We start from the raw sequence: 56,300 nt of genomic DNA, 5'->3' as shown, positions 1-56,300 counted from the left end.
GATCAAGATCGCGGTCGAGGAGGGCCGCTCGACCCGCCCGGACCTGCACCTGGGCATCTGCGGCGAACACGGCGGCGACCCCGACTCCGTCCACTTCTGCCACGACGTGGGCCTGGACTACGTCTCCTGCTCCCCGTTCCGCATCCCGATAGCCCGCCTGGAAGCCGGCCGCGCCGCCCTGACCGACTCAGACTCCGACACCCGCTAGCCCAGGGGCCCCGACACCCCCGCTCACTTCGTTCGCCAGCACCCCACCCGTTGCGTGGTCACCGGGTGGGCCTGCTGGATCCCGCCCCGAGCGGTCCTCGCTGACGCTCGGGCGTGCCGATGGGGTCTCGAGGCTTCGCCCCGAGCTCCGGGGGCGAGGGCCACGTTCCACAAGGATGTGTCGTAGGCCGCTCGGCGTTCGCCCAAGGAGCAGTTGGCCCTTGCGCGAGTCCGCGGTGCCACGGATGTCACCTGGAAGTCCTGAGCGTCACGCCGGCGGCCGGGTGAGTTTGGCGGCCACGGCGTCGAGGACCCAGTCCAGCCCGGTCGCGAAGGACACCTCGGCGTCCACCTCCGTGCCGTCGTGCACGGCCTTGGACAGCGCCGGGAAGCGGCCCGTGGCCAGCATCCTCCTCACATGCGGGCCGGAGGCGCGCTGCCAGTCGCGCTTGGACAGGCCCGTGGCGCGCTCGGCCCGCAGGTTCGCGATCTCGCGCCTGAGCGCGCCGGTGAAGTAGGCGCTGACGGTCTCCACGGCGCGCATGACGGTGTCGAGGTCGGCGAGGCCGTCGAGGGCGGCCAGCGTGGCCTCGGTCACGGCGAGGGCGTTCGGGCCCAGGGTCGGGCGGCCGCCGAGCAGGTCGGCCAGCCATTCGTGGCGGAGGGTGGCCTGCCTGGTGAGGTGGGCGCGGATGCGCAGCACCTCCCGCCAGTCGCCGGGCTGCTCGTCGGGGAGGATCTCGGCGTAGACCTCGTCCACCATGAGGTCGAACAGCTCCTCTTTGGTGGAGATGTATCCGTACAGCCGCATCGGGCCGACATCCAGCCGGGCGGCTACCTTGCGCAACGACACCGCCTCCAGCCCGCCCTCGTCGGCCAGCGCGACGGCGGCGGCAACGATCCGCTCCCGGTCGAGCGGCGCGGGGCGAGTCGGCGGCTCCGGCCGGTCCCACACAGTCATGGGTTACATCGTACTGTTGCGATACACCGTAAAGAATAAATACAGTATATCGACATGAGACACCGTATCGCTGTGATTGGGGGCGGCCCTGCCGGCCTTACCTTCGCCCGCGTCCTGCACCGCCACGATCACCCCGTCACCGTCCTCGAACGCGATCCCGCCCCCGACGCCCGTCCCCCGGGCGGCATGCTGGACCTGCACGAAGGGCTGGGCCAGCTCGCGATGAGCAAGGCGGGGCTGCTGGCGGAGTTCCAGGCGCTGTCCCGTCCTGAGGGGCAGGCCATGCGCATCCTGGACACGGACGGGACCGTCCTCCGCGACTGGCAACCCCGTCCGGGGGACCTGGCCAATCCCGAGATCGACCGCGGGCAACTCCGTGACCTGCTGCTTGGCTCCCTGGACGTTCAGTGGGGGCGGGGCGTGACCGAGGTGGTGCCGCAGACCCGGGATGGCGTGCTGGTCCATTTCGCGGACGGGCGGCAGGAGACGTTCGACCTCGTGGTCGGCGCGGACGGCGCCTGGTCCCGGGTCCGCCCTGCAGTCTCGTCCGCGACGCCGCACTACACCGGCATCACCTCGGTCGAGACCTCCCTGGACGACGTCGACACCCGCCACCCCGACCTCGCCCGGCTGGTCGGCGACGGTTCCATGGCTGTGTACGGCGTGAACCGCTCCCTCGTCGCACAGCGCAACAGCGGCGGCCACGTCAAGGTGTACGCCCGGTTCCGCGCGCCGCTGGACTGGCACACGAACGTGGACCGGCATATGAGCCTGGACCTGGCTGACGTCGAGGCTGTGCGATCAAGCCTGCTGGCCATGTTCGACGGCTGGGCCGCTCCCGTCCTCGACCTCCTCCGCCACGGCACCGCTTTCGTCCACCGCCCCCTCTACGTCCTGCCCGTGTCCCACACCTGGGCCCACGTCCCCGGGGTGACGCTCCTGGGCGACGCCGCCCACCTGATGCCCCCATTGGGGGCAGGCGCGAACCTCGCGATGCTGGAAGGCGCCGAACTCGCCGAGTCCGTCGTCGCCGCCCCCGGCCCGGGCGATCTGGACGAGGCCGTCCGCGCCTTCGAGGAACAGATGTGGGCACGGGCCGGCAGGTGGGCGGAGATCACGACGGCCGGTCTGGAACGCCTCGTGAGCCCGGATCCCACCGAAGCCATCGCCCGCTGGGACCAAGTCCAGCCGTCCTGACTGCCGAGCGCGAGAGCACCAGCACCAGGTGGCCACCACCTCCTCCGACGGCCGCCGGCAGTTCGCCGTGTCCGTGACGGTGGCCATGGACGGTGACGAGCGCCTCACCGTGCCGAGGCGCGGCCCGCCTTCCTGCCACCCGGCAACAGCGGTTCCAGCATCGCCCACTGTGCGGCGGTCAAATCACCTTGACCCATACAAAGCTCATCTCGGTAGTGGATCGCCCAGGTGATCCACTACCGAAGCATGGGGATCGCCACTGCCCGGACACGGATTGAGGGCAGCACGGTCGCCAGCACCGCGAGCATCGAACAGAGGGCGATCACCCCGATGACCGGTTGCCAGGGCATGTCGATCGTCACGGGGCCGGCCAGTTGCAGCAGCGCGGCGTACAGTCCGAGCAGACCGAGCGCGGTGGCGAGGGCGGCGAGGAGCACGCCGACCGCCACGACCAGCAGCGCCTCGGCCACGACGTATCGCAGGACCTGCCCCTTGGTGGCGCCGAGCAGGCGTAGCGCTCCGTGCTCGCCCGCCCGGTCGGGGGCCGCTATGAGCAGGGTGTTGACCTGCGCGATCACGGTGTAGCTCAGCATGATGCCGAGCACGGCCAGCAGGCCGAGACGGCTGGCCGAGGCGGCGCGGCCGGTGACGGTCCCGGCCCAGGCGGCCTTGGTTATGGAACGGGCGTTGTGCCCCTCTACGGCCTGCTCCAGCGCCTTGGCGGCGGAGGTGCCGGGACGCAGCTTCACGTAGGCGAGCGAGGGCAGGGTGGACAGCGCGTGCACCGGGGTGACGTACGCGTCCGCGGTGGAGTCGGCGCCGAGCAGTGCGACGACCGTCAGGGACACCTGGCTGCCGTCGGCCCGCCACAGCCGCACCCGCTGGCCCAGGTTCACCTCCCAGGTGGGGGAGACGGCGATCGTGTCGTCGCGCAGCTCCGCGAGCGATCCGGCGGTCACGGGCACCGACAGGGCGGTCGTGAGCGTGGCCGGGTTCACGGCCTCGGCGGGCCGCTGGATGAGCTGGGTCCCGGCGCCTTCGAGAGTGTAGAGGCTGGTCGAGGTCACGGTAGTGACGTCGGCGCCGGGGACGGCGCGCAGGCGTTCGGTGAGTTGCCGATCCAGCCCGGCCGTGCCGGACGGCAGCACCAGGTAGTCGGCGCGTACGGGGTCAATCCGCATCGCGGCCTTGGTGGCGTCGGTCATCGCCGCGGCGCCGAGCAGGGTGGCGGCCAGCGCGACAGTCATCAGGACCGGCGCGGCCGTGGCGGCGGTACGCCTCGTGGAGGCGACGGCGCCGGCGGGGACCACGAGAGCGCCCGCGCCGCGCAGCCGTCCGAGCGGGGCGGCGAGCAGGTTCGCGACCGGGCGGACGAAGACCGGGGCGAGCAGCCCGGCGGCGGCGATGAGCAGCATGACGATGGGCATGAAGGTCTTGTTGTTGGTCGCGCCCGACGGGTCGCTGACGGCGTTGACGGCCATGCTGATGACGGCGGTGGCGAGCAGGCCGCCGCCGGCGATCCAGCGCCCGGGCGTCATGGCCCGCGGTTCCACCGCCGCCTGCCGCAGCGCCTCCGCGGGCCGCACCCGGCCCGCCCGCCAGGCGGCCACGACCACGCCGAGCACGGCGACCAGCACTCCCGTGCCGAAGGCCACGTACGAAGGCCCCGGGGAGGTGGAGGGCACCAGCCAGGCGGGCGCCATGCCGAGGGAGCTCAGCAGGTCCAGGATCGGCCGGGTGGCGAGGGGGCCGGTCAGCGCGCCGAGCGCGGAGGCGGCGATCGCGACCAGGAGCGCCTCGCCGTACACCATGCGCCTGACCTGGCCGGTGGTCGCGCCCACGGTGCGGAGCAGGGCGAACTCTCGCTGCCGCTGCCCGACCGCGAAGGCGAAGGTGGAGGAGACCACGAACACGGCGATGAACCCGGCGAAACCCGCGGCGATGCCGGCGATCGTGTTGGCGTTGTTGCGGGCCTGCTCGTCGCTCTTGCGGGACGGGTCGAGCAGCGCCCGCTCCTGGCCGGTCAGCACCTTGACCTCGGTCGAGATCGCGGGCGTTCCGTTCTGACGCGATGCCGCCCCGGATGTGATGGCCTGGCCCGGGGTGGGCTGGTCCGAGGTGGCCCGGTCCCCAGTGGTCTGGCCCAGCGTGGTCCGGCCCGCGGTCGACCGGCCCAGGGCGGCGCGGACCTCGGCGGCGGGGCGCCACACGGCCAGCGCGTCGATCCGCGGTGACAGCCGGGCGGCCCGCTCGTCGGTGAAGAACACGGTCGGCTGCGGCCCCGCCGAGGCGATCCCCACCACCCGGTACGACCGGGTCCCCGCCGCGGTCACCACCTGGACCCGCCGCCCGACCTGGGCGCCGGCGGTGACGACGATCTCGTCGTCCGCGGCGGGCGCCCGTCCCGACGACAGCCGCTGCGGCGCCGTACGGGCGGCGGACCAGGGACGGCCGACGGCGGGCGGGCCACCGGCGAGCTGCGCGGCGAAGATGCGATCCACCACGGCCCCGGCCATGCGCCCGGCCAGCTCGGGAGCCAGCCCGCGCGGCTCGGCCAGCGGCGCGCCACTCTCCCCGAACGGGCTCCGCACGGTGAGCCGTTCGTCGGACACCACCACGACGGGCGCGGCGGCGTACCGCTGTGGCCCTCGGTCGGGCGAGGAGATGCTGGAGGCCAGCACCTGGCCGAGCGCGGCCATGAGGGCCGCGCCGAACGCCAGGGCGACGAACGTGCCGGCAAAGGACGACCACCGGACGCGCAGCGTGGACCAGGCGATCCTCAGCACGACGCCTCCAGCTGCAGCATCCGGGTCGCGACCTGCTCGGCGCTCGGGTCATGGAGCTCCCCGTAGACCCGGCCGTCGGCCAGGAACACCACGCGGTCGGCGTGGGCGGCGGCCACCGGGTCGTGGGTGACCATGATGATGGTCTGTGCCTGCCGGTCGACGAGTTCGCGCAGCAGCCGGAGCACCTCGCGGCTGGTGTTGGCGTCCAGGGCGCCGGTGGGCTCGTCGGCGAACAGCACCGCCGGCCGGGTGACCAGAGCGCGGGCGATGGCGACGCGCTGCTGCTGGCCGCCGGACATCTCGGCGGGCCGGTGGTCGACGCGCCCGGCCAGGCCCACCGCGGTCAGGCTCTGGCGCACCTGCTGGGAGTCGGGGCGGCGGCCGGCCAGGCGCAGCGGGAGGGCGACGTTCTGGGCGGCGGTGAGCGACGGCAGCAGGTTGAAGGACTGGAAGACGAACCCGATCCGGTCGCGCCGCAGCAGCGTCAGCTTCTTGTCGCTGAGCGTCGCCAGGTCCCGGCCGTCCACCGTCACCCGCCCCGAACTCGGCCGGTCGAGCCCCGCGGCGCACTGCAGCAACGTCGACTTGCCCGACCCCGACGGTCCCATCACGGCGGTGAACGTGCCGGCGGCGAAGCCGATCGACACGTCGTCGAGCGCCGTGACGCCGTGTGCGTAGTGTTTGGTGACCGAGCTGAGGTCGACCGCTTGCGTGGAATTCATGACGGTGACGCTATGAAGGCCGATACCTGGGCGGTACCGGATGAATGACTAGGATTCGTCCCATGCTTCGGGGGCGGGAGTCTGAACAGCAGGCCATTGACGTGCTGCTCGACCAGGCTCGCGCCGGACGCTCCGGCGTGCTGGTGCTCGGGGGCGAGCCGGGGATCGGCAAGACCGCCCTCCTGACCTACGCCGGGGAACGCGCCCAGGACATGCGGGTGCTGCGCGGCCTGGGCGTCGAGACCGAGGCCGACATCCCGTACGCCTCGCTCCACCTGCTCCTGCGCGGCGCGCTCGGCCACCTTGAGTCGCTGCCCGAGCCCCAGGCGGCGGCGCTGGAGGGCGCCCTGGGCCTGGCGCCCGCGCGGGCCGACGACCGGTTCCACGTCGGCGTGGCCGTGCTGTCGCTGCTGGCGGAGCTGGCCGAGGAGGAGCCGCTGCTGTGCCTGGTCGACGACGCGCACTGGCTGGATCAGGCTTCGGCGGGCGTGTTGCGCTTCGCCGCGCACCGGCTGCACGCGGAGGGCGTCGTGATGCTGTTCGGCGCGCGCGACGGCTTCGACCCCGGGAGCCTGCCCGGACGGCGGCTCGGCGGCCTGGACGACCGTAGCGCCGCGCAGGTGCTCGCGGACGCCGCGCCCGGCCTCACCGGCTCAACCCGCCTGAAGATCCTCAAGGAGAGCGCGGGCAACCCGCTCGCCCTGCTCGAACTGCCGCGCACCGCCGACCTGCCGTTCTACGACCACAGTCCGCTGCCGCTGCCGGAACGCCTCCGGCTGGCCTACGCCGCCCGCGTCGGCCGCCTGCCCCAAGCCGCCCGGACCGCGCTCCTGATCACCGCGCTGGCGGACGACGGGGACCTGAACGTGATCACGAAAGCCTGCGCCGCGCTCGGCATCGAACCCGCCGCTTTGGGCGCGGCCGAGCGCGCGGAGCTGGTCACGATCGCCGGCCGGCAGGTGCGCTTCGCCCATCCGCTCATGCGCGCGGCGGTCTTCCAGCTCAGCACGTACGACCTGCGCCTGGCGGTGCACCGGACCCTGGCCGGTCTGCTGGCAGATCGGCCCGACCGGCGGGCCTGGCACCTGGCAGCCGCCGCGACGGGTCCCGACGAGGCGGCCGCGCGAGCGCTGGAGGACATGGCTCGCCGAGCCGGGGACCGCGGCGCGAGCGTCAGCGCCTGCACCGCGTTCGAGCGGGCGGCCGAGCTGAGCCAGGACAAGGAGCTCAAGGGGCGCCGGCTGCTCTCGGCCGCCGTGCACGCCACTGAGGCGGGCCAGTCGCAGCGGGCCCAGCGGCTGGTCGAGGCCGCCACCGCGCTCGTGCCGGCCACGTCGGCCCGAACCACGCTCCCCAAGCTGCGGGCCAGGATCGCCCTCGACCAGGGCGCCCCTCACCTGGCCCACGACCTGCTGCTCAAGGGCGCCGCGGACGTGGCCGGCGACGACCGAGCCGCCGCGGGCCTGATGCTGGTCGAGGCGGCCCGCAATGCCAACCGGTTCGGCGACGCCGGCAGGCTCGTCGAGGCCGCCGACCGGCTGCGGGAGCTGGACCTGCGCCCGGAGGACGACCTCGACCTCGCCAGACAGGCCGCCCTGGGAACGGCGCTGCTGCTGACAGAAGGCCCCGCCGCCGCCCTGCCGATCATGCGGGAGCTCGTGTCCAAGGGCAGCCGGATCACCCCGGAAATGCATTCACGCCGGATCAACGCCTCCTACTTCGCCCTCCAGACCGGTGACTTCCAGGCCGCGTGGGAGATCGCCCGCGCCGCCGCCGACGAATGCCGCACCAGCGGCGAGCTCGGCAAGCTGGCCGTCCTCCACATCACGCTCGCCACCAGCGAGATCTTCCTCGGCAGGTTCACGGACGCGACGGCCACCGCGACCGAGGGCCTGCATCTGACCGCCGAGACCGGCCGGCCGAGCAGGGCCGGCTGCATGCGGGGGATGCTCGCCTGGATCGCCGCCGCCCGGGGCGACGCGGACCGGTGCGCCGAGCTGGCCGCCGCCGCGCACCAGCAGTACGACGCCAACGGCATCGTCAACGGCCTGGCCTGGGCCCAGTGGGCGCAGGCCCTGCTCGATCTGGGCCGGGGCCGCCACGCCGGGGCGCTGGACCGGCTGGAGACGGCCCTGGCCGGGCCGGCACGCCACCAGTTCCAGACCGTCCACTTCGCCCCCGACCAGATCGAGGCTGCGGCCCGGCTCAGCCTGCCCGCCGACCGGCCGCTGCGCCGCTACGAGGCATGGGCGGAGGCATCCGGCCAGACCTGGGCGCAGGCCGTACTGCACCGCTGCCGGGCCCTGCTCGAACCCGACGGGGAACGAGCGCACGACCATTTCCGCTCCGCCGTACGACTGCACGCCGGCGGCGGCCACCCCTGGGAGTCGGCGCGCACCGCGCTGGTCTACGGCGAGCGCCTGCGCAGGGACCGGCACAAGAGCGCGGCTCGCGCGCAACTGCGCGCCGCGCTCGAGACCTTCCAGCGCCTGGGCGCGCGGCCTTGGGCGGAACGCGCAGGCCACGAACTGCGTGCCGCCGGCGACACCGGTCTCGTCGCCGCCGGGGCCGATGCGCTGTCGGCGCTCTCCCCGCAGGAGCTGCAGATCGTTCGCCTGGCCGCGGCCGGGCGCACCAACAAGGAGATCGGCGCGCAGCTCTTCCTCAGCCCCAAGACCGTCAGCTATCACCTGTACCGGGCCTTTCCCAAGCTCAACGTGACCAGCCGGGCCCAGCTCGCCGGGCTCGACCTGGCGTGAGCGGCTCTAGAGGGCTCTAGAGGGCTCTAGAGGGTGATGTCCTCGCCCTGTTCGAGTGCGGCGTCCCCCTTGGTACGCGGCCAGACGACCTTCGGCATGGGCGCCGACAACGGGGTGTCCTCCAACTCGCCGTGCTGACCGAGGCGGCCGGCATGTTCACGGCGGCCGTGGCGGCGCCGAGCGAGCAGGCGCCTCCACCGCCGCGTCCTGCGAGCTGGACGGCCGGCCGCGCGAGTTGCGGAGCTTCCTCCTCGACATCGCACTCGATCAGGCTGAACCCGGCCACGACCTCCCTGGACTCGACGAAGGGGCCGTCGGTGAGGAGGATCTCGCCGTCGCGTACCCGGACCGTCGTGGCGTCCGCCGGAGGCTCCAGCCCACCGCTCTGGATCAGCTTGTCGCCCCAGGCCTTGCAGTCGTCCAGGAACCCGGGGTCGGCCGCATCTCCTCGTAGGCCTTGCTGCCTCCGCATATCAGCAGCAAGTACTTCACCTGACCGATCGTATTCGTCAGCGCGTCAGCGCGGTGCCCAGGCGGCGGATCACCTCGGCCTCGCCGGGGTCGGCGTCGTCGCCGGACGGCGCGTGCTCGGTGATGGCCGCCCCGACGACGTCGTCCACCTGGGAGACGAGGTCGATCAGCCGCCGTGGCCGTACGCCGTCCGGCTCCGGGTAGCAGGTCGAGCCGAAGGCGGTGGGCTCCAGGACGTCGAGGTCGACGTGTACGTACACGGGGCCCCGCAGATCGTCGAGCACGCGCTCCAGGTTGTTCACGCCGTACCTGCGCAGGCCGGTCTTCTCGAGGTACTCGTGCTCGGACACGTCGCCCGCCCGCTCCCCGGCGATGATCACCTGGTGCGGTCGCAGCGGACGCTCCGCCGTGAGGCCGGTCGGGCCGTCCCCGAGCAGCGCGCGCACCACCATCCCGTGGAAGGCGCCCGACGGCAGGGTCTGCGGGCTGTAGACGTCCGGGTGCGCGTCGATCCACAGCACCGTCAGAGCGTCCCCGTAGCGGGCGTGGGCGGCGTCGATCGGCGCGATGTCGACCGCGCAGTCGCCGCCGACGGTGATCACCCGGTCGTCGATGCCGGCCAGCGCCTCGCGCGTCAGCCGCTGGTTCTCCACGAGCACGTCGTACGCGCGAACCCCGGCGGCCCTGTCCCCGTCGGCATCGAGCACCGGCACGGTCACCACCGCGTCGGCCGGAACGAGCGCGGCGGCGCGGCGGGCCCCGGCCATCAGCCGCGGAGCGCTGCCGGACGCCGAGCCTTGCCATTGCGGTACGCAGAGCACAGTCGTCATGCGGCGACGATACGAGGCGCCGGAATCCAAGGTCCAGATCATTTTCATGCCGGCCGACGCCGCAGCGGTAGGTGATCGCCCGCTGTTCCTGACCTAGGAAATCAAGACTGGTATCCGATGTGGCGCAACAGAACCCGCAGCCGGCGCTCGATCTGGACGGCGGTCACCTCTTCCGCATGCTGAAGCAGGACGGATCCGATCGAGCTGGCCAGGATGTCCTGGATGACGCTCGGGTCGGTGTCCGCTGGGAGGTGGCCGGCGTCGATGGCCTGCTGCGCGATCCGCGCCAGGGCGTTCAGCCGTGGCTGCAGGTAGCGCTCGGTGTAGGCGGTCACCAGTTTCGGGTAGTCGACCGAGGCGCCGATGACGCGTGCCATCAGTGCGCGGAAGCGGGGGCGGCTGAGGAGTTCGGCGATGGATGAGATCAGTTCGTCGATCGACTGCCCGGCCGGGGCGGCGTCCATGTCGGGGGCGCGGGCATGCTCCAAGGCGGCCATCAGGAGGTCGTCTTTGGCTCGCCAGCGCCGGTAGACGGTCAGTTTCGCCACGCCGGCGCGTTGGGCGACCGCTTCGATGCTGGTGCCCGCCGCGCCGCGTTCGATCATCAGGTCCAACGCCGCGTCCAGGATGGCGGCGTCGTTCTCCGGATCGCGTGGACGGCCGTGGCGTTCTACGCCGGCCACAGCACCTGATTCAGCCATGCTGCCAGTTTGTCGGGTGCCGGATGGTCACGCCAACCGATGTGCCCGTCGGGGCGGATCAGCATGACATCGGGCGAGCTGGGCTGCTCCACCGGGGTGAGCGCGACGATCAGGTCGGCGCCCAGTCGCGCCGCGGCGGCCTCGGCGTGGCGGGCGGCGACGTGCTGATCATCGGCGAGCACCACCCAGCGTCCGGAGATCGCGGCGTGCAGGGTGGTCCGGCCGCCGTCGAGATGCCGGCAGGTGAGGTCGGGCATCCGGTCGCCGGGACGGAGTCCGGGCATCCACCGGTGCACGGCAGGGGCCAGCGGTCCTCCCCGGTAGCTGATGCCGAGTTGGGAGGCGGCCAGCCACAGCCGGCGCTGCACTGCGGGCAGGCGGACGACCGGCAGGACGACGTTGTCGCGCAGCAGGCGTTTCCAGGGGTCGTGCGGCAGCATGATGTCCACGGCGGTGCTGGTGGCGCGCAGGACTTTGCGGGCCAGCGGCCGTCGTTCGCCTTCGTAGGTGTCGAGCAGTCGCTGGTCGGCGCGGCCGCGGGTGACCAGCACCAGCTTCCATGCCAGGTTTTCCGCGTCGCCCAGCCCGGTGTTCTGTCCCTGGCCGCCGGTGGGGCTCTGGATGTGCGCCGCATCGCCGGCCAGCAGGATCCGGCCGCGCCGGTAGGCGTCGGCCAGCCGGCGGTGGATACGGAACTCCGAGGCCCAGCGGACGTCCGTGACCGTGTCGAGGCCGATGCCGCTTCGGCGGGAGAACTCGCTCAGCACCCGGTCGCTGATCTCGCGTTCGGACAGCTGGTCCGGCAGATCCGATGGTGGTTCGGTGAACACCCGCCAGGTGTCGTCCGGCAGCGCGGTGACCGACAGCATGTGACCGGCCTCCATCCAGGTCGTACTGCCGTTCTTGTCCAACGGCCACCGGGCCCGCACGTCGACCATCAGCAGGCGTTCGAGGAGTTTGCGGCCGGGAAAGCCGATGCCGGCGAGCTTGCGTACGGTGCTGTGCGCGCCGTCGCAGCCGATCAGCCAGTGGGTCTCGATGTGGTGCTCGGCGCCGTCGGCCGTCCGCACGGTGGCGGTGACGCCCGTGTCGTCCTGCCGAGCCGCGACCACCTGGGTGCCCCACTCCACGTGGCCGCCCAGTTGGGCAAAGCGTTCCCGCATCGTGCCCTCGACCTCGGCCTGCGAGATCAGCAGCGCCTGTTTCGGCTGGTCGGCGACGGCTTGGCCGACGTGAAGTCGCAGCACGGTGCGCGATCCCTCGTTGTAGGACATGTTGAGCGAGGACTGGGAGCGCTGGGGCAGGTCGCCGAGCGCGCCGATGCGTTCCAGGACCTCGACGCCGCGTGGTTGCAGGCCGAGGGCCCTGGAGGTGGTGGCGGGGCCGGTGGCGGCGTCGATGACGCGCACGGGGATGTCGTGCAGTGCCAGGTGGATGGCCAGGGCCAGCCCGGTGGGGCCGGCGCCCGCGATGAGTACGGTGTCAGTCACTTAGTAAACGATACGGTACCGATTACTAAGTAGCCAAGGGTGGCGGGGCCGGTGCAGATGCTGCACGGCTCCGGTGGTTACCGCATTCGGCACGCGTCCGTCGACGGGCGGCCGGTGCGCACGGGCGCGAGATCGCGTGCACGCCGCCTATCCCCGCCACGGCGGCGCCCGCGCCCTGACACTGACGGGGCGTCTCGGCCCAAGCGGCCGCCCAAAGTGCCTATTGGGCGGGGTCGGTCTCCAGGAGGTCCAGGTCCGGGGGGACGAGGGTGGTCGACTCCACCAGGCCTCTGAGGAGGTTGTGCAGGAGGTTGTTGTCGTACGGGCGGCCTTCCGACCGGTCGTGGCGCAGCGGGTACGGGAAGCCGGCGGCGTGCAGGCGGTGCCGGACGGCCTCGATCCGGTCCTCGATGATGCCCGCCCGCCATTTCTCCCCGGGCCGCAGGTAGGCCAGCCGGGCCTCGGCCTGGTTGTACGTCAACGGGCGCGGAGCCTGCTCGTACAGCAGGTAGCGCTCGCCCAGCACCACCAGGAGCAGGCGTTCCGTCTCGCTGAGGCCCCAGATCTTCGGCGGGGTGGTCGCGGCCGCGTGGAGGTCGGCCTGGGTGTCGCCGTAGGCGCCCGTGATATAGAGCTCCACCAGGTGCTGGCGGTAGCCGGAGCCCCTGATGAACAGCGGGGTGTAGCCCGGCGCCAGCGGCACGGGGTCGGTGGAGCTGTGCATCAGCCGGCCGCGCGGCAGGCGGACGAGCTGCTGGCCCAGGTTGCGCAGCCACCACCGGCTGTCCTCGTACGTCACCTCGGCGTGCAGGCGGCTCACCGACTGGTCGTCCGTGCCCACCCGCAGATCGACGTTCGGGCGCTGGTCGCGGCCGAAGCGGACATGACGGCCCGGGCGTGGCGCGACCCTGATGCCGCCCATGATGGTGCGGGCGTGCAGCGTGCCCGGGACGGCCGGGTCCACGCCGTGGGCGAGGCTGTGGGGAGCGCTCATCTGTTCGCCTCCTCGGTGCTTGTCGGACGCAGCCGTATGGTGCCCCAACCTCTCCGGGACCCTCCCCGGAAGAGTGACGTCAGGTGCCGCGCAGCTCGGCGGTGGCCGAGCGGGCGAGCGCGGTGGCCATCCCGCACAGCCGGTCCATGGGGCGCGAGCCGCCGACCACGAGGAGTACCTCCTCGACCGCCGTCCGGCCGTCCTGATCGGTGTACGGGCGGAACACCACCTCGACCTCGCAGGTCCGCTCCTCCCGGTCCGGCCGGACGAAGGCGCGGTAGCCGTTGATCCGGGTGGCCGTCCCGTCCTCGGCGGTGGGCGGCTGGTCGCGGTCGAAGTCCAGGTCCACCCAGGTGTCACTGGTGGTGCTGTCCCACTCGCAGTCCCACCCGCCGAACCCGACGTCCGGGCCGGCGGCGTCGATGCCCGGGACGGCCTCCAGGGCCTTGCCGGACAGCAGCGAGCAGGCCTCCCGCTGCGCCAGCGACGTGGCGGGGAGCGGCGGGGTACGGCGTTCGAGCGGGCCCCGACCGAGCGCCCGCGCCGCGACGGTGGCGGCGGCGTCGGCGATCTCGCAGAGCTCGGCCTTGCCCTCGTCGCCCTCCCACCGCGCCCGGACTTTCACGATGACGTCGTCCACGCCGGGCAGCACGAGTGTCCGCGAGCACGCGTCGCTCTCGGCGGGGTCGTCGGCCACCGTGATCCCGCCCACGGTCCGCGCGGCCCCGAGCTGCTCGGGAGGCGGGTCGTGGTTGAGGTCCACCACGACGTCCACGACTCCGCCGCCCGGCGGGGACACTCTGACGTCGCACCGGTCGAAGTTCCCGTAGTCGCGGTCGAGCTCGGTCTTCCCGAACCGGTCGAGCGCGGTGGCGTCGGTCATGGCGCAGGGGTCGGCCGTGCGGGGGTCGCCGATCAAGAGGTCCCCCGCTTGCGCAGGGGTGGCGGGGGCCACCGAGGCTCCGGGCGGCGGTGCGCCGCGTTCTCCGAGGACGGACCCGGCGGCGATCAGCACCGCCGCGGCGGCCACCGCCGCCACGAGGAGCGGAAACCATCGCCGTGCGGGGACCGGCGGCGGCGTTCCGATGATCTCGGCCAGCCGTTTCCGTACGTCCTCGATCTCCGGCCGCTCCCGGAGGTCCAGCCGCAGCATCTCCCGCAGCAGCCCGTCCAGCGGTCCCACGTCCGCCGTCAGCGAGACGTCCGAATGCGCGGCCCGCCACGCCACGATGTCGGCGTCCGACTCCGTGTCGCCGGCTCCCCGGCGCGGCGGGCGCCCGGCGACCAGCGCGTAGAGGGTGGCCCCGAGGGAGAACACGTCGGACCTGGGGTCGGGCTGCCCCCTGATGACCTCGGGGGCGGCGTAGGCGACGGTGTAGCTGATGGCGCCGTTCGGGGTGATCGTGTCGCGGCCCCCGACCCGGTACGCGGCGCCGAAGTCGGCGAGCTTCACGACGCCGTCATCGGCGGCGACGATGTTGGCCGGTTTCACGTCGAGATGCACGATGCGCTCGGCGTGCATGGCGGCCAGCGCGTCCGCGATCTGCGCGCCGACCTGCGCCGCCCGCTCCGGCGACATGGTCCGGCCGTCAAGGCTCCCGCCGGGCACGTGCTCCATCACGAGCCAGAACGTGCCCGTCTCCGGGTCGTCCACCGTGTCGTGCAGGGTGACCACATGCCGGTGATTGAACGCGGCCAGGGCCCGCGCCTCGGCGCGCAACCGGCTGGATCCGGGGTTGTCGGCCAGCAGGCGTTTGACCACGACCTCCCGGCCGAGGCCCAGGTCCAGGGCCAGCCAGACCTCGGCCGCGGCGCCGCCGCCCAGGCAGGTGACCAGCTGGTAACGCCCGCCGATCGCCGTGCTCCCGGGCACCTCGATCCCTCCTCGCCGGTGTTTGGCGCGATGGTTCCGAATTTACTGGGTGATCGGGGAGATACGCAGCGTTTTGGCGGCGCTTCTGACGGCGTTCCCTCACCCGGCGCGCGGGCCGGATGTCAGCGCCGCCCACCTCGACGGTGACTTCCATGGAAACCCTTGCCGCATCCGGATCGTAGTCGTACCGTCACGGATAGCGTTTCCCGAGATATGGAGGTGGAGCTGTGGGGAGGCACGAATGCGGGCATCCTTTCGCGAACGGGGAGGTGTGATGTTCACGCACATCGCGTGGCGGCTCGACGCGATGATCGCGGCGATCACCGACCACCGCCCGCCCCTCACCCGGCCGATCGAGCAGGCGCTGCGGGCGGTCCCGCGCCACTGGTTCGTGCCGTCGGTGGGGGAGTCGCCCGAGCGCGACGGGGGGAGCGCGCCGATCGACCGGGAGGCCGACCCGCCGGCCTGGTGGGACGCCGTTTACGCCGGGCGCCCGATCGTCGCCGCCGACGGGTGCTCCTGTCCCGCGCCCAGCGCGGTCGCCGACCTGCTGGAGCTGCTCGGACCGGCGCCGGGCCAGCGGGTGCTGGAGGTGGGCACGCGTACGGGGTGGACCGCCGCCCTGCTGTGCCGGCTGGTCGGGCAGTCGGGGAGCGTGACCTCCATCGAGGCGGATCCCACCGTGGCCGAGCAGGGTGCCAAGAACCTGGCCGCCGCGGGAGCGCTCCCGCACCTGGTCGTGGGCGACGGCACGGCGGGGTGGGCCGAGCGGGCGCCGTACGACGGGGTGCACGCGACGTACGCCGTGCGGACCGTGCCGTACGCCTGGATCGCGCAGACCAGGCCGGGCGGGGTGGTGGTCGCGCCGTACGGCGACGGCCACGCCCTGCGGCTCGTGGTCGGGCCGGACGGCACGGCCGGCGGCCGGTTCTCCGCGCTCACGACCATGACGTGGACGCGGCGCGATACCCCGCCGGGCGCCGTCCTGGCCGAGGACGTCCTGGCCGAGCCGGGTGACGCCCGCCGGACGTGGGCGGACTGGGGCGAGCCGGAGCGGGAGCGGTTCGGCGTGACGATCACGCCCGACGGGCAGCGGGTCTGGCTGGACAGCCCCGAGCGAGTGATCGGCTGACCCGCTGAAATTCGGTTGACCCCGCGCGGAGCCCGTCAGAAGGATGCGGGGGGTGCAGATCGAGTTCACGAGATTCTCCCCGGACGACGTCGAAGCGCTCGTCGGCTTCCTCACCGGGCACGAATGGCCCTTTCACGCGGGCGTCCAGGACCCCGAGACCGTGCGCGAGCGCGCCGCGGACGGCCTCTACGACGACGAGGAGTCCAGGACGTTCTGGGTGCTCGCCGACGGGGAGCGCGCGGGCCTGGTCCGGCTGCAGGACTTCGCCGACGACACCCCCCTGTTCGACCTGCGGATCGGGCAGGAATGGCGGGGCCGGGGCCTCGGCGCCGCGGCGGTCGCCTGGCTGACCGGCTACCTGTTCACCGAGCTCCCGCACGTCAACCGGATCGAGGGCACGACCCGCCAGGACAACCACGCGATGCGGGCGGTCTTCCGCAAGAGCGGGTACGCCAAGGAGTCGCACTACCGGGAGTCGTGGCCGGGCCTGGACGGCACGGTCCACGACGCCGTCGGCTACGCGATCCTGCGCCGCGACTGGCTCTCCGGCACGGTGACGCCTCCCGACTGGGACGACGAACCTCGCTGACCTCGGCGCGCCTGGCCGGAGACCGACCAGGCGCGAGGGTCAGGAGGTCTTGCGGGGGCGGTGGCGGGTGACGGCGCGGGCGTGGGCCTCGGTCAGGAGGGGGCGGGCCTGCTCGCCCGGGTTCACGATGGCGATCCAGCCCTGGGTCGCGTACTTGGGGTGGGGGAGGACGCGGTCCTCGGCCGTGTAGTCGACCTCGGCGTCGTCGCCGGCGAGCCGCTGGAGGGTAGCGCGCCCGACGGCGATGCTGAGCCGGAACACGCCCGGCCTGTTCAGGTCGGAGAAGGTGTCCCAATCCGGGTAGTCCTTGATGACGATCGTGGCGAACGGCTGCCGGGGATGGGTCTCCAGGGTGCCTTCCGGGTCGTAGAAGAAGAACGTGTCGCCCCAGGCCATCTCGGGGGCCTCGCTGTTCTCCTCGATGGTCTGGGTCACGACTCCGGGGAAACCGGACACGAACTCGATGATTTCGCTCTCAGTCATACCTTCAAGTGTTTCATTGCACTGCCCTGTGAGACTTTGCGCGCTGAACAGGCCATCGACCGCGTGGAAGCCTCAAACCGCTGACCTATGCGACAGTCTGGAGACCATGTCCGAGACACACCTTCCCGGGGGTTTCGTCAACGCCGTCGTCCGCGTCGGCGACACCGTCCGCCGCACGCCCGGACAGCGGGCCGCGTACGTGCACGAGCTGCTGCGCCTCTTCGAGCGGAGCGGATGGGCGGCCGCGCCGCGGTTCCTGGGCCTCGACGAGCGCGGTCGGGAGATCCTGAGCTTCATGGACGGCCACGTGGCCTGGGAGGACGTCCAGCCGGACGGCGTCGCCTCCGACGAGAGCCTGGCGCGGGCCGCGGAGCTGGTGCGGGAGTTCCACGACCTGACCGCCGGCACCTCACTGGCCGGGGAGGAGGAGGTGGTCTGCCACAACGACCTGTCTCCCAGGAACACCGTCTACCGGGGCGAGGAGCCGCGGCCGGTGGCGTTCATCGACTGGGACATGGCGGGGCCGGGACGGCGCGTCCACGACGTGGCGCACGTCTGCTGGCAGTACGCGGGCCTGGGCCCGCTGATCGCCGACCCGGCCGACGCGGCCCGGCGGGTGCGGCTGATCTGCGACGCCTACGGGCTGCGGGAGCGCGGCGAGGTGGTCGAGACGATCCTCTGGTGGCAGGACCGATGCCGGCGCGGCATCGAGCGGGATGCCGCGCAGGGGCTGGCGTACGCGATCAGGCTCCGCGAGCAGGGGGCGGTGGCGCAGGTGCGCGCCTGCCACGACTGGGTCGCCGAGCACCGCGCCGGATTCGAGCGGGCGCTGCGTCAGATCGAGGGGGTGGCGGCCTCGGCGGGCTGCCCGGGGGAGGGCTCCTCGATCGGGACGTAGTCGTGGCGCATGCCGTGGTCCCCCAGCCACCGCCGGAGCCCGGAGACGGCCTCCGGATTGGCCGACACCTGGGCCGCGTACTCCGACAGCGCCACCTCCTCCCCGTCGTCGAACAGCAGCCGCGCCGGCCCCGACCACGACAGCGTCCACTTGGCCTCGCCGAGCTGGATCAGCACCGCCTCCAGCGCCTGCCCCAGCACCCCGGCGAGCAGGGTCTCCGACGCGTTCCAGCCCTGATCGCGCAGGACGGCCTCCAGCTCCGCCTGCCGGCCCCGGGCGATCGCCTCGAAGGCGGCGTCCAGGTACGGCCGCGCGGCCCCCATCACCCGCTGGCCGGCGACCGCCAGGTCGTGGAGGGCGTCGGCGTTGCGGCCCGCGTACATGGCGTGCGACACCAGCTCCTCCCACGACACCGGCCGCAGCCCGGTGAGCGCCTCCGGCGTCCACATGGACTGCTCCACGGCCTGCACCGCCACGTTCGCGTCGCGCAGCAGCGTCAGGGCCGAGCGGGGGTCGGGGACGTGCGGCGGCTCAGGCAGGTGCTCGATGGCGGCCAGGCGCTCGGTCAGGCTCGGATGGGAGTCGTACGGCGAGACCTCCTGCGGCTCCTCGCCCAGCTTGGCGATCTCGGCCTGCCGGTCGGAGTCGCTCATGAGCGCGTGGAAGCCCCCGAACACCGAGAGGGGCCTGGTGCCGCCCGCGCCGGTGAGCGACAGGTAGTTGGCGACGTAGAGGTCCCAGCCCGTCGCGGTGGTCTGGATCTTCTGCAGCGCCCCGGCCATGGCCTGCCGCCCGCCGATCGCGACCGCGAACTGGTCGGCCTCCAGCTCCTGCTTGCGCGAGACGGCCTGCGACACCCGCAGGTAGAACTTGGCGTACCAGGTGAACAGGCGCTGGACGAACGGGTGGTTGCGCAGCCCCTGGACGGTGGCGAGGAGCGAGACCCGCCCCCGGTAGACCGGCGCGCCCAGCCGCGTGTGAGCGCCGCTGTAGTGGCCCAGCTCGTGCCCGAGCACCGCGCGCAGCTCGTCCACCGTCAGCGTCTGCAGCAGCGGCAGCCCGATGAACATCCGCCGCCGCGTCGCCTGCATCCCCAGCCAGCGCGTGTCCTCGGAAACGGCCGCGTTCACCTCGGCCACCAGCCGGATCTCGTCCGGCGGCGCCGTGCGCACGCGCTGGGCGAGCTCCTCGACCGTCTGCCAGAGCGCCGGCTCGTGCTCGCGCCCGATCGGCACGCCCGGTTGCTCGCCGCCCTGGCGGCGGCTCACCACGAACAGGGCCTGTACGAGCGCGCCGGCAACCAGGGTGAGGATGATCGCGAGCTTGAGGGTGTTCGCGTGGAAGTCCACGAGGAGCAGGACATCGAAGAAGATGGCGGCCACCAGGAAGAGGCCGACCAGAACGTAGAAGCCGGCGAGCAGGATGAAGGCCAGCACTGCTCGGAACGCTGTCGTCATGGGGTGAGGGCTCCCGGGGAAGGGGTTCTCGCGAGGCTCGACCTTAGCGGAGACCGGAAACTGGATAAAATCACCTAAGCAATGCCGTACTACGATGACCATGATCAGGAGCGTTGGGTTCCGGAACCTCCCGGCAACCCCGAACGCTCCGCATTCGAGCGCGACCGCGCCCGCGTGCTGCACAGTGCCGCCCTGCGCAGGCTGGCCGCGAAAACGCAGGTCGTGGGCCCTGCCGAGTCCCTCGGCGGCGGCCAGCACATCCCGCGCACGAGGCTCACGCACTCCCTCGAATGCGGTCAGGTCGGCAGGGAGATGGGCGCCACGCTCGGCGTCGATCCCGACCTGGTGGAGACCGCGTGCCTGGCGCACGACCTGGGGCACCCACCTTTCGGCCACAACGGGGAGATGGCGCTCAACGCGCTGTCGGCCTCGTGTGGCGGTTTCGAGGGCAACGCGCAGAGCCTGCGCCTGCTCACCAGGCTGGAGGCCAAGGTCCTCACGGAGGACGGCCGCAGCGCCGGGCTCAACCTGACGCGGGCGGCGCTCGACGCTTCCATCAAATATCCCTGGACATGCGAAAAATCCGCAAAATTCGGCGTATATGACGATGATCTACCCGTGTTCCGCTGGATCCGGGACGGCGCGCCCGACGGGCGGGTGAGCTTCGAGGCGCAGATCATGGACTGGGCCGACGACGTCGCCTACTCCGTACACGACCTCGAGGACGCGCTCCACTCCGGCCACGTCACCCCCGAGGCGCTGCGCTCGCCCATCGAGCGCACGCTGGTGTGCGAGACCACCCGCACCTGGTACGCCCCCAACGCCGACCTCGGCGAGCTGGAGGAGATCTTCGCCAAGCTGATCACCGCCCCGCTCTGGCCGCGCCGCTTCGAGGCCACGCTCGCCGACCTGGCCGGGCTCAAAGCCCTCACGAGCGGCCTCATCGGCCGCTTCTGCCGCTCGGCCCAGACCGCCACCAAGGAGGTGTACGGCTCCCGCCACCGCGCCGACCTCGTCGTGCCCCACGCCACCCGCCTGGAGTGCGCCCTGCTCAAGGGCGTCACCGCCCACTACGTCATGGCCACCAGGGACCACAACGCCAATCAGGCCAGGCAGCGCGAGCTCATCACCGAACTGGCCTCGATGATCACGCTGGGCGCTCCGGGCACGCTGGAGCCCGCCTTCAGGCCCGCGTACCTGGGCGCCGCCGACGACGCGGCCCGCGTCCGCGTGGTGATCGACCAGATCGCCTCGCTCACCGACACCTCCGCCGTGGCGTGGCACCGCAGGCTCTCCCGCTGACCAAGTTTCTCCATGATCCGGTACACCCGGCTTTCCCCATGACCCTCGCAGGCGGATACTGCGCCCATGGCCACATATGTGATCGTCGGTGCCGGACTCGCGGGGGCCAAGGCCGCGGAGACGTTGCGCGAGGAAGGCTTCGACGGCGAGATCGTGCTCATCGGCGCGGAGAACGAACGGCCCTACGAACGACCGCCCCTGTCCAAGGACTACCTCCAGGGCAAGAGCGAACGAGAGAGCATCTTCGTCCACGGCCCGGAGTGGTACGCGGACAACGCCGTCGATCTGCGGCTCGGCACGCGCGTCACGCGCATCGAGCTCGACAACCACCTGGTCAGGTTCGGCGACGGGTCGCGCCGGCCGTACGACAAGCTGCTCATCGCCACCGGCGCCACGCCGCGACGCCTGCCGGGGCCCGCGTACTACCTGCGGACCGTCCACGACAGCGAGGCGCTCAAAGAGCGCCTGGCGAGCGCGGGCAGCGTGCTCATCGTCGGCGCCTCCTGGATCGGGCTGGAGACCGCGGCGGCCGCCCGCGCGGCCGGCTGCGAGGTCACCGTCGTCGAGCCCGAGCCCACCGCGCTCAACCGGCCGCTCGGCAACGAGCTCGGCGACCTGTTCGCCCGCCTGCACGTCAGCAAGGGCGTGGACCTGCGCTTCGGCACCGCCGCCGCCGAGATCACCGAGACGGGCGTGCGGCTCAGCTCGGGCGAGCGGCTCGCCGCCGACTTCGTCGTCGTCGGCATCGGCGCCGCGCCCGAGGTCGGGCTCGCCCGTGACGCCGGGCTCGCCGTCGGCCAGGGCATCCACACCGACGCCGCGCTGCGCACCTCGCACCCCGACGTGTTCGCCGCCGGCGACGTGGCCGAGCCCTTCCACCCCCTGTACGGGCGCCGCCTGCGCGTCGAACACTGGGCCAACGCCCTGCACGGCGGCCCCGCCGCCGCCCGGTCCATGCTCGGCCAGGACGTGGTCTACGACCGGATCCCGTACTTCTACACCGACCAGTACGAGCTGGGCATGGAGTTCTCCGGTGACATCGAGGGCTACGACGAGATCGTCTACCGCGGCGAGCCGGAGAGCCTGGAGTTCATCGCGTACTGGCTGCGCGAGGGACGCGTGATCGCCGGCATGAACGTCAACGTCTGGGACGTCGTGGACGAGATCCAGGAGCTCATCAGGTCACGCGTCATTGTTGATCAAAAGGAGCTATCGACGGGGTGACGGTGATCACGCCGTCGTCGGTGCGCTTCGGCTTCGGGCCCTGGGTCTTGCCGGCCTGCGGGACCTTCTTCGATCCGCACTGCACGGCGCAGCCCGGCGTCTCGCCCAGCTTGCCGCGCAGCGCCAGCGTCTCCTCCCTGGGCGAGTACGTGCGGTTGCCGGTCGCCCAGGCGTCGAGGTAGTCCCAGGGCTTGACCATGCCCCTGCGTACCCACCAGAAGGCCGGGCCCGTCTTCCACGAGATCGCGAAGTAGAGGTTGGGCCCGGTTTCGCGGGCGTTGCCCGTCCGGCCCACCCGCCCGAGCAGCTGGCCCGCCTTGACCGGGACGCCCGGCCGGACGCCGTCGGCGATCGTGTCGAGGTGACCGCCGAGGTAACGCACGCCGTCCTCGCCGATGATCGTGACGAACCTGCCCTCGCGGGCGGCCCCCGCGTCGGTGGACGGGCTCCACTTGTCCTGGAGGTTCACCTCGTCCACGACGCCGCCGATCGGGGCCACGAACGCGCACCCCTGCGGCGCCCAGATCGTCGTCTTGGGCAGCACGAGGAGCTGGCGCTGGTAGGTCGTCTTGCAGCCCTTGACCGGGAAGGTGTACTCGTACTTCGACATCTTCGGCGGCGGCACCTTCACCGGGTCGTCGCCCTTGGGCGGCTGCTCGGCCGCCTGGGGCTCGGCCTCCGGCTCCGCCGATTCGCCGGGCTGCGCGGCGGGCGGCGGGCTCGTGGCCGGCGGGGTCGACGGCGAGGTCGCGTTGACCCCCGCCAGGCCGGTGGCCTGGGAGCAGGCGCCGGTCAGCAACAGGGCGGCCGTGACGGCCGCCCATCGTCCGAGATGCCCCGTACGCATGATCTCCACCCGTGTCACCGTTTCCACCGACAACCTTTACCTTTGTAGCCGACCGGGAGCTCCCGCAGAGCCGGTTTCCCTCTTTAGCAACCGACAGGTAATGCGCGCCTACCCGTACCGGGCCCGGAGGGGCGGAACCGTCGGTGGGGCGGAATAGACTCACCGGCGTGGCTGGCCGGATCCGTGATGTCGACATCGCGCTCGTACGTGAGCGTTCACCCATCGCCGACGTGATCGGCGAACACATCCAGTTGCGCAACGCAGGGGGCGGCAACCTCAAGGGCCTGTGCCCCTTCCACGACGAGAAGAGCCCGTCCTTCAACGTCACCCCCGAGCGCGGGATGTACTTCTGCTTCGGCTGCTCCGAGGGCGGCGACGTGATCACGTTCGTCGAGAAGATCGAGCACCTGTCGTTCGGCGAGGCGGTCGAGCGGCTGGCGCAGCGGGCCGGGATCACGCTGCAGTACGAGCAGGGCGGCTACGTCCCCAGGCGCGACCACGGCGAGCGGGCCCGGCTGATCGAGGCGCACAAGGCGGCGGCGGAGTTCTACGCGGACAAGCTGCTCGTGCCCGACGCGGCGCCCGGGCGGCGGTTCCTGTCGGAGCGGGGCTTCGAGCGGGCCGACGCCGAGCTGTTCGGGGTGGGCTACGCGCCGGCCGAATGGGAGGCGCTGACGCGGCATCTGCTGGGGCGCGGGTTCACCGCCGAGGAGATCGTCAAGGGCGGGCTGGCCAAGGAGGGCCGGCGGGGGCCCATCGACCGCTTCAGAGGGCGGCTGATCTGGCCTATCAGGGACGCCACGGGCGATGTGATCGGATTCGGCGCGCGGAAGTTGCTCGATTCCGATGATGGTCCGAAATATCTGAATACGCCTGACTCGCCGCTTTACAAGAAGAGCCAGGTGCTTTATGGGATTGATCTCGCCAAACGGGAGATCTCCAAGCGGTCCCAGGCGGTGATCGTCGAAGGCTATACCGATGTGATGGCCTGCCATCTGGCCGGAGTGCCGACGGCGGTGGCCACCTGTGGCACGTCGTTCGGCGAGGAGCACATCAAGATCCTGCGCAGATTCCTGCTCGACCAGGCCGAATTCCGGGGCGAGGTGATCTTCACCTTCGACGGCGACGCGGCCGGGCAGAAGGCGGCGCTGCGGGCGTTCGCCGACGAGCAGAAGTTCGTCACCCAGACCTACGTCGCGGTGCAGCCCGACGGGCTCGACCCGTGCGACCTGCGGGTCAAGCAGGGCGACGCGGCCGTACGGGACCTCATCGCCAGCCGGGAGCCGCTCTTCCAGTTCGCGATCAGGAGCACGATCTCCCGCTACGACCTGCGCAGCAACGAAGGCAAGATCGCCGCGCTCGACGCCGCCGCGCCGATCGTGGCCGGGATCAAGGACGTCGGGCTGCGCAAGCGCTACGCCATCGACCTCGACCGGTGGCTGGGGTTCATGGACGAGCGGTTCGTGATGCAGCGCATCGCCGAGGTGGGCGGGGCGCAGCAGGGCCGCCCGCGGCGCGCGCCCCAGGCGGCGCCCGTCGACCCGAGCGTGCGGGTGGAGGGGGAGCTGCTCAAGCTCGCCGTGCAGCGCCCGGCGCTGCTCGGGCCCCGCTTCGACGCGCTCGACCCGCAGGCGTTCACGGCTCCCGACCACGTGACGCTGCACAAGGTCATCCTCGCTGCGGGCGGCGTGGCCGCCGGCTCCTACGGCGGGCGCGAGTGGGTCGACCGGCTGCTGGAGCACGCGCACGAGGAGGGGGCGCGGGGGCTGGTGACCCGCTTCGCGGTGGAGCCCATCCAGGCGGACGCGCACGCCGAGGAACGCTACGCCGGCGCCATGCTGGCGGCCATCGAGGCCATCGCGGTCGACCGGGCCATCGCGCAGGCGAAGTCGCGGATGCAGCGGCTCAATCCGGTGGAGGAGCAGCAGGAGTACAACAAGCTGTTCGGGGAGCTGGTGGCGCTGGAGCAACAGCGCCGCGTCCTCCGCGACCGCGCCGCCGGCAGCTGACCCCCGCCCCCGCCGGGCGTGATGGGTTTGTGATCAACCTTTGCGGCGGCGAAGCGGTCTAAACCGGCGTGAGAGTCAAGATCACGTCGGCCCTGGGAGCGCTGGCGGCCGCGGCGATGGTGGCGGGCGCGATCGGCACGGCGGAGGCGGGTGCGGCCGGCACGGCGGAGGCGGGTGCGGGTGCGGCCAAGAGCTCGCCGGTCCGGGCCGCACATCTGCCCAACTGCGGTGCTGACTACTTCATCCCGTGCAAGAAGGCCCCCTGGTACCTCTACCTCCGCGACGGCCGCTGGGTGAAGTTCCCCGCCGCCGCCCGGTACGCCACCGAGGCCGACGGGACGCGGGCCGACGAGGTGGAGGACGATCCGGCGCCGTTCGAGGTCAGCGGTGACGGCGGCACCATCGCCTACGTCAGGGCCCGCGACGGCCGGGTGGTCGTCGAGCGGTGGCCCGGCGGCAAGGCGACCGTGCTGCCCGCCTACGGCAAGGGCGTGGGCACCAAGTACGTCGACCTGTTCCTGTCGCCCGACGGCCGCCGCCTGCTGGTCGGCTTCGCGGAGGCGGCGAAGCCGCGGGCGCCGATGGTGGTCGACGTGGCGACCGGCCAGACGGTCAGGACGCTTCCGGCGACCGACGTGCCGAAGGGGTTGGGCGCCGACGGCGACGAGGTGCTCGCGACCAGGGCGAAGGACGACAACACGATCGAGGTGCTCGCCTACCCGCTGGACGGCGAGCCGGTCGCCGACACGCCGCCCCAGGAGGTCGTGTCCAGGGACTCCGAGTTCGTGCTGGCGGCCGACGGCCACACGCTCCTGGTGCGGCCGCCCACGGCGGGCAAGCAGCCCGAGCGGGTGCGGGCGTACGACCTGCTGGCCCGCGCCTGGGCGGGCAAGGGCAGACCGATCAAGGCGACGCAGGGCACCTCGAGCCTGGCCTGGGGGCCGGGCGGGCGGCTGGAGCTCCGCCGCGTCGTCGGTTCCGACGAGGAGTTGCAGCGGACCACCCGGGTCTACGCGCTCGACCCCGCGACGGGGGTCGCCAAGCAGGTGGACAAGTACACGATCCACGCGGGGGTGCCGAAGTGAGAATGAGTCACCTTGCCGTCGCGGCCGCCCTGCTGGCGCCGTTCGCGATCACGCCGGCCGCGGGGGCCGCGAGCGACCCGATCCGCTACGCGGCGCCGCTCAAGGGCAGGACGCTCCAGGTCGTGCTCCGCAGCGGCGCCACGCGCACGCTGAAGGCGCTGGGGGAGGGCAACAGGCCGGTCGCGGTGAGCGCCGACGGGGCCCGGATGGCCTACTTCAGGGCGGCGGACAGAGCCCTCGTCACCTACCCCTCCGGCAGGCGCGTGGAATCGATCAAGCAGCCCAGGAACGAGGCGGGCGTGGACGAGACGACGCTGATGCTGTCGCCGGACGGCCGACGGCTGGCCTATTTCGACAACGACGGCTCCCACCGGGGCCGCGTGTTCGACGCCGTCACCGGCAAGAAGATCGGCTCGCTGCCGGCCCCCCTCAACTGGAACCCGGCCGGGTTCAGCGGCGACGGCGGTGAGATGCTGCTGGTCCGGAGCGGCTCGACGACCGACCTGGCCGTCACGGACCTGCGTGGGCGCGTGCTCCGCCGCGACACTCCGCCCCAGATCGTGGGCTTCAACCTGCCCGCGTGGGACGGCGACGGCAAGGTCGCGGCGCTGGCCGCCGACGGGCGCAGGATCGCCGTGTACGTGCCGGGCCAGGCCCCGGGCCTGGTGGTGTACGACCTGGCGAGCAGGCAGGTGAGCGAGAAGATCACCGTCCAGAAGCCGGCGGCCGCCACCTGGACGGGGGAGCGGGAGGTGACGCTCCGCGTGGACGGCGGCGGCCGGACACGGCTGGTCCGGATCGACGTGGACAGCGGCGCGAGCCAGGTCGCGGACGACTACCGAACCCCTGTGAAGTGGGCATACCACGCGGGAGGTTGATAACAGTTCGGCCGCGATGACAAGCGGCAAATCAGGGCGGTTGACCAGGAAAAGCCGGGGAGCCTGGCGCGGTCCAATGCAGCGACAAAGAGGATGGCCGACGACTTCCAGGCAGCGAAAGCGTTGCGTCCGACCGGGGGTGTCGCCGGGCGCCGGGAATCCAGACCGCGTAATTGACTTTACTTTCCTGATCAAACTCCGGCTAAACCTTTAAATGATCTCAATTCGGTAAGGACGTTAGTCTTACCTTCGGTGACAAAAATGGGTCTGCCATTTGATGGAACCAATACTGCAGACTGTCTCCCGTGGGTGCATCGGTGCTGCCAAGCAGTCCGCCATCGGTAGATCAGGTGGCGGACCTCGTCGCGAAGGGAAGAGAGCGCGGGAGCGTAACCGTCGATGACGTCGCAGCCGCGCTTGACCGATCCGAGTTGCCGTCCGACGCGCTGGAACGCGTTGTGCGCATGCTCGCCGAGAACGGCGTGGAGGTCCTCGAGCCCCAGGGCGACGAGGAGACCACCCGCGCCGATGAGGAAGACGTTGGCAAGCGGGCGCCGACCAGCGATCTGGTCCGTATTTATCTACGGGAGATCGGCCGTGTGCCTTTGCTGACCGCAGAGGAGGAGGTGGAGCTCGCCAAGTCGATCGAAGCCGGTCTGTTCGCCGAGGACAAACTGGGCAGCGGGGTCTCGCGCCTGGCCTTCCCGGAGTTCAGGGAGCTCGTCTGGCAGGGCACCCGGGCCAAGCAGCGGCTCATCGAGGCCAACCTCAGGCTCGTGGTGTCGATCGCCAAGCGGTACGTGGGCCGCGGCATGCTGTTCCTGGATCTGATCCAGGAGGGCAACCTCGGGCTCATCCGGGCGGTCGAGAAGTTCGACTACACGAAGGGCTACAAGTTCTCCACCTACGCCACCTGGTGGATCAGGCAGGCGATCACGAGGGCCATCGCCGACCAGGCGCGGACGATCCGCATTCCCGTGCACATGGTGGAGACCATCAACAAGCTCGTGCGCGTGCAGCGCCAGCTCCACCAGGACCTCGGCCGCGAGCCGATTCCCGAGGAGATCGCCAAGGAGATGGATCTCCCTGTCGATCGCGTGGTGGAGATCCAGCGCATCGCCCAGGAGCCGGTGTCACTGCAGTCGCCGATCGGTGAGGAGGACTCCGACCTCGGAGACTTCATCGAGGACGCCGACGCCGTCGTGCCCATGGAGGCCGCGGCCTTCATCATGCTGCAGGACCAGCTCGACGACATCCTGGCCACGCTGTCCGACCGCGAGCAGCGCATCATCCAGCTCCGCTTCGGCCTCGCCGACGGTCATCCGCGCACGCTGGAGGAGGTGGGCAGGGAGTTCGGGGTCACGCGGGAGCGCATCCGGCAGATCGAGTCGAAGACCCTGGCCAAGCTCCGGCACCCGACGCGGGCGCAGATGCTGAGGGACTATCTGGACTGATCCGGAGGGATCCCAAGGGAACGGGCCCGGGCCTCGCCGCCCGGGCCCTTCCCATGTCCGCGGCCGTCAGGAGCAGCCCTCGAACTGCGGCACCGCGACCGTCGACAGGTCCAGCCCCGACTTGCCGAACCACCGGTGCAGCAGCCGCGCGGTCGTCCCGTCCTGGTACATGTCGGTGATCGCCCGGTTGACCGCCTCGCACCCGGCCACGTCGCTCCTACGCATGCCCACCCCGGTGCGCTGCTCGTTGAACTGCGCGTTGGCCAGCTTCAGCCCCGTCCCGTCCTGGTTGGCCAGCCCCGCCAGGATGACGTCGTTGGTGGTGACCGCGTCGACCTGCTTGCTCTTCAGCGCCGTCAGGCACGCCTTGTAGTCGTCGAACGGCACCAGCTGCGCCGGCACCTCGCGCTCTTCCACGACCCGCTGGGCCGCGTTCGAGCCCTTCACCGCGCAGATCTTGCGGCCCTTGAGCTCGCGCACGTTCTTGATCGTCTCGTCGGGCCGCTGCAGGATGTCCTGGTAGGAGACGTGGTACGGCCCCGCGAACAGCACGTCCTTCTTGCGCTCCTGGTCGATCGTGAACGTGGCCAGCACCAGGTCGGCCTTGCCGTCCGTCAGCACCTTCGCCCGGTCGGCGGCCAGCACGGGGATGTAGGAGGCCTGCTTGTGCAGCTTGCGCGCGATGTAGGCGGCCACGTCCACGTCGAAGCCCTCGAACCCGCCGTCCGGGCGGCGGAACCCGACCGACGGCAGGTCGGGCCGTACCGCGATGACGATCTGGTCCTTGTCCAGGACCGATTCCTGCCCGTCCGTCCCGCAGCCCGCGACGACCGTCGCGAACAGGGCCAGCACCGCTGCCAACGCCCGTTTCACCGGTACTCCTTGAGTCGTGGCCACACCCCTGCGATCACCAGCAGGCCGATCGCGCCGATGGCGAACGGCAGCAGCCGCCACAGGTTGTCCAGCGAGCCTTCGCCGGTCGCGATCGCCCGCGTGAACACGGCCTGGTGCCCGGCGGACAGCGACACCAGCGCGCGGTCATAGGCGTCGAACGCCTGGCTCACCGGCCCGAGCCGCTCGGCGACCGCCTCGTTGGTCCTACCGCCCGCCACCAGCTCGCGGAACTTCCCGTCGGCGGCCTGGAAACTCCGGTACGCCTCCATCGCCTGGTCGCCCTGCTTGCCGACGAGCTCGGGCCCCAGCAGGCCGAGGACGTCGTCGTCACCCTTGGCGACCTGGTCGTGGTAGGTCCGCAGGTTGCCCGCCTTGAGGTAGACGACCGACATCGCCTTGTCCAGGAACGTGTGCTCGTAGGTGTCGGCCCACTCCTTGTCGAGCAGGTAGCGGCTCTGGTCGCCCTGCATGCTGTTGCTGATCGAGCGCGCCTTGGCCAGCGTCAGCACCGAGTCGAACCCGGCCGACTTCGCCGTGCGCAACGCGTTCTCGTCCTGCGCGAGCACGGTCAGCCCGGAGATCAGCGCGACCGCGGTCGTCACGGTGGCGACCAGCAGCGCCGGGCCGAACACCCGGCGGAAGCGCCGCGCGAGGAAGACCTGCAGCCAGATCAGGCAGCCCAGCGCGAGCAGCCCGGCCACCACCACGGCGGCCCGCAGCAGGGGCACCATGACGGCCTTCTCGTCATAGGTGGCGCGCACGATCGTGCCGCTCTCCAAGGTCAGGTTGTACGCCTGGGGCAGCAGTTCGACCCGCATCAGCTTGGTGGCCTCGCGGTAGGTGAGCACCACGTCCTGGGGAGGCGGCCCCGGCGCGTGCTTGGACCGCTCGTCCAGCAGCAGCGCCTGGCCGGTCAGCCGTTCGTAGCGGCCCAGCCGGTCGAGCACCGCGTGGACCGTCGCCTGCTCCGCCTTGGTGTCGGCCAGCGACAGCGCCTGCATCAGCGCCTCGTTGGCCCTGGACCGCGCCGCCTCGTAGCGGTCGAGCGCCTGCGCGCGCTGCGGCGCGTACTGGTCGCCCATGACCAGCACGTTGGCCACCTGCGCGTCCATGTCGCTCAGCGCCAGGTAGAGATCGGCGGTGGCGACCACCTGCGGCCCCGCGTCGCGCCCGATGACCTGCAGGCCATCGCGGGCGGTCATGCTGCCGACCGCGAGCGCCCCGAAGAGCAGCGCCAGCGAGGCGACGGTGATGCCGGTGATGACCCGGATCCTGCCGGGCACGCTCCGGCGCGCCGGCGGCGGGCCGCCCGCCGCCGGCACCGCGGGGGCCTGGGGCGCCTGGGGCTGTGCGAGGGTCACGGCGTGCCCTCCCTGATGGTGATGACGGTCCACGCGCCCAGGTGGATCCGGTCGCCCGCGCCGACCCTGACCGGCACGTTGACCTTGACGGGCTTGCCGTTCACCTGGGTGCCGTTGGAGGAGCCCGGGTCGACCAGCAGCCACGAGCCGTCCGGCTGCGCCAGCAGCACGGCGTGCAGGTGGGAGACGCCCGGGTCCTCGGGCGGCCCGGTCAGGTCGATCTCGGGGGCCACGTTCCTGGCCCTGCTGCGCCGCCCGATGCGTACCTGCTCGCCCATCAGCGCGAACGAGCGCTCGGGGCAGTACGGCGGGAACGCCATCGCCGCCGCGTCGGGCCCGCCCTCGGCGACGACCTTCTCGTAGTAGGTCCGGTCGGCCGCCGTGACGGCCTCGAACCGCACCCCGCTCACAGGGACCGCGACGGGCGCGCTGCCGCCGGTGAAGTCGTGCCCGCACACCTCGCAAAACTGCCCGGCGCGCGGCGTCTGGCAGACCGGGCACGCCTCCACCGACGGGCCCGGAGCCTGGGGCTGGGGCGCGGCCGCGGGCGCGCCCCCCATCTGGGCGCCGCAGACGTCGCAGTAGTCGTCGGCGCCTGACGGGTGCCCCTGCGGACAGGTGGCCATCAGTTTCCTTCCTTGCGCAGCCGGCTGGTACGGACGGAGCCGGTGTCGAGCTCGAGCTCGTCGGCCTTGTCCACGTTCCTGCGCAGCCTGGCCGTGCCGGTGGCCGGATCGACCTCGACCACCTTCTCCAGCAGCCTGGCCGTGTCCTCGCGGCCCGACTGGGCGGCCAGCTGCTGGGCCTTGGCCAGGCGGGCGGTCGCGGTGTCGACGTCCCCCATGGCGCGGGCGCTGAGGCCGTCCTGGATGAGCTCGTGCAGCTCGGCCTGGCCGGTGTAGTGGGCGACCTTGCCGTTGATCCGGGTGGACTGCGCCAGGTCGTCGGTCCACTGGGCGAGCACGTTCCCGCTGGCCAGGACCTCCTGGGTGTCGGGGCGTACGAGCTTGACCCAGCCGGCCCTGATCTCGTGCCCGATCTGCCCCGGCGGCACCTCCACGCAGATGTGGTACTCGCGCTCCTCCGTGCCCCAGGAGCCGGTCGGGTAGTCGCCGGTCAGCGGGTTCACGTCGGTGCGCTTGCCGGTCAGGTCGAGCAGCGTGGGGGAGACCTGCTTGACGAACTTCAGCGTCGCGGTCTGCGGCACCCACACCCGCAGCGACAGCTCGGCCACGGTCTTGCTCATCGACGTCTGCGTCAGCCTGCGGAAGAACTCCGACAGATCCCCTTGGTTGCGTACGTAGTCGAACGAGCCGAGCATGGCCTCCGCGACCTTCCGCAGCTCGGCGGGCATCCAGTCCTCGCCGATCCCCAGGGAGTCGCACACGAACTTGCCGCTCCAGCCCGCCAGCACGGCGGCGAACACCTCGGGCCGCTCGTTGTTCTGGCCGTCGGTCATCAGCAGCGCGTGCCGGATCGCCGACGGGTGCGCCGCGAGGAGATGCCCGGCCAGCTTCAGCCACTCGCCCATGGCGGTGCCGCCGTGCGCGCTCAACCGGCTGATCGCCCGCTCGGCCTCGGCCCTGGTGGCCGGGCTCGACCTGACCAGGTTGGCGTTGCCGCCGGGGTAGACGACCTTGGCCCGCTCGGTGCCGGCGATCACCGCGAAATACACCCCGTCGCGCAGGGTGTGGACGGCGGTCGTGGCCGCCTGCCTGGCCTCGCGGATCTTGCTGCCGCTCATCGAGCCGGACGTGTCAATGATGATCACTTCGGCGGCCTCGGCGGCGACGGACTGCGTGGTGACGCCGCCGGTGGAGCTGACCGTGAGGATGGCGTGCACGTCGCGGCCGTCGGTGGAGAGGTACTTGTTCTGGTCGATCGTCAAGGTGAAGGTCGGCTGCTCACCCATGCGTCACTCCTAGGGGGATCAAGGCGATGGTCACGTTGTCCTGGCCGCCGGAGTCGAGCGCGTGGCGCAGCATCTCGCGGGCCATGTCGATGGGGGTTCCGGAGCTGGGGAAGGCGTAGCCGTCCAGATAGCGCCACAGGCCGTCGCTGCAGACGAGCAGCAGGCCGGGCTCCTCCGGGGTGAGGGTGCGTACGTGGAGCGGGACGTCGACGGCGTCGGCGCCCAGCCAGCCGGTGATCTCGCCGGTCTCGATCGCGTCGTCCACGGTCAGCATGACGCCGGGCCGGCCTGCCGGGCCCGGCAGCCAGTAGGCCCGGGTGTCGCCGGCCCAGCCGAGCGTGATCCGGCCCCGCTCGACCACGGCGGCGATGTACGTGCAGGCGGGGGCGTCGTCCACGGACGTGGCGAGCTTGGTCACCGCGCGCCCGGCCAGCTCGAACGCCTCCTCCTGCCCCAGCCCCCTGGCCAGCGCGGCCGAGGCGGTCTCGACGGCCACCGCGGACGCCTCGTCGGCCCTGGGCGAGCTGCCCACGCCGTCGCAGACCACGGTCACGATCGCGTCGCCGGACGTCAGCAGCGCCACCGCGTCCTCGTTGCGGCTGCGGCGCAGGCCCTTGTCGGTCACGGCCGCCGCGCCGCCGTCGATCACGGTCTCCGCGTGGTCCCTGTCGGTGGGCTGGCGCAGGCCGCACCGCTCGCAGTAGCCCTCGGCATCCACGGCCGCCGCACCGCACGACGCGCAGGTCGGCGCACCCAGGGTGTGCCCGCACGCCTCGCAGTAGATGTCACCCGCGAGCACGGGCGCCTCACACACGGGACAACTCATGGCGTCCCTTTGCCGAGCTGCGCTCGGGGCGTTCTGATGGATGTCCTCGCTTCGCTGCGGATCCATCAGAACCAGCTCCTCGGGCGCACCGCGTTCGCCTGGTCGATGAGGGCGTGGCGCTCCTGGCGGGACTCGGCCGCGACGGCCAGCTTGCGGAAGATCGACTCCAGCCGCCGGCGCAGCCCCTGCTCGGTGAACGGCGCCTCGGCCAGTCGCGCGCCCTTCGGTGGCGAGCCGCTCTCGAGCCAGGTCAGCGCCGAGGTGAGCAGCTCGGCGGTGAGCACGTCGCGGCGGCGCGGGTCGAGGTCGGCCTGTTTGGCCAGCCGGTCGGCCGAGCCCACCAGGTCGTCCGTGGTGAGCCTGCTCAGGTCGGCCCCCCGTACGACGGAGACGGCCAGCGCCACCTGCGCCCGCGCCCGGTGCACCGAATGGGTGGGCACCTCGTCGAGCACGCTCATCCGGCCCGACCTGGCCAGCCCGAACACCGCGCTCACGTACGAGTGGTCGGTCCGCCACACGGCCTCGTACCAGCCGGCGGCGGGCTTGCCCGCGCACTCCAGCGCGAACGCCAGCGCCAGCTTCGGCGCCAGCTCGCCGGGCAGCGCCGACAGGCACGCGTCGAACATCGCGACGGCCTCCTCCGGCCGCCCCGTGGTCAGGCACAGCACCCCGCGGTACCAGGTCACCCGCCAGTCGCGGGGCAGCTCGATGTCCAGCTCGTTCAGCGCGACGGGGGCCTCGGCCGCGGCCCCCTCGGCCAGCAGCCTGGCCCGCATCAGCTTCGTCTCGGGCGTCTTCGGCAGCGCGGCGAGCTGGTCCATCAGCTCCTTGCCGTCGCTGCCCAGCAGCCCGGCCAGCGCGCCCGCCGCCGCGTCGGCGGGGTCGACCAGGGGCACCGGCAGCGCCTGCGCGACGGTCACCGGGTCGAGCGGCCCGAACACCACGTCGCTCTCCTCTGCCAGCGCCGTGCCCACGGCGCCGCGCTCGGGCCCGAACATCGGCGAGGGCGCCGGGTACGGGACCTTGTCCTCGATGGCGCTGACCTCCCGCAGCACCCCGACGAGCTGCTCCTCCATCTCCTCCGCGCTCTGGAACCTGTCGGCGGGATTGACGGCGGTGGCCTTGCGCAGCAGCCGGGTGAACGACGGGTGCCCGCAGTCCTCGGGCAGCGGGGTGGCCACGCCGTTCGCGTACGGGGAGAAGCCCGGGATCGCCAGCACCGCCAGCGTCCTGGCCACGGTGTAGAGGTCGGCGGTGGCGGCGGCGGCGTGGGTCTCCACCTCGGGGCCGTGGTAGCCGGGCGTGGCCCAGCCCGAGCCCGGTGGCGCGCCGATGGGCAGCACCGCGCCCAGGTCGATGAGCTTGAGCCGCTTGCCGACCCTGATCACGTTGGCCGGCTTGAGGTCGCAGTAGACCATGCCGTGCTCGTGCAGGTAGGCGAACGCCTGCAGGATCTCCCGGCCGTACATGAGGGCCTCGCGCAGCGGCACCGGGCCCTGGCGGCGCAGCTCGTGCAGCGACTGGCCGCCGACGTACTCCATGACGATGTAGCCGAAGCCGCCGGAGCGCTGGAAGTTGAGGATCTTGACGATGTTGGGGTGGTCGACCGTGGTGAGGAACTTCCGCTCGGCCTCCGCCGCCGCCAGCGCCTCGGCGTCGTTGGTGTTGAGCAGGCCCTTGAGCACGACCCACATGCCGTCGAGGTTCTCGTCGGAGGCCAGGTAGATCCAGCCGAGCCCGCCGTGCGCCAGGCAGCCCAGCACGCGGTACTGGTCCGCCACCAGGTCGGCCTTGTCCAGCTTGGGGGTGAACGAGAACTGCGTGCGGCAGTGCGGGCAGAACCCGTCCGTCAGCCCCGGCCGGCCCTCCCTGGAGCGCCCGACCTCCTGCCCGCACGCCGGGTTGGCGCAGAACCGCTTGTTCTCGGGCACCATGGGGTCGGCCATCACGGCGGTGGCCGGGTCGCGGTAGGGCACCGATGGCAGGTCGGCGATGGTGGCCAGCACGCCGGGCCGCGACCTGCCGCTGCTCACCGGAGAGGTGACCGACCGGCTCACCGGCTGTGTCTGCAGGGGGACCGAAACAGGCCCAGAAACGGGCACAGAAGCGGGCGGCGGCGCCGGCGTGCTCGCCGAGTGGCCGCACAGGTCGCAGTAGCCGTCCTCGATCGTGCCCGTGCAGCCCGGCTGCGCGCAGCGGGTCATGGCTTACCTCCGTGGATCGCGCGCTGGTACGTCTCGACGGCCGCCGCCGCCCTCGTCAGGTCGCAGGGCGCGGTCCACAGCAGCACGCGCGCCCGTTCGAACAGCTCGGAGGCCGCCGGGTCCTCCGCCAGGCCCTTGCGCACCGCCATCACCTGGCAGGCGCCGAGCCGCCCGCGCAGCTCGTCACGCCTGCTGACCAGGCCGTAGAGCGCCTTGGCCGTGGTCTGCGACTGCTCAGCGGCCTTGCGGGCCTCTTCCTCCAGCGCCGCCAGCCGCTTGGCCCGCAGCACCCAGGTGTCGGCCGAGGCGTCGAGCGCGTCCAGTTCGGCGGCCAGGGAATCGGCCCGGCCGCGCGGCTGGGCCTGCGGCGGCAGGGCGATCTTCACGACGACCGCGCCGTGGGCCAGCCTGGCCTCGCTCTCGGCCGCCCGTACCCGGTCCAGCGCGGCCACGAGGTCCTCCCGCCGCCTGGCGAACTCGTCCTTGACGGTGAGCGCCAGCTCCAGCTCCGCGCGGGAGCCGGCCAGCAGCCGGGTCAGCCGGTCGAGGTCCGGCTCCGCGGACGGGCCCAGCGGGTCTTCGAGCACCGAGCCGCGCAGCCGCTTCAGCTCGGCCTCCTGCGCGGTCAGGTCGGCGCCCTCGCCCAACTGGCGTTCGAGGTCGCGGATGTGGCGCAGGTCGCTGTCGGCGCCGTCGAGGCGGGGCAGCACGGCGTTCCACACCGCGTCGATGTCGTTGAGCGCGGAGGTGACCGCGCGGAAGGCGGCGTCCATCCGGGTCAGGGTCTGGTCGAGGGTCAGCCGCTCGTCCTTCTGGGGGAGCAGCGAGCGCTGCTCGACGGGCTTGGCGGTGGCCCGCAGCACCACGGACGGGCCCGCCAGCAGCTCCGTGAGCCGGCTCAGCTGTTCGGGGGTCAGCCTGGCGCGCGTGGCCCTGATCTGCTCCGCGTCACGCAGCACCCCCCGGTACGCGTCGTTCAGAGACCACAGCGTGGCCAGCGACTCCTGCGCCGCGGCCCATCTCCGCTGCGTCTCCCCGCGTAAGGAGGCTCCCTTGAGCAGCTGATAGGTGGTGTGGGATTCGAGATCGAGCAGGTCGCCGGAGACGCGGTCGCGTTCGTCGGCTCGAGCGCGCAGTGCGTGCTCGACGCCCTCCCTGCTCATAGGTGGTCCCAGGCTCATCACGCTCCCCGTGAAGCAGGCCTCCCCCGAACCCTTGCTCCTACCGGCACAACGGGGGGATCGGCCGGTTGGTTCCAAGAGTAGGGGTGACCCTGACTTGTCCCTGATTCAACCCTGCATCGCCTGCAATTCGCTTAAAGGATCTTTTACCGTTGCAGGCATGGGACGAATTCTGCTGATCATCGCGGCCGTCGTGGCCGCACTCGTACTTCTCGGGCCCCTTGTGGGCTTCGCGCTCACGCTGCTCAAGTGGGGACTGATCATCGGTGCCGTGGCGTTCGGCGCCATGCTCCTGTCGAAGTGGGTCAAGAGGACATAGCGTCTTGGGGTTTCCCCAGGCATAGTTGTGTGATGGAGGCGCGGCCGGCGGTCGACGATGCCGCGCTCGGGCGCGAGGCACTGGCCGTGCTCGAGGCGAACTGGACAGGCACGGGCACCGTGCCCGCGCCAGGTCTCTATCCGCACCAATGGAGCTGGGACTCCGCGTTCGTCGTCATCGGTCTGGCCAGGCACCGGCCGGACCGGGCCCGCGACGAGCTGCTCAGCCTGCTGCGGGGGCAGTGGGCGACCGGGATGGTGCCGCACATCGTCTTCCACACGCGCGAGGCGTACTTCCCGGGCCCGTCCGTGTGGCGCTCGCAGGAGCACGAGGCCGCGCCACGCGTGCTCACCTCAGGGCTCACCTCGCCGCCGCTGCACGCGCTGGCGCTGTGGTGGTTCTACCGGCACACCGGCGACGTCGCGTTCGTCAGGAAGGCGTACCCGGCGCTGGTGGCCCAGCACGCCTACCTCTCCTCGGCCCGCGATCTCGGCGGCGCGGGCCTGGCGGCGATCGTGCACCCCTGGGAGTCGGGCATGGACGACAGCCCCTCCTGGGACGAGGCCCTGAACGCGCTGCCCGCGATCAGGTACGGCTACCGCCACGTGGAGCTCGAGCAGCGCCACCCCGACAGCGACCACGACCGCTACGTCTGGCTGGCCATGCGCTACCGGGACGCCGGATACCGGGCCGAATACCTGCGGGACGAGCATCCGTTCGCGATCGAGGACCCGATGTTCAACGGGATCTGGCTGGCCTCCTGCCAGGCCCTGGCCGAGCTGGCGCCGCTGGCGGGCGCCGACCCCGTACCGCACGCCGAGCAGGCCGACCGCATCAGGCAGGCCTTGCTCGACCGCCTCTGGGACGGCTGCTTCTACGCCCGCGACCTGCGGACCGACCGGCTGATCCGGGTCTGCACGGTGGGCGGGTTCGGGCCGCTGCTGGATCCCGGGCTGCCCAGCGACCACCTGCACGCGGCGGTGGAGGTGCTGGAGTCGGCCAGGTTCATGGGGGCCACCGGCTATCCGGTGCCGAGCTGCGAGATCCGGGCCCCTCAGTTCGACCGTACGCGTTACTGGCGCGGCCCCTCCTGGGTGAACACCAACTGGCTGCTGCGCAGGGCCGCGGCCGTGCACTCGCTCGACCAGCTCGGCCAGCAGCTCGCCAACGGCACCCTGCGACTGGTCCGGCAGGCCGGGTTCCGGGAGTGCTTCGACCCCTTCGACGGCAGCGGGCGCGGGTGCAGGGACTTCTCGTGGAGCGCGGCGCTCACCCTCGATCTGCTCGCCGATAACGTGGAGGAATGAGCATTTTCCGCCGCCTGCCCGCCGACGTGCGCAAGTCCCTGGCCACCGAGCCCGGGGAGCGGGTGCTGACGTTCGCCGCCGGGGCGGTCTCCGGCTATGTGGTGGCCACGAACCTCGCCCTCTACCTGACGGACGGGACGCGGGTGCCGTACGAGATGGTCGACAAGGCGTCGTGGGACGACGACGGGTTGCGGATCCTCACCACGGACGGCACGCGACACGCCGAGCGGATCACCGACCCGCGGATGCTGCCCGAGACCGTGCGGGAGCGCGTCAACTCCACGATCGTGGTCAACAAGCACGTGAAACTACCGGGGAGGGGCGGCGTGCGGCTGGTGGCCAGGCGCCGGCCCGGCGGCGAGGTGCGCGGCTGGACCTTCGTCTTCGACGACGGCCTCGACCCCGAGGACCCGGGCCTGCGCGCGCAGGCCGAACAAGCCCTGGAAGGGCTGCGGCGGAGCATGGGCGTGTGACGCCCGTGGACGGGCTGCGGCGGAGCATGGACGTGCGCGCCCGTGGACGGGCCGCGGCGGAGCATGGACGTGCGCGCCCGTGGACGGGCTGCGGCGGAGCATGGACGTGCGCGCCCGCCCAGCTGTGGACGCCCGTACGGAGCCGTGTGGGGCGCCCACGCCCATGCCCTGCCCTGTCTGATCAGTAAGGGATGCCGCTCTCGCGGGCCTTCTTGTCCACGATGTCCTCTTCAGGCCAGCCCGTGCCCGTGTCGGGGTGGTGGTTGTCGGCACTGAGGAACGGGATGCGGTGCTGCAACGTCGCCCCCACCTTCGACTTGGCCACCCCGGCCAGCCTCGACGCCTGCGCGCCCACCACCCCGGCGACCTCCTGCACCCTGGGGCTGTCGGCGACGCGCTGGGCCGTCCGCTTGATCTGTTCGTACCGCTCTCGCCCGGCCCGGCTGCCCAGCACGTAGCCGATCGCCAGACCCACAGCGAATGTCACTCGATAACGCATTTTGCACCTCCGCTGTCTCCGGGCCTACCCCGCTTACGATGCGACACGCACTCCAGGAGTGCGCTAATCTATTCCTGCGCACGACGAAGGGGCCGACAGCCCCGAGGAAATGCGCAGACGCACGATCCCGCGTAGCTCAACGGCAGAGCAGCCGGCTGTTAACCGGCAGGTTATAGGTTCGAGTCCTATCGCGGGAGCTTCGATTGCACAACGCAGGCCCTCTTCCTTGATCAAGGACGAGGGCCTGAGTCGTTCCGGGAGCCACTTCTGGTCTGGCGTCGATAGACGGTCTACGAGGTCGGCGAGGGCTCCACCGAGCCCTCGCCGTCGCTCAAGATCGAGACGAAGGAGCGTCGAACCTTGTGATCACTCGCAGCCCGGGCAACACGCGCATGGGATGAAGGAGTGTTCTGCGGTCCGAGCTCATCGACTGTTCAGGTGGCCACTTCATAGCTCATATCGGTACCAACGCCGCGGATCCCCGTTCTCGTACAGCCACAGCGTCCCATCTCTGCCGATCTTCCCCCGTGCCCAGCCGGTCGGGTGCCGGTCGTCCGGCAGCAGCAGGCGCTCACGGCCCGTCTTGGTGATGGCCCCGGCCTGTTGGCGGGCCCTGCGGATCTCCCAGCGGAAGCCGCCACCCGCTCGGCGCTGATCGAGGAAGCCGAGCTCGGTACCTGAGACGGCCAAGCCGTGGCCCCGTGTGATGGAGTTCGGTGTGATGTTCCGGACGCCGTCAGCGTCGATCTCGATCAGCGGGAAGTCGGTGTAGGGGCACGCATGGACCAGGTCACGGCCGACGTTCAGCGCATAGCAGTCGCACCAGACAACGTCTGGAGTGTGGGAGGGCGCCATCCAGGGCGGTCCGCCGTCGCTGTCCCAGCGTGCCAAACCGATCATGAAACCGTAGGAGCGGGTGCCGTCCGGGTTGGGGAACCAGTAGTTCGACTCGTCGAAGTAGCTGATCCAGATGTTGCCTTGGGCATCCGTCATGAGCTGCTCGATGCCGTCACCGGCGTAGAAGGCCGAGCAGGTCTGCCCGTTTCCGTCGATCACCCGGACGTTGTCGGTGAGGTGAAGCCGGCCCTCGGGAACCGGCTCCCAGTAGTGCTCACGGTCGATGCCCACAGGCTCACAGCGGGCGGCGGCCAGCACGATGCCATCGGCGAGGGTGTCGATGTGGGTGAACCACAGGTCGAGATCCGTCAGCGGAATCTCACTGATCTCGGCTTCGTCGCAGATGACGGCCGTCGCGTCATAGCGCGGAGGCGGCCGTAGCCCGGAGAAGTGCGGGATGGGGGTGAAGCCTTGGGCGGGGTCGGCGACCAGGGCGGCCAGTCGGCCACGATGGTCAATGGTCGAGGTCAGGACCTCATAATGGGCGTAGCGATCGGGAAGAGTCGCATGCAGCCCAAGCCGGCGGTCAGCGACCATAAGCCTTTCTCGTTGTCATCCATCGATGATCGCATACAAAAGGCAGGACGGGATGCTGCTCCGTCTCCCGGGCGATGAGTATGAGTCGCCGGCGCTCTGGGCGGCCGACATGTTCGATCACGTCCCGGCCGCCGTGGCGGAGTATGACCGGCTGAAGGCCGGGATCCACGCCGAGGCGTAGGGACGAGCGATTTCCTGGCCGGGTCACGTCCAGCGGGATCCTGTCACCCGACCAGCTCAAAGGCCGTTTCCGAGGCGGAGGTGGTCAGGAGGGGCGTTTGGCGAGGATGCCGGTCAGCGCCCAGCCGAGGCCGACGATGACGCCGCCGACGATGGCGACGACGCCGACCCCGCCGGTCTGGAGCAGCGCGAGCAGGGCGATCACCAGCCCGTAGATCACGGTCAGGGCGAGCATCAGGCGGGGATATGTCTTCTGGGTCATATGCACACGATCGCGTGGCGCAGGACAGGGGTCTGTCCCCCGATCGGTGGACATGCTCCCGGTAAAATGTCGATCATGGGCAGTCCCGTGGACGCGCGGGCGGAGAACGCCTGGTTGCGTTCCTATCCCTTCTGGGACGCGTACTTCGCGATCGTGCTGATCGCGACCATCATCACCATCGTGGTGGACGACGGGGCGCCGGCCGCCATCATCCTGCTGCTCCTGATCGCCGTCTCGTACGCGCTGTGGGGCCGCAAGGCCGTGCGGGCGCCGGTCGCGCCCACCAAGGAGGGGTGGTGGCACGCCGCCGCGATGCTCGTCCTGTTCACCGCGGCCAACCTGCTCGCGTCGCAGTCCGCCGTCGCGCTGTCGGCGTTGATTCCCATGACGTTCATGGCGCTGCGGCGGGCGCGGGCCGTGGCCGTGACGGTGGCCATGTTCACCGGGCCCGCGATCCAGCTCATGGCGGAGAACGGCTCGCACCCGCTGCTGATCGCGGTGGCGATCGTCCTCGGACTGTCGGCCAGTACGCTGCTGGGGGTGTTCATCGACCGGCTCGGGCGGCAGAACACCGAGCGGGCCCGGCTGATCGCGGAGCTCGACCGCACCCGGGAGGAGCTGGCCGAGGTGAGCAAGGAGGCCGGGATGCTGGCCGAACGCGAGCGGCTGGCCGGTGACATCCACGACACGCTGGCCCAGGGGTTCGCGAGCATCATGATGCTGCTGCAGGCCGCGGGGGACGGGCACGACCCGTACGTGCGGCGCGCCATGGAGACGGCCAAGGAGAACCTGTCCGAGACCCGCGCGCTCATCGCCGCCCTGGCGCCGCCCGCGCTGGAGGGCGCCTCGCTGGAGGAGGCGCTGGGGCGGCTGGCCAAGGGGTTCGAGCTGCCCGTGGAGGTGAGCGTCGCCGGGACCGCCGACGCGCCCGCCCTCGTGGCGGAGACGCTGGTGCGGGCCGCCCAGGAAGGGCTGGCCAACGTACGCAAGCACGCCCGCGCCCGCTCCGTACGGCTGGCCCTCGAACACGTGCCGGGCCCGGCCGTACGGATGTCGATCTCCGACGACGGGCGCGGCTTCGACCCCTCGACCGGCGGCGACGGGTACGGCCTGCGCGCGATGCGCAACCGGGTGACCCGGCTCGGCGGCACCGTCCGGATCACCGGCTCGCCCGGCCAGGGGGCCACGCTCGTGGTGGAGCTGCCATGCTCAGGGTGATGATCGTCGACGACCATCCGATCGTCCGCGAAGGGCTGCGCGGGATGCTGCAGGCCGAGCCGGACCTGGAGGTGGTCGGCGAGGCCGGGTCGGGGGACGAGGCCGTGGTCGTCGTGCCCCGGCTGCGGCCCGACGTGATCCTCATGGATCTGCGCATGCCGGGCGGGGACGGGGTCAGCGCCATCGAACGGCTGGGGCCCGGCCATCGGGTCATCGTGCTGACGACGTACGAGGACGACGGGGAGATCCTGCGGGCCGTCTCCGCGGGCGCGGCCGGATACCTGCTGAAGGACGTGTCACGGGCGGACCTGGCGTCGGCCGTGCGGGCGGCGGCGGGCGGCCGGACGGTGCTCTCGCCCTCGGTCGCCGCGCGGCTGGCCGGGCGGCGGCCCGCCGTGCCCGTGCTGTCGGAACGGGAGCGGGAGGTCCTGGAGCTGGTGGCCCAGGGGCTCACGAACGGGGAGATCGGCCGGCGGCTGTTCATCGGGGAGGCGACGGTCAAGACGTACCTGCTGCGGGTGTTCGGCAAGCTTGGCGTCTCCGACCGCACCTCGGCCGTCCTGGCCGCCCTGGACCTCGGCCTCGTCCACCGCCACCCCTGAGCCCGTCCCCAGGCTGTTGGCTCCTTCCGGCCCCGAGGTGACTGCCTGCGCGTCCGTCGGGGACATGCCTGCGCGTCGGCCTCGGGTGGGGCGCGCCTCCCCGGCGTCCGACGCTGGCCAGGTCGGCCAGGGACATCTCGTCCTCGGCGTATCGGCGGCGGATGGAGCGCCGGGCGGGTGCTCCGGTTGAGGATCGCCTCCCGTGCGAGATGCGTCCGTGGGCGCTACCGCAGTTGGTCGCGGCGGCGGGTCAGGGAGGCGGTCTCGGCGGTGTTGCCGGCCAGTTCGATGGCTTTGTCGTAGGCCGCGCGCGACTCCCGGCCGCGGCCCAGCCGGCGCAGCAGGTCGGCGCGGGTGGCGTGGTAGGCGTGATAGCCGGCCAACCTGGGCTCAAGACGGTCGACGGCCGCCAGTGCCACTTCCGGGCCGTCGAGCTCGGCGACCGCGATGGCCCGGTTGAGGGCGATGATCGGCGAGGGGTCGAGGCGGACGAGCTGGTCATAGAGGGCGAGGACCTGCGACCAGTCGGTGTCGCGTATGTCGCGGGCGGAGGTGTGCACGGCGTTGATCGCCGCGAGGATCTGGTAGCGACCCGGAGCCACCCCGGCGGCGGCAGCGGCGAGGCGCTCGCGCACCAGCCGGTGACCCTCGGCGATCAGCGCCGTGTCCCAGGCCCCTCGGTCCTGCTCGTCGAGGGCCACCAGTTCGCCGCCGGACGAGACCCGGGCGGGGCGGCGGGCCTCGGTGAGGAGCATCAGCGCCAGCAGTCCGGCCACTTCACCGTCGTCCGGCAGGAGCGCACGGATCAGGCGGGTGAGCCGGATCGCCTCGGCGGTCAGCTCGTGCCGTACGGGATCGGTGTCGGGACTGGTGGCCAGGTAGCCCTCGTTGAAGACGAGGTAGAGGACGGCGAGGACGCCGGAGACGCGCGCCGGGAGATCCTCCGCGGACGGCACCCGATAGGGGATGCGCGCCGCCTTGATCTTGGCCTTCGCGCGGGTGATCCGCTGCCCCATGGCGCTCTCGGCCACCAGGAAGGCGCGGGCGATCTCGGGCATGGTCAGGCCGGCGACCATGCGCAGCGTCAGCGCCACACGGGTCTCCATCGCCAGCGCCGGGTGACAGCAGGTGAAGATCAGCCGGAGCCGGTCGTCGTCGATGACGCCGACAGGCTCGGGCGGGTCGTCGTCGTAGGACATCTGAGCCTCCTTGTGCTTGTCGTCGCGCTTGTTCTCGCGCCGGATCCGGTCGATGGCCTTGCGGTTGGCGGTGGTGGTCAGCCAGGCGCCGGGGTTGGGGGGCACGCCGTCGGCCGGCCACCGCTGGACGGCGGTCGCGAACGCCTCGGCGGCCGCCTCCTCGGCGATGTCGAGGTCGCCGAAGCGCCTGGTCAGGGAGGCGACCACCCGGGCCCACTCCTCATGGTGGGCCTGGGTGATCGCCTCGCGGACGTCGATCCTGTTCACTGGAACGGCCGCACCTCGACCTTCCGGTTGCAGGCCTTCGAGCCCTCGGCTGCCAGCTTGAGCGCCACGTCGAGGTCGGGGGCCTCGATGATCCAGAAGCCGGCGAGGTACTCCTTGGACTCCAGAAAGGGCCCGTCGGTGACCATCGCCTCCCCACCCCGGTTGTCGATGACGGTGGCCGTGTCGGGCGAGGCGAGGCCACCGGCGAAGACCCAGTGGCCGTCGGTCTGGAGCCGGTCGTTGAACACGTCGATCGCAGCGTCCTCGTCCGGGGTGGCGAGGCCGGCCCGGTCGTGGATCACGGAAATCAGGTACTGCATCTGAGGATCATCTCCTGTGGTGTCAAGACGGTGCCGGTCAGGGGCTTCAAGGCGTTGCATACTGCGGGCGCCCGGCCGGCCGGTAGACCTGGATCGTCACGCCCTTGGCGTCGACCCGCGACTCGACCAGGATCGTCACCCGCCCCCCAGGGCCCATCCGCCGCGCTCGATTCCGTTCCTGCGATCCTCATCCGACGCGCCGCCGTTTCCCTGCACCACTCCATCGAGGGTGACCTGATCATGATCGCGGTTCCTTCCACCTCGGCGCCGCCCCCTTGCGGGCGGCCTCACCCCTGCTACGAACACCACCGCCCCGATCCGACACCGCCTCCCGGATTCGTTGAAGAACTTTCAGCGATCCGACAGCGCCGGCTGCGCTCCACTTCCTCGACCCCGGATGAGGCGTACCTGAAGATCACTTCGGGTGCCTTAAGCCCTCCTTCAGGTGCGCCGCGCCACCCTCGGGCTGTCTCATCGAATCGGGGAAGGAGACCCCAATGTTCAAGCGACGCGCCGCCGTCGTCCTCACCGCCGTCACCCTCGGGCTCGCCGGCATGGCCGGGTCCGCGCTGGCCGACGACGGTCCGATCGAGGTGCGCGGCGAAGGGCTGGTCAGGGTCCACGGCGAGCCGGACCTCCCGGCCGGCCCGCTCACGTGCTGGCTGACCGACGGCAAGGTCGTCAAGTTCTCCAAGGCCAGGGTGGCCGAGCTTGTGGACGAGGAGTACATCGAGCCGGCCCAGCCCGTGACCGTGGACGGCGTGACGACCCTGCCCGCGGGTCGGCTGTCGATCAGCGTCCCGGCCGGGGAGCTGCCGTACAAGGTCAAGGCCGGCAAGCGCTGGCACCGCAGCCGCGTCGTCCACCTCACGTGCGTGTGGAGGGACTACGCGAGCCGTTAGTCGCTGAGTGCGCCCCGGAGCCTTCCGGGGCGCACTCATTTCATGGTTTGGCGGGACAAAGCTGAGAGCGGCTGGTAAGGATGGGTTACCGGTCCTCTGGGCCGGGAGCCGCGGGCAGGTCGACGGGGGCGAGGAGAGGGCGCCGCCACCAGGACGTGTCGCCGACCCGGAATCGGCGGGGCGATCCGATGACGGAGAAGTGCTGATTGCCGCGTGCGTACCTGGATTACGAGCCTGCGCCCCTTCGATGCCCTGACCGTGCAGGCAGTGCTTGAGCGAACCACCGACTTCCGCGAGGCGGAGCGCTTCATCAGGCTCTTCCACGCCGAGAACCCCCAGGCCGGAGGCCTGCACGCCCGGTTGCGCGACGTCTCCAGAGACGTGGCCCGCCACGGGACCTACACCCACACGTACGAGGAGCTGGAGTTCGGCGCCCGGGTGGCCTGGCGCAACAGCAACCGGTGCATCGGACGGCTCTACTGGCGTTCGCTGAAGGTGCGCGACCGCAGGCAGGTGACCACGGCCGAGGGGGTCGCCCTGGAGTGCGTCGAGCACCTGCGGGTGGCCACCGGGAACGGCAGGATCAGGCCGACGGTGACCGTCCTGCCGCCCGACACCCCGGCGCTGCCCGGCCCCCGGATCCTGAACGACCAGCTCATCCGGTACGCGGGACACCGCACCGGGGAGGGCCGCATCGTGGGGGACCCGCACAATGCGGAGCTCACGGACCTGGCCAAGGCGCTGGGCTGGCAGGGCAGGTCCGGCCGGTTCGACGTGCTGCCGGTGATCATCCAGCCGAGCCTGGGCGATCCGTTGCTGTGCAACCTGCCGGGTGACGTCGTGCTGGAGGTGCCGCTGGTGCATCCGGAGTATCAGTGGTTCGAGGAGTTGGGCCTGCGTTGGCATGCCGTTCCGGCTATTTCCGACATGTGTCTGGAGGTCGGCGGCATTTGCTACCCGTGCGCGCCCTTCAACGGCTGGTACATGGGCACCGAGATCGGCGCCCGCAACTTCGCGGACGCCGACAGGTACGACCAGCTCAAGGTCGTCGCGGAGCGGCTCGGGCTGGACACCTCGACCGAGCGGACCCTGTGGCGGGACCACGCGCTGGTGGAGCTGAACGTGGCGGTGCTGCACTCGTTCGAGCGGAAGGGGGTCACGATGACCGATCACCACACCGAGTCGCGCCGTTTCCTCACCCACCTGTCGCGCGAGGAGAAGGCCGGGCGCGTCTGCCCGGCGGACTGGTCGTGGATCGTGCCCCCGATGTCGGGCGGCGTCACCCCCGTCTTCCACCGCTACTACGACACCAGCGTTCTGAGCCCCGCCTTCGTCCATCACCGCCAGCCGCCGTCCTTGCCTTCCCGGCCTAGAACATGGTTCGGTTAGGGCATGGCAGAACTCGTGCTCTCATCCCTCGACCAGGGCGTACTCACACTGACCTTCAACCGTCCCGACACCCTCAACGCGTGGACGGACGCCCTGGGACGGCGCTACTTCGACCTGCTGGCGGAGGCCGAGAAGGACCCGGAGGTGCGGGCCGTCGTGGTCACGGGCGCGGGCAAGGGGTTCTGCTCGGGCGCGGACTTCAAGGCGCTGGCGGCGATCCAGAACGGCACCTACGACGTGGAGCCCGACCCGCGGCCCAACACGTTCCCGACCACGATCGGCAAGCCGATCATCGCCGCCGTCAACGGGGCCTGCGCGGGGCTGGGCATGGTGCACGCGCTCGTCTGCGATCTCGTCTTCACGGCCGCGGACGCCAAGTGGACCACGGCGTTCCCGCGCCGGGGGCTGATCGCGGAGTACGGGCTGTCGTGGGTGCTGCCCAGGCTCATGGGGCAGCAGCGGGCCATGGACGTCCTGCTGTCGGGGCGGGTGTTCACCGGGGCCGAGGCGTACGAGCTCGGGCTGGTCAACCGGGTCGTGCCGGGGGAGGGCCTGCTCTCCGAGGCGCAGGCGTACGCCCGGGAGCTCGCCGCCTACAGCTCGCCGGCGTCCATGGCGGTGATCAAGCGGCAGGTGTGGCACGACTGGGACGCCACCCTGGAGGACTCCGCCAAGGCGGCCGTGCAGGAGATGATGGCCTCCTTCGACCGCCCCGACTTCGCGGAGGGCGTCGCCAGTTTCCTGGAGCGACGCCCGCCGAACTTCCCGCCCCTGTAAGCGGGCAGGGTAGGCGGCTCAGGCCAGGCGGTGGGCGCCGCGGGCCGGGGTGGCGGGCAGGAAGCGCGGAGGCTGGAAGCCGTGCTCCGCGTACGCGCCGGTCACCGACTCCTCGACACTGGACAGGCGGTCCACCGGCACCAGGGCGATGGCGGAGCCGCCGAAGCCGCCGCCCGTCATCCGGGCGCCCCGCGCCCCGCCCTTGATGGCGGCCTCGACCGCGACGTCCAGCTCCGGCGAGGAGACCTCGTACTGGTCCCGGAGCGACAGGTGCGAGGCGTTGAGGAGGGCGCCGATCTCGGTGACGGCGCCCGCGCGCAGGAGGCCGATGAGGGCCTCGACGCGGTGGTTCTCGGTGACGATGTGCATCGTGCGCTTGCGCTCGTCACCCTGGAGCTGATCGAGGGCGGCCGCCAGGTCCGTGACGTCGCGCAGGGCCGGGACGCCGAGCTTGCGGGCCGCCGACTCGCACTCGGCGCGGCGCTTGGCGTACTCGCCGTCGGCGTGCTGGTGGTGGACCTGCGTGTCGATGATCAGCATGCTCAGCCCGTGGGCGGCCAGGTCGAGCGGGATGTTGCGGGAGCCGAGCGAGCGGCAGTCGAGGAACAGCGCGTGCCCCTCCTCGCACAGCGCCGAGGCGGCCTGGTCGAGGATGCCGCAGGGCATGCCGACGAAATCGTTCTCGGCCTTCTGGCTGAGCAGGGCGATCTCCATGGGCGTCATGCCCAGGTCGTGCAGGTCGTTGAGCGCGGAGGCGACGGCCACCTCGAGGGCGGCGCTGGAGCTGAGGCCGGCGCCCGGCGGGACATCGCCGTCGATCGCGATGTCCGCGCCCCGCACGCGGTCGCCCAGCATGGCGAAGACGCCGACGACGTAGCGCGTCCAGCCCGCCGACTGGTCGTGACTGGGAATCGTGACGGGCTCGCCGGGAGCCTGGAGGGAGAGGAGCCGGATGGTGCCGTCCGTGCGCGGCGTGATCGCGGCCGTGACGCCCCACGGCACGGCGAAGGGGAGGACGAAGCCGTCGTTGTAGTCGGTGTGCTCGCCGATCAGGTTGACCCGGCCGGGCGCACGCCAGACGGTCTGGGGGGCCGCGCCATAGGCGGCACGGAAAGCTTCAACAACGCGCATAATCGAACACTCCTCAACAAAGCCTCGACCGTAGACTAGCGCCATGGAAGAGCTCCTGGATCCCGGGCTCGGCCGGGTCCGATTGTTCCTGATGCACGACGACAACAAACCCCGCAAACTCCGGTACAACCTGGGCCATTCCCGCCTGCTGACCTTCGGCGGCGCGTACTCCAACCACATCAGGGCCGTGGCCGAGGCGGGGCGGCGGCACGGGATCGAGACCATCGGGGTCATCCGGGGCGAGGAGCACCTGCCGCTGAACCCCTCGCTCGCCCACGCGAGAGCGTGCGGGATGACCCTGACCTACCTCGACCGGGCCTCCTACCGGCTCAAGCACACCGAGGGCGTGCTGGCGGGGCTGCGGGCGCGCTGGGGCGACGACGTGGCGATCCTGCCCGAGGGCGGGAGCAACGCGGCCGCCGTGCGCGGGTGCGCCGAGCTGCCGGGGGAGATCTCCGCGGAGTACGACGTCATCTGCTGCCCGGTCGGCACCGGCGGGACGCTGGCCGGGATCTCGGCGGGGCTGCCGGAGGGGAAGCGGGCGATCGGGTTCGCGGTGCTGAAGGGGGCGGGCTTCCTCGTGAGCGAGGTGGCCAGGCTGCAGCGGGAGGCGTACGGGCGCACCTGGGCGAACTGGGAGCTCAACCTGGACTACCACTTCGGCGGCTACGCCAAGTCGACCCCCACTTTGGACGCATTTATCGGGAAATATCGTGTTGAAGGCATCTATGTGGCGAAGATGCTCTACGGGATCCTCGACCTCGCCCGCCAGGGCGCCTTCCCCGACGGCACCCGCATCGTCGCCGTGATCACCGGTCGGCCCTCCACACCCGTCTCGGCGTGAGCCGCCCCCACCGGCTTCGACTCGGGTGCCCCCCGCTGCCGGAGGTAGATCCCGGCCACGGCCTGTCCGCCCAGCGAGAGCAGGAACATGACAAGGAAGGCCAGCGCCGGCGAGTTCTCCTTGACCCACCTCATAGCCGCGAGAGCCCCACGACGAAGAAGAACGCCAGGCCGACCACGATGATCAGCATGGTGATCGTGAACATCACCCGCATCAGTCCTCCACCTCGCAGTTGTAGGGGAGGTCGCGCACCGGCTCGCACCCGGCGGCCGTGACCCGCCAGCCGTCGGTGAAGCGGTGCAGGAAGAGCGTGTCGCCGGCCAGCCGCACCTGGGCGGCGTCGCCCCACACGCTGACCGACGTGACGGCCCCGCCCGGCCCCAGCTTCGCCTCGCGCAGCGCCTCGGCGCAGGTCTGGCCGGGATCGGGGAGCTTCTCGGCGGTCTTGCGGGTGAGCATCGCGCACGCGGCGTCCTCGTGGTGCGCGGAGAGGGCCGCGTGGAAGCGCTCGGCCGCCCTCGCCGGGGCGGCCGTGTCAGGGGCGCAGCCTGCGGCGACCAGCACGAGCGCCGGCCAGATGAGCAGGTTCCTCATGGACCTCCGCTACCCGCGGATCATCCGCGCATGCTAGCCGCCGAGCTGGTCGAGGACCGGTGCGACCAGCGCGTTGAGCTCGCGGGTCAGCACCACCACCGCCCGGTGCGCGCGCTGCTCGACCTCGTCGTGCGGCCCCTCGGGCTCGGGCGGCAGGTCGTCCAGGGGCACGGGCACCTCCAGGAGCAGCGAGGTCCGCAGGAACGGGTGCCGGGCCAGGTCCTGCTGGGTCGGCTCGACGTACTGGCCGAAGGTCTCCTGCCAGCCCAGCCACCCCCGGTCGCGCCACCAGGCCCGCGAGCGGGTCAGCTCCTCGGGCAGCGGCGAGACGACCCTGACCCGCGCGTAGAGCGAGCCGTCCCAGGTGTTGCGGTGGCAGGTGGCGTCGAGCACGCGCCGGTCCCACCGTACGTAACCGGGGGTCAGCGCCGGCGGCGTGGCCAGCCGCCACGCGGCGCACGCGAACCTGACGGGGGCGATGTCACCCCATTCAAACTCTTCCAGATTCTTGCGAACGTGTACGGCATAGCGCCCGTCACGGTCTCTGTCGAACTCTTGATCGATCCAGAACGCCTTGCCCATGAGGACTACGCTACGGCCTCCCCCGCCCGGCGGGGGCTCCATAAGCACGCGCCATCTCCACAAATGGCCTGTGACGGACGTGACACATGTGTAGCTTTTTCACATTGTTGGATGACTTTGGAGTGAGCAATGGCGTCAGAACAGCTCGACGCGGCCATGGACCACTGGAAAGCGGGAGACCTCGACCAGGCCGCCGCGCTGTTCAGGCAGATCGCGGCCACAGGGGACCCGGAAGCCTCCCACCTGCTGGCGGGCCTGCTGCAGGAGCAGGGGGATCTCGACGGAGCCGAGGCGGCGCACAGGTCGGTGATCCAGTCGGGCGACCCCGTGTTCGGGCAGCGCTCGGCCATCGCCATGGGCATGATGCTCGTCGCGGCCAAGGAGTGGCCGGCGGCGCACCGGGTGCTGACGATCGCGTCCGACGGGGCCGACTTCGAGGTGGCCGCGCTCGCCGACACGGCGATGGTGCTGGTGCTCACGCAGATGGGCGACGTGGAGGGCGCGGAGGAGGCGCTGGAGCGGGCCCGCAGGTGTGACAGCCCGGCGGTGGCCGAGCTGGCCGCGCGGCTGGAGCTGCCCGAGTTCCACTTCCAGGACCCGGCCTCGGCCCGCGAGCTGTATGAGGAGGCGGAGGACGAGGACGACTTCCGGGCACTGCTGACCTGCGGCGACCCCGACGTGGTGTCGCTGTCGGCGTTCCGGCTGTACCAGATCTACGCCGAGGAGGAGGAGTTCGAGCAGGCCAGGCAGGTGTGCGAGCACGCCATCGCCGTCGGGCACCCCGACCACCTGGCCATGGCGCACAAGCTGCTCGGCGCGGTGTTGGTGGACCTGGGCGAGTACGCCGAGTCCGCCGCCGCCTACCGCGTGGCCGCCGAGGACCCGAGGCCCGACATCCGGCTGCCGTCGCTGATCGAGCTGGCCAAGGTGACCGCGTCGCTGGGCGACGTGGAGGAGACCAAGGCGATCTTCCGCCGCGTGATCGCCAGCGGGCAGCGCGAGTACGTCGTGCAGGCCCAGGCCTGCCTGGCCCAGATGCACGTCGAGGCGGGCGAGACGGCCGAGGCGCTGGCCGCGCTGCGCGCGGTGCTGGAGGCGGGCGAGGACGAGTGGGCGTCGATCTGCGTCACGCTGCTCGGCCTGCTGCTCGATCAGCATCCTGAGGTGTACGACGAGGCCATGGAGCTGGCGCGGTTCGCGTCCGGGCACGACGACCCCGACGCCGCGTTCAAGGCCACGCTGCTCCTCGAGCACGCCGCCAGGCAGCAGCCGCTGGCCGACCCCGTCGAGGAGCAGGCGCTCCAGGACACCGACGAGGGGCTGGCCCGCCTGCAGGCCGGTGACGTGGCCGGGGCCAGGCTGCTGCTGCGCGGGGCCGCCGACTCGGGCGCGGCCACGCAGTCGCTCAGGGCCATGGCGACGCTGGCCCAGCTGGAGATCGGCGAGGGCGACCGGGAGCAGGCCGACGAGCTGCTCGCGTACGTGGCCGAGGGCGACGACGTGCTCCAGGGCTTCAGCGCGGTCTTCCTGCTGCACCTGCTGCGCGAGTCGGGCGAGGAGGCGCACCCCGTGCTGGGCGCGATGCTCGACCACCAGCGACTGGGCAGGGAGGAGGGGCTGGTCCGCTACCGCGCGGCCATGGACCATCCCGATCCCGCCGTCGCGGCGATCGGCGCCGCCGTGTTCGCCCAGGTGCTGGCCTCGATCGGGTACGACCTGTCGGACGCGGCCAAGCTGTTCGAGTCGGCGGCCGAGAGCGGGGACCCGCTGGCGCTGTCGTACACGGCGGTGATCTGCAAGGAGGTGCTGTCCGACGAGGAGGCCTCGCTCGACCTGCTGCGCCGGGCCACGGCGGAGGGGCATCCGGTGCTGGCGCCGTGGGTGGGGTACGCGCTGGGCGGGCTCGTCACGGAGCACGACCTGGGCGAGGCGCGGGCCGCGTACACGACGGCCATGGACGGCGGCAACCGCGGGCTGCGGATCGAGGCGGCCGCCTCGCTGTTCACGGTGCTGGAGCGGCAGGGCGACCTGCTGGCCGTCTGCCGGCTGCACGAGAGGCAGATCGAGGAGGAGACCTCCGCGGACGACCGCTCGCGCAGCGCCTGGCTGCTCGGGCTGCACCGGGTGCGGGTCGACGACCTCGCCGCCGCGCGGGCGGCCTTCGACCTGGCGACGGGGGAGCCGAAGGAGATGGGGCGCTTCGCCCGGTTCCTGCTCGACCGGGACCTCGACGCCGCCGCCGAGGCGCTGGCGGAGATCGACGACGAGGGCAACGCGTTCCTGGTGAGCATGCTGGCCATGGAGAGCGCGCACGCCTGGCAGCGGCGCGGCGAGATCGCCGCCGCCGACGCGGCGCTCTCGCTGGTGCTGGCCGCCGGGCACCCCAACTACCGGCAGGAGGCGGGTTGCTACCTCGGCGCGCTGCGGAACGAGGCGGGGGACAAGCGCGGGGCTCTGGAGGCGTGGGAGCAGGTCGCGGAGGGTGACAACGAGCGCCTGGCCGCCATCACGCTGCGCGACATCGGGCAGGTGCGGCAGGAGCTCGGGCTGCTGGTCGAGGCGGCCGCCGCCTACCGGGGAGCGCTCGGGGAGCTGAGCGAGGCGCGCAGGAAGGACGCGACCGTGCGGCTCGCCGAGGTGCTCGTGGCGAGCGGGGCGGCGCAGGAGGCCGGTGAGCTGATGACGGAGGAGTTCGGCGCGGCCGGGCGGCTCAAGTTCGCCGTCGTTCTCCGCGACCACGGCGACCTGAGCGCCGCCCTGTCCCTCCTGGCGCCCGGCTCGGGCGATACGCTCGAGGAACAGGTGCTCGGGGAGCTGCTGGCCAGGACAGGCGATGTGCTGGGGGCGCGGGAGGCGTTCGAGCGGGCCGTGGCCGCCGACCCCGAGTCCGCGTCCGGCGCGCTGATGTGGGCGGGACGGACGCTGGCCGAAGCGGGCGACGACGAGTACGCCCGCTCCGCCTACGAACGGGTCGTCGCCCTGGACGACGACGAATGGTTCACGGCCGTCGCGCGCGTCCGGCTCGGCACGGCCTCGGCCAAGGAACGCGGATGGGTGCTGGCCGACGACGGCGACCGGGAGGGGGCGGTCGCGGCGCTGACCGAGTTCGCCGGGTCGGAGCTGATGGCCGAGGTGCTGCTCGCGCTCGAAGAGGACGACGCGAAGGCCGTACGCCGGCTGGTGGCCGCGGCGGACCCGCAGGACCGGCGGGAACCCCTCGCCGAGACCCTTGAGCGGGCCCGCGGGCTGGACGACGAGCACGCGGCCGCGGCGCTCTGCCGGGTGGTCGTCGAGCTGGGCGAGCCCGACCTCGCCGCGCAGGCCGCGGTGGACCTCGGCGTGGTCCTCGCCGGGCGCGGCCAGCACTGCCGGGCCGAGCTGAGCACCCTGCCCGCCACCGGACACCCGCGCACGGCCGAGATGGCCTGGCGCAACATCGCCATCCTCCGCCACCGCCGCGGCGATCTCGACGGGGCGATCGAGGCGGCCCGCGCCGCGATGCCCGCCACCGCCGTCGTGCTGGCCGACCTCCTCAACGCGCGGGGCGACGCCGAGGGCGTACGCGAGGCGCTGACCGCCGGTGCGGCGGCCGGGGACCTCGAGAGCGAGCGCCACCTGATCGCCCACCTGCTCCTCATGGAGGACCACGACGCGGTGGTGGAGGAGGCCGAGCGGGCCGTCGGCACCGGCGACCCCGAGACCGTGTCGATGGGCTACTGGGCATGGGGCGACGCGTACAAGGCGCGGGACGACCTGGAGAACGCGGCCCTCATGTACCGGCGGGGCGTGGAGACCGGCTTCCCGGGCACCTCGGCCGGCATCCGCGTGGACCTCGCCAAGGCCCTGCGCGGGCTGGGCGACACGGCCGGCGCCGTCCGGGAGGTGCGGCTGGCCATGGAGTTCGGCGCGCCCGACGCGGTGGACCGGGGCGGCGTGCAGCTCGGCATCTGGCTGTACGAGGAGGACGACCACATGGGCGCCGCCCAGGCGTTCGCGGCCGCCGCGGGCGCCGGCTCCGAGGTGGCGGCGGGCAACCTGCGGGTGCTCGCCCACCAGGCGTCCGACCGCGGCGAGCACGACCTGGCCGTGCGGATCCTCCGGCTGATGGGCGACGAGGCCGCCGCCGTGGCGCGCGAGCTGGGCGAGCGGTGTGCGGACCCGGCCGCCGTACGGGCGTACTTCGAGCTGGCCGGGCGGGGGACGTTCACCGAGCTCGACGTCGCCGACCGGCTGGCCGAGCTGGGCGAGCACGCCGAGGCGCGGGCGATCTACGAACGGCTCAGCCGGGACGACGACGCGGACGTACGGTTCGTCGCCGGCGGCAGGCTGCTCGAACTGCTCGACGACGAGGGGGACACCGAGGCGTTCTTCGACGTCGCGCAGCGGGCGGCGGCCGACGCCGACAGCCCCGTCCGCGGGGTGTTCGGGAGCCTGCTCGGCATGCTGCAGGGCAACCGCGGGGACACCGAGGCGTCCCTGGACACGTTGCGGGCGGCGGCCGCCGGGGGCGAGCCCATCGCGGTGGCCACGCTGGCGCAGACGCTGGTCGGGGCCGGGCTGGTGGACGAGGGGCGGGAGGCGTACCTGCGGGTGCTCGACGCCGGTGACGCCGACCTCGCGGCCCGGGCCACGATCGCGCTGGGGCAGACGTACCACGAGGAGGACGAGGAACGGGCCCGGCAGTGGTACCTGCGGGGCGTCGAGGAGGCCGAGGGGCACTACAGCGCGCTCGCGGCGATGTACCTGGGCGCGCTGGCCAAGCGGAACCGGGACTTCCCCGAGGCGCTCACCTGGTACCAGCGGGTCATCGACGCGGGGGACGCCGAGTCGGGGCTGGCCGCGGCGCACCTCGGCGAGCTGTGCTACTGGCTCGGCGACCACGACGGCGCCCTGCGCTACTACGAGCTCACGCTGGGGCTGACCGAGCAGGCCGACCTGGTGGCCGAGGCCGCCTGCCGGATGGGGGAGATCAGGTACGCGAGGGGTGACATGGAGCTGGCCCGGCGGTTGCTGCGGACGGCGGTGGAGACCGGCGATCCGTCCTTCGTCCCCACGGCCTCGTCGCTGCTGGCCAAGATCGGGTAAGCCGGGTCAGGCGTTCCCGGGGCCCGCCGGCAGCAGGGCGCGGAGCGTGGCCTGGACGGACTCCAGGTCCACCGCCTCGGGAGCGACCCGCCACTGGGCGTGGACGCCGATGACGGCCCCCACCAGCAGGACCGCGAACGCCTCCGGGTCGGTGCCCGGGGGCAGCGCGTCCGCCGGTATCCGGGCCAG

At 71.8% G+C, this 56,300-nt stretch carries 50 protein-coding genes, 1 tRNA gene and 1 pseudogene (2 of these 52 cut by a window edge); 24 read left to right on the top strand and 28 right to left on the bottom strand.

Annotation, left to right across the window (positions count from 1 at the left end):
• Positions 1-208 carry the 3' end of a pyruvate, phosphate dikinase gene (gene ppdK / locus ABZX61_RS54205; protein WP_355208060.1) on the top strand. Its footprint begins 2,426 nt before the window's first position, so the window shows 208 of its 2,634 coding nt (coding positions 2,427-2,634); the start codon falls outside the window, past its left edge; the stop codon is at positions 206-208.
• A 267-nt stretch (positions 209-475) separates the two neighbouring features.
• On the opposite strand, the gene ABZX61_RS54200 is transcribed toward ppdK, so the two are convergent.
• Positions 476-1,168 (bottom strand): TetR/AcrR family transcriptional regulator C-terminal domain-containing protein, encoded by a 693-nt coding sequence (locus tag ABZX61_RS54200; RefSeq protein WP_355208057.1) that lies wholly within the window; start codon positions 1,166-1,168, stop codon positions 476-478.
• Positions 1,169-1,222: 54 nt separating this feature from the next.
• On the opposite strand from ABZX61_RS54200, the gene ABZX61_RS54195 reads away from it, so the two are divergent.
• The gene (locus ABZX61_RS54195) at positions 1,223-2,365 is read left to right on the top strand and encodes an NAD(P)/FAD-dependent oxidoreductase (RefSeq protein ID WP_355208055.1); all 1,143 of its coding nucleotides are present in this window, start codon (positions 1,223-1,225) and stop codon (positions 2,363-2,365) included.
• A gap of 236 nt (positions 2,366-2,601) precedes the next feature.
• Here the strand turns inward: ABZX61_RS54195 and ABZX61_RS54190 are convergent, their stop codons facing one another.
• Positions 2,602-5,151 carry an ABC transporter permease gene (locus tag ABZX61_RS54190; RefSeq protein WP_355208052.1) on the bottom strand — a complete coding sequence of 850 codons (2,550 nt, stop codon included), beginning with the start codon at positions 5,149-5,151 and terminating at the stop codon, positions 2,602-2,604.
• The gene (locus ABZX61_RS54185; RefSeq protein ID WP_350725127.1) at positions 5,145-5,873 is read right to left on the bottom strand and encodes an ABC transporter ATP-binding protein; all 729 of its coding nucleotides are present in this window, start codon (positions 5,871-5,873) and stop codon (positions 5,145-5,147) included. The genes ABZX61_RS54190 and ABZX61_RS54185 overlap by 7 nt, the downstream gene beginning before the upstream one ends.
• A gap of 62 nt (positions 5,874-5,935) precedes the next feature.
• Between ABZX61_RS54185 and ABZX61_RS54180 the strand changes: the two genes are divergently transcribed.
• Positions 5,936-8,632: an AAA family ATPase gene (locus ABZX61_RS54180; protein WP_355208049.1), complete on the top strand. Its 2,697-nt coding sequence runs from the start codon at positions 5,936-5,938 to the stop codon at positions 8,630-8,632.
• 238 nt (positions 8,633-8,870) lie between these two features.
• On the opposite strand, the pseudogene ABZX61_RS54175 reads toward ABZX61_RS54180, so the two are convergent.
• The 6 genes and pseudogenes from ABZX61_RS54175 to ABZX61_RS54150 form a co-directional block, all read right to left on the bottom strand.
• Positions 8,871-9,104 (bottom strand): annotated as a pseudogene (locus ABZX61_RS54175) (hypothetical protein); the annotation flags it as partial.
• A gap of 37 nt (positions 9,105-9,141) precedes the next feature.
• A complete protein-coding gene (locus ABZX61_RS54170; protein WP_355208046.1) occupies positions 9,142-9,933 on the bottom strand; it encodes an arginase family protein in 792 nt (263 codons plus the stop codon).
• 101 nt (positions 9,934-10,034) lie between these two features.
• A complete protein-coding gene (locus ABZX61_RS54165) occupies positions 10,035-10,634 on the bottom strand; it encodes a TetR/AcrR family transcriptional regulator (protein ID WP_350725135.1) in 600 nt (199 codons plus the stop codon).
• On the bottom strand, positions 10,604-12,124 hold the full coding sequence (locus ABZX61_RS54160) for an FAD-dependent monooxygenase (protein WP_355208042.1): 1,521 nt from the start codon (positions 12,122-12,124) through the stop codon (positions 10,604-10,606). Before ABZX61_RS54160 ends, ABZX61_RS54165 begins: the two co-directional genes overlap by 31 nt.
• 220 nt (positions 12,125-12,344) lie before the next feature.
• On the bottom strand, positions 12,345-13,118 hold the full coding sequence (locus ABZX61_RS54155) for an FHA domain-containing protein (protein WP_355208040.1): 774 nt from the start codon (positions 13,116-13,118) through the stop codon (positions 12,345-12,347).
• A gap of 79 nt (positions 13,119-13,197) precedes the next feature.
• Positions 13,198-14,991: a serine/threonine-protein kinase gene (locus ABZX61_RS54150; protein WP_355208037.1), complete on the bottom strand. Its 1,794-nt coding sequence runs from the start codon at positions 14,989-14,991 to the stop codon at positions 13,198-13,200.
• Positions 14,992-15,265: 274 nt separating this feature from the next.
• Between ABZX61_RS54150 and ABZX61_RS54145 the strand changes: the two genes are divergently transcribed.
• Positions 15,266-16,123 (top strand): hypothetical protein, encoded by an 858-nt coding sequence (locus tag ABZX61_RS54145; protein ID WP_355208034.1) that lies wholly within the window; start codon positions 15,266-15,268, stop codon positions 16,121-16,123.
• A gap of 52 nt (positions 16,124-16,175) precedes the next feature.
• Positions 16,176-16,712 carry a GNAT family N-acetyltransferase gene (locus tag ABZX61_RS54140; protein WP_350725145.1) on the top strand — a complete coding sequence of 179 codons (537 nt, stop codon included), beginning with the start codon at positions 16,176-16,178 and terminating at the stop codon, positions 16,710-16,712.
• 39 nt (positions 16,713-16,751) lie between these two features.
• On the opposite strand, the gene ABZX61_RS54135 is transcribed toward ABZX61_RS54140, so the two are convergent.
• Positions 16,752-17,195 carry a DUF6194 family protein gene (locus tag ABZX61_RS54135; RefSeq protein ID WP_355208030.1) on the bottom strand — a complete coding sequence of 148 codons (444 nt, stop codon included), beginning with the start codon at positions 17,193-17,195 and terminating at the stop codon, positions 16,752-16,754.
• 106 nt (positions 17,196-17,301) lie between these two features.
• Here ABZX61_RS54135 and ABZX61_RS54130 point away from each other — a divergent pair, with 106 nt between their 5' ends.
• The gene (locus tag ABZX61_RS54130) at positions 17,302-18,093 is read left to right on the top strand and encodes a phosphotransferase (RefSeq protein ID WP_355208027.1); all 792 of its coding nucleotides are present in this window, start codon (positions 17,302-17,304) and stop codon (positions 18,091-18,093) included.
• On the opposite strand, the gene ABZX61_RS54125 is transcribed toward ABZX61_RS54130, so the two are convergent.
• Entirely contained in the window at positions 18,030-19,550 is a 1,521-nt protein-coding gene (locus ABZX61_RS54125) for a M48 family metallopeptidase (protein WP_355208024.1), read from the bottom strand. The genes ABZX61_RS54130 and ABZX61_RS54125 overlap by 64 nt on opposite strands.
• Before the next feature lie 81 nt (positions 19,551-19,631).
• On the opposite strand from ABZX61_RS54125, the gene ABZX61_RS54120 reads away from it, so the two are divergent.
• Positions 19,632-20,852, top strand: coding sequence for a deoxyguanosinetriphosphate triphosphohydrolase (locus ABZX61_RS54120; RefSeq protein ID WP_355208021.1), 1,221 nt, complete (start codon positions 19,632-19,634; stop codon positions 20,850-20,852).
• A 66-nt stretch (positions 20,853-20,918) separates the two neighbouring features.
• The gene (locus ABZX61_RS54115; protein ID WP_355208018.1) at positions 20,919-22,076 is read left to right on the top strand and encodes an FAD-dependent oxidoreductase; all 1,158 of its coding nucleotides are present in this window, start codon (positions 20,919-20,921) and stop codon (positions 22,074-22,076) included.
• On the opposite strand, the gene ABZX61_RS54110 is transcribed toward ABZX61_RS54115, so the two are convergent.
• Complete coding sequence (locus ABZX61_RS54110; protein WP_355208015.1) at positions 22,042-22,950, bottom strand: M23 family metallopeptidase; 909 nt, start codon at positions 22,948-22,950, stop codon at positions 22,042-22,044. The genes ABZX61_RS54115 and ABZX61_RS54110 overlap by 35 nt on opposite strands.
• A gap of 140 nt (positions 22,951-23,090) precedes the next feature.
• Between ABZX61_RS54110 and dnaG the strand changes: the two genes are divergently transcribed.
• The 4 genes from dnaG to rpoD all read left to right on the top strand — a co-directional run bounded on the left by dnaG (position 23,091) and on the right by rpoD (position 28,349).
• Positions 23,091-24,932 (top strand): DNA primase, encoded by a 1,842-nt coding sequence (dnaG, locus tag ABZX61_RS54105; RefSeq protein ID WP_355208013.1) that lies wholly within the window; start codon positions 23,091-23,093, stop codon positions 24,930-24,932.
• Between the two features lie 68 nt (positions 24,933-25,000).
• Positions 25,001-26,017 carry a hypothetical protein gene (locus ABZX61_RS54100; RefSeq protein ID WP_355208010.1) on the top strand — a complete coding sequence of 339 codons (1,017 nt, stop codon included), beginning with the start codon at positions 25,001-25,003 and terminating at the stop codon, positions 26,015-26,017.
• Positions 26,018-26,019: 2 nt separating this feature from the next.
• On the top strand, positions 26,020-26,895 hold the full coding sequence (locus ABZX61_RS54095; protein WP_355208007.1) for a hypothetical protein: 876 nt from the start codon (positions 26,020-26,022) through the stop codon (positions 26,893-26,895).
• A gap of 317 nt (positions 26,896-27,212) precedes the next feature.
• Positions 27,213-28,349 (top strand): RNA polymerase sigma factor RpoD, encoded by a 1,137-nt coding sequence (rpoD, locus tag ABZX61_RS54090; protein WP_355208004.1) that lies wholly within the window; start codon positions 27,213-27,215, stop codon positions 28,347-28,349.
• A 66-nt stretch (positions 28,350-28,415) separates the two neighbouring features.
• Here the strand turns inward: rpoD and ABZX61_RS54085 are convergent, their stop codons facing one another.
• The 7 genes from ABZX61_RS54085 to ABZX61_RS54055 form a co-directional block, all read right to left on the bottom strand.
• Positions 28,416-29,222, bottom strand: coding sequence for a transporter substrate-binding domain-containing protein (locus ABZX61_RS54085; protein WP_355208001.1), 807 nt, complete (start codon positions 29,220-29,222; stop codon positions 28,416-28,418).
• Positions 29,219-30,604 (bottom strand): hypothetical protein, encoded by a 1,386-nt coding sequence (locus ABZX61_RS54080; protein ID WP_355207999.1) that lies wholly within the window; start codon positions 30,602-30,604, stop codon positions 29,219-29,221. Before ABZX61_RS54080 ends, ABZX61_RS54085 begins: the two co-directional genes overlap by 4 nt.
• Positions 30,601-31,230 (bottom strand): FHA domain-containing protein, encoded by a 630-nt coding sequence (locus tag ABZX61_RS54075; protein ID WP_355207996.1) that lies wholly within the window; start codon positions 31,228-31,230, stop codon positions 30,601-30,603. Before ABZX61_RS54075 ends, ABZX61_RS54080 begins: the two co-directional genes overlap by 4 nt.
• Positions 31,230-32,516 (bottom strand): VWA domain-containing protein, encoded by a 1,287-nt coding sequence (locus ABZX61_RS54070; RefSeq protein ID WP_355207993.1) that lies wholly within the window; start codon positions 32,514-32,516, stop codon positions 31,230-31,232. Before ABZX61_RS54070 ends, ABZX61_RS54075 begins: the two co-directional genes overlap by 1 nt.
• Positions 32,509-33,330, bottom strand: coding sequence for a protein phosphatase 2C domain-containing protein (locus ABZX61_RS54065; RefSeq protein WP_350725173.1), 822 nt, complete (start codon positions 33,328-33,330; stop codon positions 32,509-32,511). Before ABZX61_RS54065 ends, ABZX61_RS54070 begins: the two co-directional genes overlap by 8 nt.
• A gap of 77 nt (positions 33,331-33,407) precedes the next feature.
• Positions 33,408-35,546 (bottom strand): tetratricopeptide repeat protein, encoded by a 2,139-nt coding sequence (locus tag ABZX61_RS54060; RefSeq protein WP_355207989.1) that lies wholly within the window; start codon positions 35,544-35,546, stop codon positions 33,408-33,410.
• Positions 35,543-36,709 carry a hypothetical protein gene (locus ABZX61_RS54055; RefSeq protein WP_355207986.1) on the bottom strand — a complete coding sequence of 389 codons (1,167 nt, stop codon included), beginning with the start codon at positions 36,707-36,709 and terminating at the stop codon, positions 35,543-35,545. The genes ABZX61_RS54060 and ABZX61_RS54055 overlap by 4 nt, the downstream gene beginning before the upstream one ends.
• A gap of 178 nt (positions 36,710-36,887) precedes the next feature.
• On the opposite strand from ABZX61_RS54055, the gene ABZX61_RS54050 reads away from it, so the two are divergent.
• The 3 genes from ABZX61_RS54050 to ABZX61_RS54040 are packed head-to-tail and all read left to right on the top strand — an operon-like array spanning position 36,888 to position 38,826.
• On the top strand, positions 36,888-37,046 hold the full coding sequence (locus ABZX61_RS54050) for a hypothetical protein (protein ID WP_355207984.1): 159 nt from the start codon (positions 36,888-36,890) through the stop codon (positions 37,044-37,046).
• A gap of 32 nt (positions 37,047-37,078) precedes the next feature.
• Positions 37,079-38,353: a hypothetical protein gene (locus ABZX61_RS54045; RefSeq protein WP_355207982.1), complete on the top strand. Its 1,275-nt coding sequence runs from the start codon at positions 37,079-37,081 to the stop codon at positions 38,351-38,353.
• Entirely contained in the window at positions 38,350-38,826 is a 477-nt protein-coding gene (locus tag ABZX61_RS54040) for a hypothetical protein (RefSeq protein WP_355207979.1), read from the top strand. The genes ABZX61_RS54045 and ABZX61_RS54040 overlap by 4 nt, the downstream gene beginning before the upstream one ends.
• 181 nt (positions 38,827-39,007) lie before the next feature.
• Here ABZX61_RS54040 and ABZX61_RS54035 read toward each other — a convergent pair whose 3' ends face one another.
• Entirely contained in the window at positions 39,008-39,325 is a 318-nt protein-coding gene (locus ABZX61_RS54035; RefSeq protein ID WP_350725184.1) for a YtxH domain-containing protein, read from the bottom strand.
• A 125-nt stretch (positions 39,326-39,450) separates the two neighbouring features.
• Here ABZX61_RS54035 and ABZX61_RS54030 point away from each other — a divergent pair.
• Positions 39,451-39,522: transfer RNA gene (locus tag ABZX61_RS54030), tRNA-Asn, on the top strand.
• A gap of 250 nt (positions 39,523-39,772) precedes the next feature.
• Here the strand turns inward: ABZX61_RS54030 and ABZX61_RS54025 are convergent.
• A complete protein-coding gene (locus ABZX61_RS54025; protein WP_355207976.1) occupies positions 39,773-40,759 on the bottom strand; it encodes a hypothetical protein in 987 nt (328 codons plus the stop codon).
• 25 nt (positions 40,760-40,784) lie between these two features.
• Here ABZX61_RS54025 and ABZX61_RS54020 point away from each other — a divergent pair, with 25 nt between their 5' ends.
• Positions 40,785-40,940, top strand: coding sequence for a hypothetical protein (locus tag ABZX61_RS54020; protein ID WP_355207974.1), 156 nt, complete (start codon positions 40,785-40,787; stop codon positions 40,938-40,940).
• Between the two features lie 84 nt (positions 40,941-41,024).
• Here the strand turns inward: ABZX61_RS54020 and ABZX61_RS54015 are convergent, their stop codons facing one another.
• The gene (locus tag ABZX61_RS54015; protein WP_355207971.1) at positions 41,025-41,201 is read right to left on the bottom strand and encodes a hypothetical protein; all 177 of its coding nucleotides are present in this window, start codon (positions 41,199-41,201) and stop codon (positions 41,025-41,027) included.
• A gap of 75 nt (positions 41,202-41,276) precedes the next feature.
• On the opposite strand from ABZX61_RS54015, the gene ABZX61_RS54010 reads away from it, so the two are divergent.
• The gene (locus ABZX61_RS54010) at positions 41,277-42,419 is read left to right on the top strand and encodes a sensor histidine kinase (RefSeq protein ID WP_355207968.1); all 1,143 of its coding nucleotides are present in this window, start codon (positions 41,277-41,279) and stop codon (positions 42,417-42,419) included.
• Positions 42,407-43,021 carry a response regulator transcription factor gene (locus ABZX61_RS54005; protein WP_350725191.1) on the top strand — a complete coding sequence of 205 codons (615 nt, stop codon included), beginning with the start codon at positions 42,407-42,409 and terminating at the stop codon, positions 43,019-43,021. The genes ABZX61_RS54010 and ABZX61_RS54005 overlap by 13 nt, the downstream gene beginning before the upstream one ends.
• Before the next feature lie 224 nt (positions 43,022-43,245).
• Here the strand turns inward: ABZX61_RS54005 and ABZX61_RS54000 are convergent, their stop codons facing one another.
• Together ABZX61_RS54000 and ABZX61_RS53995 are read right to left on the bottom strand one after the other, a co-directional pair.
• The gene (locus tag ABZX61_RS54000) at positions 43,246-44,487 is read right to left on the bottom strand and encodes a DUF6596 domain-containing protein (RefSeq protein ID WP_355207964.1); all 1,242 of its coding nucleotides are present in this window, start codon (positions 44,485-44,487) and stop codon (positions 43,246-43,248) included.
• Entirely contained in the window at positions 44,484-44,807 is a 324-nt protein-coding gene (locus tag ABZX61_RS53995) for a YciI family protein (RefSeq protein ID WP_355207961.1), read from the bottom strand. The genes ABZX61_RS54000 and ABZX61_RS53995 overlap by 4 nt, the downstream gene beginning before the upstream one ends.
• Before the next feature lie 497 nt (positions 44,808-45,304).
• Here ABZX61_RS53995 and ABZX61_RS53990 point away from each other — a divergent pair, with 497 nt between their 5' ends.
• From ABZX61_RS53990 to ABZX61_RS53980, 3 genes are all read left to right on the top strand, one after another.
• Positions 45,305-45,709, top strand: a complete 405-nt coding sequence (locus tag ABZX61_RS53990; RefSeq protein WP_355207958.1) for a hypothetical protein — start codon at positions 45,305-45,307, stop codon at positions 45,707-45,709.
• A 267-nt stretch (positions 45,710-45,976) separates the two neighbouring features.
• A complete protein-coding gene (locus ABZX61_RS53985; protein WP_355207955.1) occupies positions 45,977-47,098 on the top strand; it encodes a nitric oxide synthase oxygenase in 1,122 nt (373 codons plus the stop codon).
• A 3-nt stretch (positions 47,099-47,101) separates the two neighbouring features.
• A complete protein-coding gene (locus tag ABZX61_RS53980) occupies positions 47,102-47,875 on the top strand; it encodes an enoyl-CoA hydratase-related protein (RefSeq protein ID WP_355207952.1) in 774 nt (257 codons plus the stop codon).
• Between the two features lie 18 nt (positions 47,876-47,893).
• On the opposite strand, the gene galK is transcribed toward ABZX61_RS53980, so the two are convergent.
• On the bottom strand, positions 47,894-49,006 hold the full coding sequence (galK, locus tag ABZX61_RS53975) for a galactokinase (protein WP_355207950.1): 1,113 nt from the start codon (positions 49,004-49,006) through the stop codon (positions 47,894-47,896).
• Positions 49,007-49,049: 43 nt separating this feature from the next.
• Here galK and ABZX61_RS53970 point away from each other — a divergent pair, with 43 nt between their 5' ends.
• Positions 49,050-49,850 carry a pyridoxal-phosphate dependent enzyme gene (locus tag ABZX61_RS53970; RefSeq protein WP_355207948.1) on the top strand — a complete coding sequence of 267 codons (801 nt, stop codon included), beginning with the start codon at positions 49,050-49,052 and terminating at the stop codon, positions 49,848-49,850.
• A 213-nt stretch (positions 49,851-50,063) separates the two neighbouring features.
• Here ABZX61_RS53970 and ABZX61_RS53965 read toward each other — a convergent pair whose 3' ends face one another.
• Positions 50,064-50,444: a hypothetical protein gene (locus ABZX61_RS53965; protein ID WP_355207945.1), complete on the bottom strand. Its 381-nt coding sequence runs from the start codon at positions 50,442-50,444 to the stop codon at positions 50,064-50,066.
• 33 nt (positions 50,445-50,477) lie between these two features.
• Positions 50,478-51,026 carry a hypothetical protein gene (locus tag ABZX61_RS53960; RefSeq protein ID WP_355207942.1) on the bottom strand — a complete coding sequence of 183 codons (549 nt, stop codon included), beginning with the start codon at positions 51,024-51,026 and terminating at the stop codon, positions 50,478-50,480.
• Between the two features lie 129 nt (positions 51,027-51,155).
• Here ABZX61_RS53960 and ABZX61_RS53955 point away from each other — a divergent pair, with 129 nt between their 5' ends.
• On the top strand, positions 51,156-56,111 hold the full coding sequence (locus tag ABZX61_RS53955; protein WP_355207939.1) for a tetratricopeptide repeat protein: 4,956 nt from the start codon (positions 51,156-51,158) through the stop codon (positions 56,109-56,111).
• A 6-nt stretch (positions 56,112-56,117) separates the two neighbouring features.
• On the opposite strand, the gene ABZX61_RS53950 is transcribed toward ABZX61_RS53955, so the two are convergent.
• Positions 56,118-56,300 carry the 3' end of a TetR family transcriptional regulator gene (locus ABZX61_RS53950; RefSeq protein WP_355207936.1) on the bottom strand. The gene runs 378 nt beyond the window's last position, so only the last 183 of its 561 coding nucleotides appear in the window; the start codon falls outside the window, past its right edge; the stop codon is at positions 56,118-56,120.

The sequence above is a fragment of the Nonomuraea sp. NPDC003709 genome (assembly GCF_040610775.1).
GTDB classification, from domain to species: Bacteria; Actinomycetota; Actinomycetes; order Streptosporangiales; family Streptosporangiaceae; genus Nonomuraea; species Nonomuraea angiospora_A.
The sequence above is the reverse complement of the archived record's forward strand: the minus strand, read 5'-3'. Positions and strand labels throughout refer to the sequence as shown.

Bases quoted from the DNA above. Each gene is read 5' to 3' on its own strand.
- ABZX61_RS54095 (WP_355208007.1), top strand. From the start codon at position 26,020: ATGAGTCACCTTGCCGTCGCGGCCGCCCTGCTGGCGCCGTTCGCGATC.
- ABZX61_RS54155 (WP_355208040.1), bottom strand. From the start codon at position 13,118: ATGAGCGCTCCCCACAGCCTCGCCCACGGCGTGGACCCGGCCGTCCCG.
- ABZX61_RS54045 (WP_355207982.1), top strand. From the start codon at position 37,079: ATGGAGGCGCGGCCGGCGGTCGACGATGCCGCGCTCGGGCGCGAGGCA.
- ABZX61_RS54165 (WP_350725135.1), bottom strand. From the start codon at position 10,634: ATGGCTGAATCAGGTGCTGTGGCCGGCGTAGAACGCCACGGCCGTCCA.
- ABZX61_RS54200 (WP_355208057.1), bottom strand. From the start codon at position 1,168: ATGACTGTGTGGGACCGGCCGGAGCCGCCGACTCGCCCCGCGCCGCTC.
- galK (WP_355207950.1), bottom strand. From the start codon at position 49,006: ATGCGCGTTGTTGAAGCTTTCCGTGCCGCCTATGGCGCGGCCCCCCAG.
- ABZX61_RS54115 (WP_355208018.1), top strand. From the start codon at position 20,919: ATGGCCACATATGTGATCGTCGGTGCCGGACTCGCGGGGGCCAAGGCC.
- ABZX61_RS54180 (WP_355208049.1), top strand. From the start codon at position 5,936: ATGCTTCGGGGGCGGGAGTCTGAACAGCAGGCCATTGACGTGCTGCTC.
- ABZX61_RS54050 (WP_355207984.1), top strand. From the start codon at position 36,888: ATGGGACGAATTCTGCTGATCATCGCGGCCGTCGTGGCCGCACTCGTA.
- ABZX61_RS53970 (WP_355207948.1), top strand. From the start codon at position 49,050: ATGGAAGAGCTCCTGGATCCCGGGCTCGGCCGGGTCCGATTGTTCCTG.
- ABZX61_RS54125 (WP_355208024.1), bottom strand. From the start codon at position 19,550: ATGACGACAGCGTTCCGAGCAGTGCTGGCCTTCATCCTGCTCGCCGGC.
- ABZX61_RS54055 (WP_355207986.1), bottom strand. From the start codon at position 36,709: ATGAGCAGGGAGGGCGTCGAGCACGCACTGCGCGCTCGAGCCGACGAA.
- ABZX61_RS54035 (WP_350725184.1), bottom strand. From the start codon at position 39,325: ATGCGTTATCGAGTGACATTCGCTGTGGGTCTGGCGATCGGCTACGTG.
- ABZX61_RS54145 (WP_355208034.1), top strand. From the start codon at position 15,266: ATGTTCACGCACATCGCGTGGCGGCTCGACGCGATGATCGCGGCGATC.
- ABZX61_RS54010 (WP_355207968.1), top strand. From the start codon at position 41,277: ATGGGCAGTCCCGTGGACGCGCGGGCGGAGAACGCCTGGTTGCGTTCC.
- ABZX61_RS54025 (WP_355207976.1), bottom strand. From the start codon at position 40,759: ATGGTCGCTGACCGCCGGCTTGGGCTGCATGCGACTCTTCCCGATCGC.
- ABZX61_RS54130 (WP_355208027.1), top strand. From the start codon at position 17,302: ATGTCCGAGACACACCTTCCCGGGGGTTTCGTCAACGCCGTCGTCCGC.
- ABZX61_RS54185 (WP_350725127.1), bottom strand. From the start codon at position 5,873: ATGAATTCCACGCAAGCGGTCGACCTCAGCTCGGTCACCAAACACTAC.
- ABZX61_RS53980 (WP_355207952.1), top strand. From the start codon at position 47,102: ATGGCAGAACTCGTGCTCTCATCCCTCGACCAGGGCGTACTCACACTG.
- ABZX61_RS54120 (WP_355208021.1), top strand. From the start codon at position 19,632: ATGCCGTACTACGATGACCATGATCAGGAGCGTTGGGTTCCGGAACCT.
- ABZX61_RS53995 (WP_355207961.1), bottom strand. From the start codon at position 44,807: ATGCAGTACCTGATTTCCGTGATCCACGACCGGGCCGGCCTCGCCACC.
- ABZX61_RS54135 (WP_355208030.1), bottom strand. From the start codon at position 17,195: ATGACTGAGAGCGAAATCATCGAGTTCGTGTCCGGTTTCCCCGGAGTC.
- ABZX61_RS54005 (WP_350725191.1), top strand. From the start codon at position 42,407: ATGCTCAGGGTGATGATCGTCGACGACCATCCGATCGTCCGCGAAGGG.
- ABZX61_RS54170 (WP_355208046.1), bottom strand. From the start codon at position 9,933: ATGACGACTGTGCTCTGCGTACCGCAATGGCAAGGCTCGGCGTCCGGC.
- ABZX61_RS54060 (WP_355207989.1), bottom strand. From the start codon at position 35,546: ATGACCCGCTGCGCGCAGCCGGGCTGCACGGGCACGATCGAGGACGGC.
- ABZX61_RS54195 (WP_355208055.1), top strand. From the start codon at position 1,223: ATGAGACACCGTATCGCTGTGATTGGGGGCGGCCCTGCCGGCCTTACC.
- ABZX61_RS54040 (WP_355207979.1), top strand. From the start codon at position 38,350: ATGAGCATTTTCCGCCGCCTGCCCGCCGACGTGCGCAAGTCCCTGGCC.
- ABZX61_RS54020 (WP_355207974.1), top strand. From the start codon at position 40,785: ATGATCGCATACAAAAGGCAGGACGGGATGCTGCTCCGTCTCCCGGGC.
- ABZX61_RS53965 (WP_355207945.1), bottom strand. From the start codon at position 50,444: ATGAGGAACCTGCTCATCTGGCCGGCGCTCGTGCTGGTCGCCGCAGGC.
- ABZX61_RS54070 (WP_355207993.1), bottom strand. From the start codon at position 32,516: ATGGGTGAGCAGCCGACCTTCACCTTGACGATCGACCAGAACAAGTAC.
- ABZX61_RS53955 (WP_355207939.1), top strand. From the start codon at position 51,156: ATGGCGTCAGAACAGCTCGACGCGGCCATGGACCACTGGAAAGCGGGA.
- ABZX61_RS54075 (WP_355207996.1), bottom strand. From the start codon at position 31,230: ATGGCCACCTGTCCGCAGGGGCACCCGTCAGGCGCCGACGACTACTGC.
- ABZX61_RS53960 (WP_355207942.1), bottom strand. From the start codon at position 51,026: ATGGGCAAGGCGTTCTGGATCGATCAAGAGTTCGACAGAGACCGTGAC.
- ABZX61_RS53990 (WP_355207958.1), top strand. From the start codon at position 45,305: ATGTTCAAGCGACGCGCCGCCGTCGTCCTCACCGCCGTCACCCTCGGG.
- ABZX61_RS54015 (WP_355207971.1), bottom strand. From the start codon at position 41,201: ATGACCCAGAAGACATATCCCCGCCTGATGCTCGCCCTGACCGTGATC.